The sequence below is a fragment of the Mycobacterium sp. genome (genome assembly GCF_032159565.1).
Classification (GTDB): Bacteria; Actinomycetota; Actinomycetes; order Mycobacteriales; family Mycobacteriaceae; genus Mycobacterium.
This window is the reverse complement of record NZ_JAVHWR010000174.1, coordinates 1-46,406: the sequence shown is the minus strand read 5'-3', so window position 1 is coordinate 46,406 and position 46,406 is coordinate 1. Positions and strand designations below refer to the sequence as shown.

Below are 46,406 nucleotides of genomic sequence, written 5' to 3'. Positions count from 1 at the left end.
CGGCGAGCAGACGTAAACTCGCACAAATTGGGGCGCAATTATGCGATTTTGCGTTCCCCTACCTTCGGTGTGGGCCCAGCTCGCGAGGAGAACCTAGCGGCCGGCCGCGTGTAGCGCCGCGACGTAGCCGAACACCATCGTGTTGGCGATGCTGCCGCCGGCACCCAGATAGGTGCGGCCCATCACCGTCGCGGTGATGTTGCCGGTCGCGTACAGCCCCTCGATCACTTCGTCACGCTCGTCGAGGACCTGTGCGTGCTCGTTGGTGATCAGGCCGCCGCACGTTCCGACGTCGGCAGGGAACACGCGGGTGGCGTAATACGGTGCCGTGTCGAGCGGACCAAGCGCGGCGTTGGGCTTGAACCCGGGATCGCCGAGGCAGTCGTTGTACGCCGACTGGCCGCGCCCGAAGTCGGGGTCGAGGCCGTTGGCCGCAAACCCGTTGAAGCGCTTGACCGTTTCCTCGAGCGCATCGGGCGGCACATCGATCTGGCGGGCGAGGTCGGTGATCGTGTCGGCTCGCTTGACGGCACCCTGCTCGATCAGCCCCTCGGACAGCGTGCGCTTCTTCAGCGGGTTGGCACCGGACACATACCGGCCGACGTAACCCTCGTCGAAGACCTGCCAGCACGGCACGGCCTTGTTGGCATACATCGCCTTGCCGACTTCGACATAAGAGTTCGACTCGTTGCAGAACCGCTTGCCCGCACCGTCGACGTAGATGGCGCCGGGGCGCTGTCGTCCGGAACCGAGCGACGCGGCTCCGGGATCCTGGATGAAAACCATTGGCAACCACCAAGCTTCGTCCAACAGATCGGTCTGTGCGCCCAGGTCCATCGCCGTCTGCAGGACCTCGCCGGTGTCGCCCGCGTTGGCGATCGACCACGATCCGTCGTTGGGCTGGTCGCCGCTGTAACGGCGACGCATGTCGGCGTTGCGGCTGAACCCGCCGGCCGCCAGCAGAACTCCTCTGCGCGCCTGGATATTCACCGGCGAGCCGTTATGACTGACACGAGCGCCGACGACGCGGCCGTCCTCGACGATGAGGTCCTGCATCGCCGCATTCGTCCATATCGGCGGATCGCCCATCGAATCCATCAGCACCTTCAGGATCTGGCCGATCATCGATGCGCCGTTGGTCATCAGGTCCCGACGCCGCAGCTTGGCTATGTTGGTGCGCAGGAAAACCCGCATCGCGACGGCAAAGGCGCGCGGCGACCGGTTGAAGTACTGCACCGCCCGCAGTTCGTTGGTCTTGACGACGAAGCCGTAGTTCCTCGCCATCGATGGCTGGACCCTGTCACGCCAGTCGCCGAGGGCGGAGGCATCGAACGGGATGCCCTCGACGGAGCGGCCCGCCGAATTGCCGCCCTTGTGGTTCGGGTAGTAGTCGCTCCAGCCGGGACACCGAACCATCCGGACTCCCTTGCGCAGCAGGAAATCGAGCATCTCGAAGCCGGCGGTGAGAAACCTCTCGCGGCGGGCAGGCGACGACGCCGCACCGATGTCGCCGATGACGTCGTCGAAGTACGCCAGCCCGTCCTCCTGCGAATCCGGTATTCCCTGCGCGCGCATCAGCGGGTTATTCGGCAACCACACCATGCCGCCGGACATTCCGGTGGAACCGCCGACGAGATCCTGCTTTTCGACGACCAGCGGCTCGATTCCCGCATCGACCGCGGCCAGTGCGGCGACCATTCCACCGCCTCCGCTGCCTGCGATCAGAAGGTCGACAGATTTGTCCCAATTCATGAGGCGGGCACTGTTTCAGTCAGCCCCAGATCGGCGACTGGTACGTCGATGGTGGTGTTGGTGCGCTGGATCGCGGGCACCAGCCGCTCGTACGGCAAGCCGGCGAGGAAGCCGTCGATGACCCGCTCGTAGTTCGAGATCAGACCTTCGATCCGATCCGACAACCGCATGTACTCAAACCCTTTGGCATGCAGGCCCTTCTGCTGTTTCGGGAGGTTTGAGAAGTCCTGTGCGGGGATCATCGGCCAGCTCGGATCGTCGGGTGCGAGCGGCTCGGGCACGGTGGGTCTTCCCTGCGAGCGGTCGTTCGGGAACCGGGTCAGCGACCAGACCTCGAACAGCGTCTGCTCGGGCCCGAGCGGGCGGATCCGGTAGGACGACGCGCTGCTGTACTGCGGCAGAAGAAAGTAGTGCGGGAAGCAGAACCCGATGGGTTCGAGAACACCGCGGCGCTCGAGGTCGTTCAGGTCAGGGAAGTCGCAGCCGCGGGTGCGATGCCAGGTGGTGACGGCGTCATTGACCGCTCCGCGCCAGGTGGCCATCGCCTCGGCCGGATCGTCGGGCAGCGACATATTCTGCAGCCCCTCGGCGATCCGCACGTCGTTCTCGTGCGTCATCCCGCCCATGCCGGAGCCCAAGGTGCGCATGAAGTAGAGGCTGGTCTCGATGAGCGGATGCACCGTCGACGCGTCGGGCTTATGCGAGGAGGGCAGCAGCTGGGGATGGGTCTGCGGGACGTGGTAGCCCTCCATGAACGCCGCCGTCGCCAGCTTCCAGTTCACCGGCAGCAGGCACGATTTCCACCACTCGACGCGCAGCGCCGAGACCTTCCACTCGTCGTGCTTGGAGGCGAACGGTTCGATGCAGTCAGTCAGTGGCGGTGCGTCGTCGTCGAGGTTGATCCACGCGCAGCCGCCCCAGAGTTCACACCGGACCGGCGCCAACGCGAGATCGTCTGCGCACAGATTGCTTTCGTCGAACTCCGCCGACCGCAGCACGAAGGTGCTCTTGCCGTCCAGACCCCAGCACCATCCGTGGAACGGACAGACGAAGCTGCGACGAGAACCGCTGCCTTCGACGAGCTTCATGCCCCGGTGACGGCAGGAGTTGTAGTAGGCGCGCACGGTGGAGGCGTCGGTTCGCACCACGATGATGGACTGGTCGAGGATCTCGTATTCGACGAAGTCGCCGGGTTTGGGGACCTCCTCGAGCCTGCACGCCATCTGCCAGACGCGTGGCCAGAACAACTCGGACTCCAGCGCGTAGAACTCCGGGTCGTAATAGCGCTGTTTGGGGATCCTGTCCACGGACTGAACCGCCCACGGCACCGGAAGCGGTGCCCAGTCCACTTTCGTCACTCTGCTCACCCCTCATCGGCGGCCGGGCTTCTAAAATAGCAAAAATAGCAAGACGGGCGAGAAGATGGCGCCAGTCTGCTGCGACCGCCCATACAGATCGGTCGTCTCCTCGGAAGGCCCGGCCGGATGGTGAAGAACCGGGATATCTGACCGCCGCCGCTGACCGTCACCCGGTAAGTCAGCCCAGCGCGTAGAAGCGCTGGGCGTTCAGGCCGGCGATCTTCGCGCGGGTCCCGTCGCTGATGTCGGGCCGGGTGCGCAAATGCTTGGTGCTCTCCGGCCATTCGCCGTCCCAGTGCGGATAGTCGCTGGCGAACATGATGAAGTCGTCGCCGAGCACGTCGATGACGCCGGGCAGGATCGGCTCTTCCGGCTCACACGTCGCCCAGATGTTGCCCGCTTCGAGATACTCCTGCGGATTACGCTGCCAGCCACCTTCGATCCAATCGCCACGTTTCTCGAAGTGCTCGTGCAGCCGGTCGATGAAGAAGGGCACCCAGCCGACACCCGCTTCGAGGAATGCGACCCGCAAGTCGGGGTGCCGGTCGAACACACCGCCCGAGACCAGTGCCGTCATCGCCGTCATCTGGTCGAACGGGAAACTGATGCAGTGCACCTGAATGTAGTTCGTGAACCGGTCGACACCGATCTTCGGGAGGTGGACACCCGGCGCGCCATGGATGCCCAGCGGCATCGCCAACTCGACGGCGGCCGCGTAAAACGGGTCCAGGTCGGGATGGTCGAGGTTGCGGGTCTTAAGCGCGGGCGGCACGTGGGTGGCCACCAGGCCAAGATCCTTCGCCTCGCGCATGATATCGATCGCGACGTCGCCGTGCTCGATCGGCGTGACGGCGATCCCGTGCAGCCGGCCGTTGGACGAACTGCAGTAGTCCGCGATCCACTCGTTGTAGAGCCGCGCGAAGCCCGCCGCGAAGTCGGGGTCCTCCAGCGTCGGCGTGCAGAGGCCAAGACTTGGATAGAGCACCATCGTGTCGATGTGATCGCGATCGGCGTCGCCGAGCACACCTTCGGCCGATCTGCAGTTGATGCCCTCTGCGGCGGAGATGCCGTGCTCGGTCGGGCAGCCGGCGCCCGGCCCGCTGGATTCGGGATAGTTGCGGCCCTCGATCACCAGGCCCGGCGAGTCCGTACGCGGCACGATCAATTCCGGCCAGCGCCGCATCGCCTCGACCGCCAGCGATGCGCCCTCGGCGACGTGTCCGTCGGCGTCGATAATCCGCATCTTTGTAAAGATACGACCAGCACGATTACATATACCCTTTTCGATCGTGATCGTGCTGCTGCCGCCGTCGGAGACAAAGCGGGCCGGAGGTGACGGCCCCCCGCTCCGCCTGGACGCTTTGAGCTTCCCTGAGCTGCGGCCGATGCGCGCCGAACTCATCGACGAGTTGGTGGCGCTGGCGGCGGATCCACCCACCTGCAGGCGCGCGCTCGGCATCTCCGCATCACAGGATCATGAGATCGATCGAAACGCCACGCTCGAGCAGGCTCCGACCGTGGCCGCGATCAACCGATACACCGGCGTCCTGTATGACGCCCTCGACATCGAAACCCTCAAGGGCGCAAGGCTTTCGCGCGCACATGCGCGCCTCGCAGTCGGTTCCGCCCTGTTCGGGATCGTGCGGGCCGACGATCCGATACCCGGCTACCGGTTGTCCGCGTCGTCGAAGCTGCCGGGACAACCGACGCTGGCCTCACGCTGGCGGCCGGTGCTCGAGCCCGTGCTGGCCGAGATCGCCTCTGAGGAGCTGGTCGTCGATCTGCGTTCGGGGTCGTATGCGGCGCTGGGCCGGCTGCCCGGCGCAGTGCGCGTCGACGTCGTCACCGAACACGCCGACGGGCAGCGCACGGTGGTCAGTCACTTCAACAAGGCACACAAGGGCAGGCTCGCGCGAGCGCTTGTCAGCAGCCGCGCCGAACCCGACGACGCGGCCAAGGTGGCCGCCGTTGCACGCAAGGCGGGGATGCGGGTGGAGCGCGACGGGAACGAGTTGACTGTCGTTCTCGACGCCTAGCGATTTCACGCCTTGGCGAGCTGTTTCTGCTCGTAGAGTCGCGCCCATTCCTTGCGCGGCCGGATCGAGACGTCGACGTCGGTGGCCTTGGCCCGTAACGCGGCGACCGTCGCCTGCTCGCGGGGCGTGCGGGCGAACGGATCCCAGCCGAAGAATCGACAGGAGTTCTCCCAGGTGATCTTGTTGATGTCAGCCTCGCCGGCGCCCGCTGCGGTCAATTCGGCGAGCACCTGCTCGGGCGCGTCGGGCCAGAAGCAGTCGGAGTGCGGGTAGTCGCACTCCCAGGCAATGATGTCGATGCCGATCTCGTGGCGCAGCTTCAGCGAGGTCTTGTCGGTGACGTAGCAGGCCAACGAGTGTTCGCGGAACACGTCGCTGGGCAGCTTGTCGCCGAAGTCGCGGCGCAGCCACTTCTGATTGGTGTAGTGCCGGTCGCTGCGGTCAAGGTAGAACGGGATCCAGCCGATGCCGCCCTCGGAGAAGGCGAATTTCAGATCCGGGTAGTTGCGCATCGCCGGCCCCCACAGCAGGTCCTGCGCGCACATCGCCGACACCTGCGTCGCCAGGATGATCAGGTTGTCGATCGGTGCGTTCGGCGCCATGCTGATCGCGCCGAAGCCCGTGCCGATGTGCAGGCACATCACCACGTTCTGCTCGGACAGTGTGCGGAACACCGGTCCCCAGTACTCGTCGTCGTGGTAGCTCGGAAGCCCTTCCAGGTGAGGAAGTTCCGGCATGGTGACGGCACGGCAGCCCTTGGCGGCGACGCGGCGGATCTCGGCGCACATCGCCTCGGGGTTCCATGTCGGCAGCACCGCGATCGGGATGAAGCGGTCGGGGTAGCTGCCCGCCCACTCGTCGATGTGCCAGTCGTTGTAGGCCGACACCATCACCAGCGTCACGTCCTCGCGGTGCATGTTGAGGTGCCGGGCCGAGAAGCCGGTGAACGTCGGGAAGCACATCGACGCGAGGATGCCGTTGCGGTTCATGTCGCGGACGCGTTCGTGGACGTCGTAGACGCCTGGGCGCATCTCGGCGAAGCCCGCAGGGTCGCGGCCCCACTCCTCGGCCGGCCACGACACCACCGCGTTCAGCCCGCTGACGCCCTGCGGCCTGCCCTGATACATCCACTGGTCGACGCCCTTGTCGTCGGTGACGACGATCGGCGCCTCTTCCTTGTACTTGGCGGGCACATGGTTGAGGAACATGTCCGGTGGCTCCACGACGTGGTCATCGATGCTCACCAGGATCAGATCGGCCTCTTTCATGACGCTCCTCGCGTGCGCGGTCTGCATACCCAAGTAGTACCGTCTAGCGGCGTGACCGTCTCCGCGCTTTCGGACAGAGGTTTAGCCGAATCGGCCAATTGTGGCCGGCGGGTCATCGAGCTACGCCGCGGCGGCCAAGCGCCCGGTGGGAGCTACCTCTACGAAGGTGAAGGCCTCATCACCGGCTGGCACAGCCACGAAGTGCACCAGATCGAGTACGCGATCGGCGGTGTGGTCGAGGTCGAGACCGCCTCGGCTCACTACCTGTTGCCTCCTCAACAGGCGGCGTGGATTCCGGCCGGGCTCGAGCACCAGGCGACGATGGCGCCCGGCGTACGCACCGTGGCAGTGATGTTCGACCCGCAGATGATTCCGAGTGGGGGCGACAGGGCCCGAATCCTGGCGGTGTCACCGCTCATTCGGGAGATGATGATCTATGGGCTGCGGTGGCCGATCGACCGCCCACACGGTGACGACGTCTCCGACGCGTTCTTCCGGACTCTTGCCGACCTGGTCATCGAGGCCCTGGATCACGAAGCGCCGCTGAGCCTTCCGACGTCCGAGCATCCGATCGTCGCCGCTGCGATGGCCTACACCAAAGTACACCTGCAATCGGTGAGCGCCGACCAGGTGAGCCGCGCGGTGGCGGTGTCGGAGCGCACACTGCGACGCCTCTTTCACGACGAACTGAGCCTGTCGTGGCGCACCTACCTGCTGCACGCCCGTATGCTTCGGGCAATGGCACTGCTGGCCTCGCCGGGGCAGTCAGTGCAGGACACGTCGACGGCAGTCGGCTTCGACAGCCTCAGCTCGTTCACCCGCGCTTTCGCGCAGTTCAGCGGGGAGACGCCGTCCACCTATCGCAAAAGGGTTGCCCGCGAGGCGCTTTGACGTCGCTACTACTGCTGCTTGAACAGTCCCTCGCGCAGCAGCGAGTTCACCGATCCCTGCCAACGCTCGAGTTGGGCAGGTGAAGTCAACGGCTCAGGCAGGTGCCGCTCGATATGACCGCGCATCATCAAGGCGCCAAGGGCCAGCACCAGTGAGTTGATCGCCGCCCACGTCAGATCGAGGTCGGCGCGCGTTTCGCCTCGTTCACTTCGTCGGTGCCAGCGCGCCATGCCGGAGTTCAGGAGGGAGTCGAAGATCATGTCTCCGACCGGCCTGCCGTCGATCAAGGCGCGGCCGATGTAATCCGCGATCTCGGGTTGCTCGGCGATCATCCGGGTCACCCGGTCGCCGATCTCGGCGACCGAGTCCGGCGTGGCGTCCGGAATCGGTTGCGTGATCGCAGTGACCACCACCGCCAGTGCCCAGTCGTCCACCGCCTTGACGAGCCCGGCCTTCGTGGCGAAATGGTGTTGCACCGATCCGAGTGACACGCCGGCGGCCGCGGCGACCGCACGCAGCGACGTACCCGAGGCGCCGTGTGTGGCCAGGATCTTCATCGCCGCATTGCGAATCCGATCGATGGCCGAAAGTTCCTCCGCGGCCGCCTCCCCGGGCTCCGACAGCAGGATCATCGGCGCAACGCCCTCGCTGGTCACATCCGTAGGTTAGACAATACAGGCGTATCGTGTCTACGATACAAGCGTATTGTCGATCCCAATGGACAACGGAAGGTCAGAGACTCCGTGGACCTAATGGTGTTAGACGAGTCGGCTACGTTCGCGTGCACGCGCGACCCCGACCGATGGACGACGAGGGCAGACGACGGCGCCAAAGCCCTGTGCCGCTCGTGCCCACGTCGCTGGGCATGCGCCCAGGAGGCCTGCCAGACCCAGGGCGCAGAAGGCGTATGGGCAGGCATTCTGATTCCCGAGGCCGGGCGTGGCCGGCGCCACGCGCTCAAGCAGCTGCGCGAACTTGCTGAGCAGAACGGTTTCCCTGTCGAATGCAGGTGACCCAAATCTGAGCTGTCGGTGGGCGGTGAGGTTTGCTTGCCGCCGGAACGGGGCAACATATGTCCGTCAGATTCGGTTAGCCACTAGGAGACCGTCATGGGCGAGCGCCCCGCTCCCACAGACACGACCACATCCGAGGCCCTTGCGACCACCGCGCTTTTCCTCAACGTCGCGTCAGTGATCGCGCTTGCCATCTGCGTTGCCAGCTGGGGCGCTTCGAACGCCGCGCTCGCCACGGCCGCCGGCGTCGGTGCATTGCTGACCTTCGCAGCCAGCCTGGTCTGTTTCGGCAAGCAGGCAAGCGAAGCCGAGCCGCAACCCGTCACGGTATAACGACGACGGCCCATCCGATCAGGCCCGCTCGCGCGGAACCTGGATGTTGTACTGAGCGACTTTCCGGTAGAGGGTAGCGCGGCTCATGCCCAGCTCGCGGGCGACTTCCGCCATCGTCATCCCGTCCGAGTTCAGCACCCGGACGATCTCTCCTCGTTCGAACGCTTCGATGCGCGACAGACGACGGGTATTGCCGGCCAACACTTCTGGCGGCAGCATGCCGATGTCCACCACATCTGCCCGGCCGGCCGCCGCCGAAACCACCCGCGACAGCTCGTCGACGTTGCCCGGCCAGTCGTAGCACCTCATCGCCCGTGCCGCGGTCGTACTGAAGCCGATCTCCCGGCCGCGGATACGCATCGCGATGTGGTTGGCCAATGGCAGCACGTCGTCGGGCCGGTCCCGAAGAGATGGCACCGGGACGACCGTGTCGACCAGTCCGGCCAGCGCGGCAGGGATGTCTTCGAACCGCTCGGCCGTCAGCGCGACCGGGACAGTGCCCGAGTCGGCGCTGCGCGCAATCAGGTCGCGGAGCTGCTCGGCCACCCAGGCTGGCAGCATGTCGACGTCGCGCACGATGACTGCCGTGTGGTCCTTGCCCAGCTCGGGCGCCCATAGCCCCAACCAGGTCTGCACGTCCGTCGGCGCCGGTGCGCTGGCCGACAGAATGCGGTCTCGCGGGAACAGGTGGCGGGCCGCCTGCGCCAACGCCGTCGCCCGGCCCGAGCCCGGCTCGCCGACGGCCGCAACGACACCGCCGGCCCGCGCGCCGCGTTCGGCGTGTGCCACCGCGTCATTCCACGCGTCCGACAACGAATGCAGCGTTCCCGAGCCGGGTTCCAGACGCGGCATCTCCACCCGGAATACCTGTCCACGGGGCATCTGTCGCGGAAGGCGGCCACTCGACCGGGCCAGCATCAGCGCGGTGGTGTTGCTCGCCGCAGAACGCGCGAGCGCGAGCAGAAGATCGCTCGACGAGCGCGACCATGTCGTCAGGTTGACGCTGCCCTCCAGCCGGCCGGACACCGGGTCCAGCACCGGGACGGCCGCGCAGGTGAACGTGCACAGGCTACGGGCGTAGTGCTGGTCGGCGCGTACCAGCGTCGGCGTCCGGTCCGCCAGCGCCAGCCCGAGGCCGTTCGTGCCGACCTCGCGTTCGGAATAGGCGAACCCCGGTGCGAGGTGGACATCGTCGAGCGATTTCAGCAGCGTGCGATCGCCTGACAACCGCGACAGCACCACGCCTTCGGCGTCGGTGAGCATCAGGCTGACCGGTTCGTTAGCCAGCGTGCGGTGAAGGTCGACCAGGACCTCGTTGCCGCAGAGAAAAAACAGCGAACTCAGGTCGTTGGTGCCGGTGAACGCCGGCTCCACCGCATCCAGTGGAATGCCGTAATCCTCGCTGCGTTGCCACGACGCGAGCAATCGATCCGGCACGTTGCCGCGCTGGAGATGCTGCAGGTTTGCTCGTTCGGGCAGCCCGTCCGGCATGTGATCCACGTTACAAACAGTGGCAAGACCCGCAGGTCAAAACACCCCCACCGGTGTCTCAGATTGAGACATCACGCCCCTCGGCTGCCGCGCCCCACGCTCCTAGGCTCGCCAATAGGTTGTGACAGTGGTCACACGAGAGAAGGACGGGCCGCATGTATCAGAAGGACAACAACAGCTATTTCATCGTCGACGCACACGTAGCCCTGTGGGATGCCAGGCCCGAGAATCAACGCAACATTCACGGTAAGCAATTCATCGACTGCTTCTACGACTACCACCGCAACCTCTCACCGGAATCCGAGGTGTGGGGCTACGACGAGTACCTCTATCAGGGCGGCGAACGCCTGATGAAGGACCTGTTCGCCGACGGCTACGTCGACCACGCCATCTTCCAGCCCGCCGCGCTCGGCGAGTTCTACTACAAGGGTTTCGGTCAGACCGACGAAGCATCCGACCTGGCCGCCAAGCACCCCGACAAGCTGACCTACAACCACAATTGGGACCCGCGCAACGGCGAGGTGGGCACGGACCAGCTGCGGGCGGACGCCGAACGGTTCGGGCTGACGGGGGTCAAGCTCTACACCGCCGAATGGCACGGCGACTCCCGTGGCTGGCGGCTCGACGACCCGTGGGCGTACCGGTATTTCGAGCTCTGCCGCGAGTTGGGGATCCGCAACATCCACGTGCACAAAGGCCCGACCATCCGGCCGCTGGACCGAGATGCGTTCGACGTCGCCGACGTCGACCATGTCGCCACCGACTTCACCGACCTGAACTTCATCGTGGAGCACTGCGGGCTGCCGCGGCTGGAGGACTTCTGCTGGATCGCAACCCAGGAGCCGAACGTGCACGCGGGCCTTGCCGTGGCGATGCCCTTCATCCACACCCGGCCGCGATACTTCGCGCAGATCGTCGGCGAGCTCCTGTACTGGATCGGCGAGGACCGGATCCAGTTCGCGTCGGACTACGCGATCTGGACGCCGCGCTGGCTCATCGAGGCGTTCGTCGACTTCCAGATCCCCGAGGATCTCGGCGAGTACGCGCCGATCACCACCGAACAGAAGAAAAAGATCCTCGGCCTCAACGCCGCCAAGATGTACGACATCCCAGTACCCGCCGAGCTGCAGATCCCCTCGGCCGACGAGCCCGCCGTAGGGCCGCGCGGCGCCGATAACCTCGTGGGCGCATGACATGGGCCGCTACGAAACGGCTTACGGCGCAATGGATGCGGTGGTCGATCCCGAACTCGACGAGCCGATCACCACGCTCGGGTTCGTCCGCTCGCTGGTGGTGTCGCCCGGCGGCAACGTCAAGGTGCACTTGCGGCTGCCGACGTCGTTCTGCTCGCCGAACTTCGCGTATCTGATGGCGTCGGACGCCAAAGACGCGCTGACAAAGCTTGACTGGACCAGACGGGTGATCGTCGAACTCGATGATCACCATGACTCCCCGATCATCAACGCCGGTCTGGCCGCGGACGCCGGTTATCGAGGCACGTTCGGCCCCGAGGCCGAGGACAGCCTCGACGAGCTGCGGATGACGTTCCGGCGCAAGGCCCACACGGCGGCAATGGAGCGCTGCCTGACCGAGCTGCTCCGAGCAGACCCGCAACGGTCCGAGTCGTCGTTGGGCGAGGTTCAATTGGGGGATCTGCCCGACGGCGCGACGACGGAGGCACTGCTGCAACGCCGCCGCGCACTCGGATTGCCAACGGAACCAGATGCTTTGGTAATGGTCGATCACCTGGGCGACGGCTATGCGCGTGACAATGTGCCGTTGGCTTTGCGGCGGGCCCGTTCGACCCGGATCTCCATCGACGGCAACGCCCACTTCTGCCGCGGTCTGTTGCAGACCCGCTACGGCGAAACCGAGGCGAACACTTTCATTCCGTTGAACACGCTCATGACTAAAGAAGGAGCACTGCGATGAGCACCATGCGAGCCGTCCAGGTCGTCGGCTACCACCAGAACCTCGAGATGAAAGAGGTACCCGTCCCGACGCCGACCGGGCCGTTCGATGTCGTGGTCAAGATCGGCGGCGCCGGGGTGTGTCGCACCGACCTTCACATCCTCGAGGGCCAATGGGCAGAGAAGTCGCAGGTAGAACTGCCGTACACGATCGGCCACGAGAACGCTGGGTGGGTCGATGCGGTCGGGTCCGCGGTGACCAATGCGCGCGAGGGCGACAAGGTGATCGTGCACCCACTCATCACCTGTGGGCTGTGCCGCGCGTGTCGTTCGGGTGACGATGTGCACTGCGAGGCCAACGCGTTTCCGGGGATCGACACCGACGGCGGCTACGCCGACTACCTGAAGACCTCGGCGCGCAGTGTCGTGAAGATCCACGACTCGCTGGAGCCGTCCGATGTTGCGGCGCTGGCCGATGCGGGGTTGACGGCGTACCACGCGGCGGCCAAGGCGGCGCGGCGCCTGACGCCCCGCGACAAATGCGTCGTGATCGGCGCGGGCGGCCTTGGCCACATCGGGATTCAGGTGCTCAAGGCGCTCTCCCCCGCCGAGTTGATCGTTGTCGACCGAAATCCGGAGGCGCTCAAACTCGCCGAGGCGATCGGCGCCGACCACGGCGTGGTGGCCGACGGGACGCAGGTGGATCAGGTGCTGTCGCTGACGGGCGGTAACGGCGCCGAGGTCGTCGTCGACTTCGTCGGCGAAGGCGGCGCGACGTCGGAAGGTGTGGCGATGCTGCGGCGGGCAGGCGACTATCATGTCGTCGGCTACGGCGAGAACATCAACGTGCCGACGATCGACATCGTCTCCACCGAGATCAACTTGATCGGTAACCTGGTCGGGTCCTACAACGACCTGTGCGACCTGATGGCGCTCGCAGCGAGCGGCGCGGTCAACCTGCACACCCAGAAGTACGCTCTCGCCGACTTCCAGTCGGCGATAACCGATCTGGACAACGGCAACGTTCGTGGTCGCGCCATTCTCACGCCTTGAGAGAAGGAATGATCTGCAGTGATTTTCATAGTGGTCAAGTTCAAGCCGAAAGCGGAGTACGTCGAGAGCTTCCCCGACTTCGTCGCCGAGTTCACCGAGGCGACCCGCAACGAGCCGGGCAACATGTTCTTCGACTGGTCGCGCAGTCTCGACGACCCGTCGGAATATGTTCTGGTGGAGGGATTCCGCGACACCGATGCCGGCAAGAAGCACGTCACCAGCGAGCACTTCAAGAAGTTCGTCGCCGAGGCACCGAAGGTCCTGGCCGCCACTCCGCTGATCATCAGCCACACGATCGACGCGGACGGGTGGTCGGAGATGGGCGAGATGAAGGTCGGCCAGCGTTAGGCAGGCCTCGCGAGCTCCATGGCCGTGGGCACGGCGGTGCTCGCGGACGAAAAACCTGCGGCACGGCGGATTTCGCCGAACGACCGCACCATAGCGTCGGTCACCTCGTGAGGGTCGCGCACGGTTTCGTCGTCGGCGAGCACGGAGATGTTGAACTGGTCGACGTAACTCCACACGGTGACGTTCAGCCCGCAGCCGGCGGTGAGCGGTCCGACCGAGTACAACTCGGTGAGAGTGATATCGCCGAATCGGCCGCGTTCGCGCGGTCCTGGCACGTTGGAGACCGGCACGTTGAATACCCTCAGCTTGGCGTCACGCCGCGCTGACCACGCGAACAGCGCGGGTGCCAACGCCGGCGGCAGGAACTCCATCCATCGCGCCGAGAACTCCGGTCCGAGCAGCCGATAGTTCTCCTTGGCCACGCCGGCGGCGAGATCCGTCAACCGCGTCCGCTCCAGCGGAACGTCCACTTGCACAGGCAGCGTCACCACCATGCCGCCCAGTTCGTTGCCCGCGACCCGGTCCGGGGACAGATCGAGGCTCGATGGCACCGAGGCGACGATCGGCTCGTCGGCGTGGCCGTCGTAGCGGAGCAGCAGTTCTCGAAGCGCACCGGCTGCCACCGCGAGGACAAGGGTGTTGATGGTGATTCCGAGCGCCTTGCTGACCTCCTTGACGTCGGCCAGCGCCAATGTCGCGCTGGCATACATCCGCCGAGGCGAGACGATGTGGTTCATGAAGGTGTCGGGTGCGTTGAGTCCGCTGGCGATCGACGGATGCCGGGTGCGCTGCAACGATCTTCGAACCACCTTGGTCAGACCCGCTGCGGTATAGCCGAACAACGCGGGAAGCCGAGCCATCTGGCCGACAAGATCGCGCGCCGCTGCGCTGATCAGCTGGCGCGAAGTCGGCACCGGATCGGCCGCGGGGGTGGTCTCCGTTTCACCGGTCGTGTAAGCCATGGCCTTGGCCATGAGATTCGCCGAGGCGACACCGTCGGCGAGCGAGTGGTGCACCTTTCCCACCACGGCGACGCGGTTCCCCGCCAGCCCCTCGACGAAGTGAAACTCCCACAATGGCCGGTCGCGGGCAAGCGGAGTGCTCGCGATCTCGCCGATCACCTCGTCGAGGCTGCGCCTGCTGCCGTCTCCTTTTGCCTGCGACCGCCGGAGGTGGTAGTCGAGATCGACATCGCAGTTCTCCTGCCACATGGGGTGGTGAAGTTTCCATGGGATGTCGATGAGGCGGTAGTGCAGCGGCTCCATCACCGGAAGACGGTGGCGCACAAGTTCACGAAAGGTTTCGAAGGTCAGACCCGTCGGACCGCCGTCGACGACCGCGATCTTCATGGTGTGCGTGTGCACGGCCGGGGTTTCGCTGTAGAGCAACATCGCGTCGTAACCGCTCAGGCGCTTCACCGGCTGTCCCCTCCTCCCACCGCAACCACGCTGACGTCAGCTCAGGAGACGGCGGCGAGCGTGTGGCGTCGGTAAATCTCGTTGAGGAACAACCCGATCGCGGTACATGCCGAGCCGGTGCACTTTCCGTCGACGAGGTCGAAGCCGTGGTGAGCGCCTGGCAGCTCGAGGTAGCCGACGGCCTGTCGGGAGGTGGCGCGAAGTTCATCGACGAACGTCTGTGCCTGCGCGACGGGGATGACGAAATCCGAGCCACCGTGGACGACGAAAAACGGTGGTGCACTGTCGGTCACGCGGGCGATCGGGGAGGCGTCGCGGTAGATGTCCTCATGGCGGTCATAGTGACGCTGAACCACGATGCTTTCCAGGAAGTCGACGAACCCGTCCCGCTCCGGCGTGGACCGGTCATGCCAGTCGTAGCGTCCGTAGATGGAGACGGCGGCGTCCACGGAGGTGTCCGAGTTCGAATCCAGTTCACCTTCGAATTGGCGGTCGCCGGGGGTGAGCGCGGCCAACGACGCGAGATGGCCGCCTGCTGAGCATCCTGCGATGGCGACGAAGTCTCGGTCGCCGCCGAACCGGTCGGCGTTGGCGCGGGCCCACGAGATCGCGGCCTTCACGTCCATGATGTGGCGGGGCCAGCGGTTCCGCGGGGACACCCGGTAGTCGATCGCGAGACAAATCCAACCGGACTCGACGAGATGCGACATCAGCGCCGACCCCTGGAAGGTGCGGCTGCCGTGCACCCAGGCGCCGCCGGGAACGAAGATCAGCACGGGCGCCGGCGTCTTCGGGAGATCCGGCAGGCGCCACACGTCCAGCAATTGACGCTCGTGGGGCCCGTAGCGGACAGCAGTTTTGCGCAGATAGCGGCGGCGCTGCTCCATCATGCGTAACGCCGGTGCCGCGCGTGTTGGCAGCGGCCATGCGATGCCGTCGAGATCCCCGATGACGCCTTGAAGCGCGGCACTGCACACCTCGGCGAGGACCGGCACCGGTTCCGGAGTCTCGTCGGCTTCGGGCACCGACTCCGTTCGGTTGACCCGGACATGCATCAGCTCACTGATCGCACGGGGCACCATGCGGGATGCCCACGCGCCGATGGCGGTCAGGGTGACGAGCGGTTCGAGTCGGCTGCCGATGACCGGTAGGGCAGTAAGCGATTCAGCCATGGCGATCGCCGATTGCACCGGTTCGCCGCGAGCCAGGAGTCTGGCCGCCGAACACGGTGTCGACGCGGGTTTATCGCCTTGGGCCGTCATTGCGCGAATGTACCGCCGGATACGCTCGATATCGGTGAGATTCGGGTGAGCGTCAGAACTTCAGTCTCACGGCGGGGGCGGCGGTACCAGCGGCGGCCGGCAGTCGTTGATTGTCGGATCCCACCAGCCGGGCGTGCAGTCCTTCGGCAGCACCAAGCCGGTCGGGCGGCACACGCTGGCGACCGGATCCCACCACTCGCCCCATGCACAGTCCGCGTGGCTCACGGCGGGAGATGCAATGGTCACGAAGGACAGCGAAGCGAATCCGGCTGCGGCGACGGTCGCTATACGACGAACTGTATTTCGCATGGAGTTGTTCTTGCCCAACGGCCGGCATCTCAAACGCGTCATCATCCGAAGACTTGAAGCTAACGCCGAGTTCTGCACCCGGGTAGTTGCTCGGGCGGCCGTTTCACGACCTTCATGCAGGACTCGGTGGAGACAAGGGTGCGGGCGGGGGGACTCGAACCCCCACGTCCAAAAGGACAATGGCACCTAAAGCCATCGCGTAAGCCAATTCCGCCACGCCCGCAGCGTCCCAAGGGTAGCGCGGTACCGTTGAACGGTGCCCACTACACGGCGTAGGAGGCCGGCGCTGATCGCGCTGGTGATCATCGCCGCCGCAGGTTGCCTTGCCCTGGCGTGGTGGCAGTGGACCCGTTTCGAGTCGACGTCGGGCAGCTTCCAGAACCTCGGCTACGCCCTGCAGTGGCCGCTTTTCGCCGGGTTCTGCGTCTACGGCTACTACAAATTCGTCCGCTACGAGGACGCCCCGCCCGAGCCGATGCGGCACGACACCGTCACAGAGATCCCGGCAGGCCTGCTGCCCGAACGACCAAAACTCTCAACACAATCGGACCTTGACCCCGCGCTGCGGGAATACAACGCCTACCTTGCCGACCTGGCCAAGAAAGACAGAGAACCGTGACCGATACCGCCCCCACAACTCCCGTCGAGACCATTCGCAAGGCGCTGCTCGCCTATCGCGTGATGGCATGGACAACCGGCATCTGGCTGATCGCGCTGTGCTACGAGATTTACCTGCGATACGTGGTCAAGGTGGACAACCCACCAACCTGGATCGGCGTCGTGCACGGATGGGTGTACTTCGTCTACCTGCTCGCGACGGCCAACCTCGCGGTCAAGGTGCGGTGGCCGATCGCCAAGACCATCGGCGTGCTTTTGGCCGGCACCATTCCGCTGGTCGGCATCATCGTCGAGCACTTCCAGACCAGGGACATCAAACAGAAGTACGGCGTCTAACCCGTCGAGTGCGCGGCTGTGTACGCCGATACCGGCGCGTCCCGTACGAAACCGCACGCTCGGCCCAGGTGTTCCACACCTCAGCTGCCAGGTATCTGGTCAGCCCGAAAGTGCCTTGAGCGCCGGCGCCAACAACGCCAACGCCCGCCCCCGGTGCGACGCCGCGTCCTTCTCCTGCGGTGTCAGCTCGGCCGCCGTCCGTGACGAACCCTCGGGCACGAACACAGGATCGTAACCGAATCCACCGTCGCCCTTGGCTTCTCGTGCGATGCTGCCGCGCCACGTACCGCGGACCACCGTCTCACCCGCCGAAGACACCAGCGCGCATGCCGACACGAACGCGCCGGCCCGCCGTTCGTCGGGCACATCACGAAGCTGCGCCAGCAGCAGCGCGGTGTTGGCCGCGTCCTCGCCGTGCACGCCCGCCCAGCGGGCCGACAACACACCAGGCATGCCGTTTAGCGCGTCGACCTCCAGCCCCGAGTCGTCGGCCACGCTCGCCAACCCGGTGGCCCGGAACGCTTCGCGCGCCTTGGCGACCGCGTTGTCTTCGAAGGTTGCGCCCGTCTCCGGCGCCTCGTCGAACGGGGCAACATCATCGAGCGACAACAACGTCAGACCAGAGATTCCCGCGGCATCGAGCACCCGTCGCAGTTCGGCCAGCTTCTTGTGGTTACGGCTGGCCACCAGCAGCTCCACGGTTGGTTGCGCTCTCCGCGTCCGCGTCAGCTTCCGAACGCCTTCTTCTGGGGGGTATCCGACTCGGGAAGCTCTCCCGGATACGGCTTCTCCAGAGCCTCGCGCTGAATGACGAACAGCTGCTCGCACGCGGCCAACCCGGCGTCGAGCAACTTGTCCAGCGTCGAGCGCGGGAACGTCGCACCTTCGCCGGTGCCCTGGATCTCCACCAGCGTGCCGGTATCGGTGGCGACCACGTTCATGTCCACCTCGGCTCGCGAGTCCTCGGTGTACGGCAGGTCGGTGCGGACGCGTCCGTCGACCACGCCGACGCTCACCGCGGCGATCGCGCAGGACAGCGGACGCGGGTCAGCCAGCTTGCCGGCCGCCGCCAACCACGTCACCGCATCCGCCAACGCCACGTACGCACCCGTGATGGCGGCGGTGCGGGTGCCGCCGTCGGCCTGCAACACGTCGCAGTCGAGCGCGTTGGTGTTCTCCCCCAGCGCCGACAGGTCGATACACGCGCGCAGAGACCGCCCGATCAACCGGCTGATCTCCTGGGTGCGGCCGCCGATGCGGCCGCGGACGGATTCCCGGTCGGAGCGTTCATGGGTGGCCGCGGGCAGCATCGCGTACTCCGCAGTCAGCCAGCCCTGCCCCGAACCCCTGCGCCATCGCGGCACACCCTCGGTGACGCTTGCCGTGCACATGACCCGGGTCTGACCGAACTCGACGAGTACCGATCCCGCCGGGTGAGAGGTGAAACCGCGGGTGATGACCACCGGCCGCAGCTCATCGTCGAGCCGGCCGTCTTCTCGTCTGGACACCCGCCAACCCTAGCCGGTGCTCCGGTCATCAATGCCGGGTGACGGGGAACGACTCTCCGCACACCACCGCGTGCACGGGTCCGTCGAATTCGGCCTTCGCCTCGCTGATCACGTCCTCGCGCGACGTCCACGGTGGAATATGCGTCAGCAGCAACTCGCCGACCCCGGCGCGCGCCGCGGCCTGGCCGGCCTCGGTGCCCGACAGGTGCAGGTTCGGCGGACGCAACGCATCATGCGTCCACGACGCCTCGCAGAGGAACACGTCCGCACCGCGGGCCAGATCGACCAGCGAATCGCACGCGCCGGTGTCACCGCTGTAGACGAACGTCGCGCCGGACGGGTCGGTGACTCGCAGCCCGTAGGACTCCGTCGGATGGCACACCAGCCTCGGCTCGATCGTCAGCGACCCGATCTGCACCAGTTCTCTGTCGACCCAGTGCCGGATGTCGAAGATATCGCTGAAGTCGTCGATCTCCGCACCCTCGGGCGACGACGCCGCACCGAGGCGCGCCCACGTCTTCTTCGGTCCGTACATCAGGCCACGCTCGGGCGCGGGCGACGGGTGGTAGCGCCGCCAAACGAAGAGACCGGGGAGGTCGAGGCAATGGTCGGCGTGCAGGTGCGACAGCAAAACGTGTACCGCGTTGGGATCCGCGTGGCGCTGCAGCGCACCGAGCACACCACCACCGAAGTCGATGGCCAGGGGCGGGGTTTCGGGCGCCGTCAGAAGGTAACCGGACGCTGGCGAATCAGGCCCGACAACACTGCCGGAGCAACCGAGTACGGTGATTCGCACATTCACTAGCTTGCCATGCCCGCTATCCCTATGACGAAAACATCAGCGCTTTGATTGACTAACGTCATCATTGGCTGCTGACGTGACGTTGAACAGGCCGGACACCGTCGAGAGACGGACCGAGGAATCGGGCCGCAAGTGTGGTGAACGCCTCAGGATCGCCCGTCGCCTCGAAGTGCCGTTGCGCGGGCGGCGCGTCATGCGGGCGAAGCAGATCGAGCTCGGTGAGCACCCGCAGCAAGTCCTTGGCCGTCTCCTCGGCGCTGGACACCAAGGCGACCTGATCTCCCATCGCCAGCTGGATGAGCCCGGACAGCATCGGGTAGTGGGTGCAGCCCAGCACCAGGGTGTCCACGTCGGCGCGCTGCAGCGGCTCCAGGTAACCCTCCGCCAGGCCGAGCACCTGCCTGCCACTGGTGACGCCGCGCTCCACGAAGTCGACGAACCGCGGGCACGCCACCCCGGTGACCTCGATGTCGCGCGCGGCGGCGAACGCGTCCTGATAGGCGCCCGACGCGATCGTCGCCTCGGTGCCGATCACGCCGATGCGGCCGTTGCGCGTCGTCGCCACCGCGCGGCGCGCCGCAGGCAGGATCACCTCGACGACGGGCACCGGCGCGTACCGTTCGCGGGCATCCCGCAGGCAGGCCGACGACGCGCTGTTGCATGCAATCACCAGTGCCTTGACCCCGCGGTCGACGAGGTCGTCGCCGATCGCCAAAGCGTGCGCCCGGATCTCGGGGATGGTCAGCGGGCCGTAGGGGCCGTTGCCGGTGTCTCCGACGTAGACGATGTCCTCGTCGGGCAGTTGGTCGATGATCGCCCGCGCGACGGTGAGGCCGCCGACGCCGGAATCGAAGATGCCGACAGGCGCTAGTGGCGAGGTCACGTCCCGAAGGTCTGCGGCAGAGGGGCCCCGCGCTTGCGGGCTTCGCGGGCCTTCCGCTCTGGCCCGGACAACAGGTACGCAGCAACGACGCCTGCGATCGCGCCACACAAATGGCCCTGCCACGACACCCCCGGAGTGCCGGGCAGCACGCCGAGCAGAACACCGCCGTAGATGAACAGCACGACGACGCCGACCACGATCTCCCACACAGCGCGGGTGAAGAAGCCGAAGACGATCAGAAACGCCAGCCAGCCGAAGATCAGGCCGGACGCGCCGATGTGGTTGGTCTCGCAGCTGACGCCGACGTACGGGCAGTGCGTGCCGACGTTGCCGATGAGCCATGTGCCGAGGCCACCGAGTACCCAGATGATGGCCGTGGCGAAGATGAACCGCGACAGACCCGCGAGCGTCATCAGGAAGCCGAGGATCAGTGCCGGGATGGTGTTGGCGATGAGGTGGTCCCAGTTCGAGTGCAGAAGCGGCGCGAAGACGATGCCCATCAGGCCGTCGGTCTCCAGCGGCCGGATGCCGTTTCGATCGAGGCTGTGGTTGGTCAGGCTGTCCCACAGCTCGATGACATAGAGCAGCGCAACGAAGCTGACGACGGTGACGCCGCCGACCACCCACGCCGGGCGCTTCTTCGGCGCCGGCTGGGTCGTATAGCCCGGCCCGCTCAAGCGCACTCGATTCGCTCGCAAGCTTCGCTCATGCCCATAGCTGCCCTTCCAAAGCGTCTTCCGCTTCGTCAAGGCTACCGGCGTATGCGCCGGTCGACAGATACTTCCACCCGGCGTCGGCCACCACGAACGCGATGTCGGCCCGCTCCCCGGCCTTCACCGCCTTCGCCGCCATACCGAGCGCGGCATGCAGCACCGCGCCGGTCGAAATGCCGGCGAAGATGCCCTCCACCTGAACGAGTTCGCGGGTGCGTTTGACCGCGTCGAACGATCCGACCGAGAACCGCGTCGTCAGCACGTCGGCGTCATACAGCTCGGGGATGAACCCCTCGTCGATGTTGCGCAGCGCGTAGACACCCTCGCCGTAGCGGGGCTCGGCGGCCACGATCTGGACGTCGGGCACCTGCTCGCGCAGATACCGTCCGGTGCCCATCAGCGTGCCGGTGGTGCCGAGGCCTGCGACGAAGTGCGTGATCTCCGGCAGGTCGGCCAGCAGCTCGGGTCCGGTGCCGAGGTAGTGCGATTCGGTGTTGGCCGGGTTGCCGTACTGGTAGAGCATCACCCAGTCCGGGTTCTGCGCGGCCAATTCCTTGGCATGCGCCACCGCCGTGTTCGAGCCGCCCTCGGCGGGCGAGAAGATGATCCGCGCGCCGTAGAGCTCGAGCAGTTGGCGACGCTCGATCGACGTGTTCTCCGGCATCACGCAGATCATCGTGTAGCCCTTGAGCAGGGCGGCCATCGCCAGCGAGATGCCCGTATTGCCACTGGTCGGCTCCAGGATCGTGGCGCCGGGTTCGAGCACCCCGTCGCGCTCGGCCTGTTCGATCATCCGTAGCGCGGGCCGGTCCTTGATCGACCCCGTCGGGTTGCGGTCCTCGAGCTTGGCCCACAGCCGGACGTGCGGCGCCCCGTCGCCGTCCTCCCAGCGCGGCGACAACCGGCGCAGGCCCACCAGCGGCGTGTTGCCGAGCGCCTCCAGCAGTGAGTCGTACCGCGTCATCGGCGCCTACTCACCCTCCGGCCACGGCGGGCAGGATCGTGACCGAGTCGCCGTCAGAGATTTCGGTGTCGAGGCCGCCGGAGAAGCGCACGTCCTCGTCGTTGACGTAAATGTTGACGAAGCGGTGCAGCTTGCCCGGATTAGCCGGGTCGACGAGGCGGTCGGAGATGCCGGAGTAGTTGGCCTCCAGATCGGCGATGACAGCCTGCAGCGTCTCGCCCGTCGCGGAGACGCGTTTCTCGCCGCCGGTGTGGCTGCGCAGAATGGTGGGCACGGAAACGGTAACGGTCATGGGTGGCCTCTCTTGGACGTCTAGTACTGCTCGACGATCTTGACGGGTTCCTCGGTGACGACGCCGTCGACGATGCGGTAGCTGCGCAGCTCGTGCACGTCGGGGTCGCGAGTGGACACGAGCACGTAGTGCGAGTCGGGTTCGGATGCATACGAGATGTCGGTGCGGCTGGGATAGGCCTCCGTCGCGGTATGCGAGTGGTAGATGACGATCGGAGCCTCACCTCTGTCCTCCAACGCCCGCCACACCTTCAGCTGCTCCATCGAGTCGAACCGGTAGAAGGTCGGCGACCGCTCGGCGTTGAGCATCGCGATGTGCCGCTCGGGACGCTCGGACCCCTCGGGACCGGCGAGCACACCGCACGCCTCGTCGGGATGGTCGGCACGGGCGTGCGCGACCATGGCGTCGACCAGGTCGGCGCAAACCAGCAGCACAGTCCTACCCCTTTCCGGCGAACGCTCCGGGCAACATGTCCCGGTATGTCGGTATTCCGGCTATCGACTCTGCCGCAAGAACACCGACGAGCACCGCCCGGGCCAGGACATCCGCCGCGGCGGCCCCGACCGCGGTGATCAGCGGCACCTCCGGCGACATGGAGGCCGGCGTCTCGGGATCCGGCGACACCTCGACGGCACCGGTAGCCAGCGCGAACACCGTATCGCCGTCCAGTGGGGTGTGACACGGGCGGATGGTGCGGGCGAGGCCGTCATGGGCGGCGACCGCGACGCGGCGGCACGCGGCCGCGCTCATCGCGGCGTCGGTGGCGACCACCGCGATCGTGGTGTTGAGCGGGCTGAACTCGGTGTGCCGGTCGGCATAGGCCGCGATCTCGTCGGCTCCCGGCGAGACGAGCCCGAACTCCTCGATCTGTTCGGCCTGCCATGGCAGTCCGGTCGTCGGGTCGACGGCGTCGCCTGCGGCATTGACGACGACGATCGCGCCGACCGTGACGCCGATGTCGGTGAGGGTCACCGATGCAGTGCCGACGCCGCCTTTCAGCACCCCGACGCGTGCGCCGGTGCCTGCGCCGACGGAGCCTACTGCCACCTTCGTCGACGCGGCCTGCGCGGCTGCGTTGCCGAACTCCGCGGTGGGCCTGCAGTCCCAACCGCCGACGGGCAGGTCGAAGACCACCGCGGCCGGGACGATCGGCACGACTCCCCCGTCCATCGCCACGCCGCGACCCTGTTGCTCCAGCCACTGCATCACGCCGTCGGCCGCCGCCAGGCCGTAGGCGCTGCCGCCGCTGAGGACGACCGCGTCGACGTGGCGGACCGAGTTGATCGGGTCGAGCAGGTCGGTCTCCCTCGTGCCCGGCGCGCCACCGCGGCAGTCGACGGCACCGACGGTGCCGGGCGGGGTCAACACGACCGTCGTGCCGCTGGCCCAGCCGGAGCCGAGCGTCGCGTCGGGGTCGATGCGCTCGTGTTGGCCGACTCGGATACCGCCGACGTCGGTGATGGCGCTCATCGCTTGTCCATCAGGCCGAGGACCAGATACTCCTGCAGCACCGTCAACCACTGGTACACGTCGAAATGACCGGCCATCGGGTGGTCGGCCGGCACCCGTTCGGGTCCCTCGGGGCTGATGTCGAGCATCGTGCCCAAGGCGAGCCGGACGTCGTTGACCGCGGCCGCCCACGCATGCGCATCGTTCTCGGTCAGCTCGAATCGACCGCCGCCGTTCGGCACCGTGTCCAACACCCGTTGCGCCGCTTCGCGTTTGGCGGCGATGATGTCCGGCTCGTGTAGGCTGCGCAGCGCGCTGTTCAGGCTTTCCGCCGTGCCCGACCCGGCGGGATGGTCGTTCTGCGGCCGGAAGAAGTCGGGCAGCAGCCTCTTCATCGTCTCGTCCTCAGGAGGACGGGAGTTACCGGTCTTGAACCCGGTGATCTCCTCGAGTTCGTCTGCGGGCGATGATGATTCGCGCTCTTCGAGCATCGCCACCATAGACGTCACCAGGCTTTCGAGCAGCGCCGCCTCGTGCGAGGCCAACGCCGAACGGAAGCGCGGGCCGTCAGCGGTGTCGACCCGTTTCCACTTTCGCACTATCGCGTCCCGGCTCCGTCTATCAGCGGTCGTGTTGCATGGTCGCCCACAAGCCGGCGGCGTGCAGCTTGGATACGTCGACTTCCATGGACTCGCGGCTGCCCGCCGACACCACCGCCTTGCCTTCGTTGTGCACCTGCAGCATGAGCTTGGTGGCGTGCGGCTCGTCGTAACCGAACAGCTTCTGGAAGACGTAGGTCACGTACGTCATCAGGTTGACGGGGTCGTCCCAGACGACGGTCACCCACGGGGACTCGGTGTCCTCGGCAATCTCGACGTGTCGTTCCTCGCGAGTTCCCGGCCGGGCCTTCGCTGGGGTAACCATGTGCCCAGAATAGCCGGGGCCCGATAGGGCCGGAGAACGGTTACGGTTGACCGATGACAGCAGCGCTGCTGACCGACAAATACGAGCTGACCATGCTTGCCGCGGCGCTGCACGACGGGACCGCGCACCGGCGCACAACTTTCGAGGTGTTCGCGCGTCGGCTACCGGAGGGCAGGCGGTACGGCGTGGTCGCCGGGACCGCGCGGTTCGTGGAAGCGTTGGCGGAGTTCACGTTCGATGACACCGCGCTGACGTCGCTGTCGGACTTCCTCGACGATGACGTTCTGGCGTACCTCGCCGACTACCGATTCCGCGGCGACGTCGACGGTTATGCCGAAGGTGAGTTGTACTTTCCCGGTTCGCCGGTGTTGGCGGTACACGGCACATTCGGCGAGGGCGTCGTACTCGAGACGCTGGCCCTGTCGATCTTCAATCACGACACTGCGATCGCATCGGCCGCGGCCCGGATGGCGAGCGCCGCCGAGGGTCGGACACTCATCGAGATGGGTTCCCGGCGCACCCACGAGCAGGCCGCCGTCGCCGCCGCGCGCGCAGCCTACCTTGCGGGTTTCGCCGGTTCGTCGAATCTCGAGGCCCAGCGCCGCTACGGCGTGCCCGCACTGGGCACCAGCGCGCACGCGTTCACGTTGCTGCACACCACCGCGCAAGGGCCGGACGAGAAGGCGGCGTTCCGCGCCCAGGCCGATGCCCTCGGCGTGGGCACCACCCTGCTCGTCGACACCTACGACATCACCCAGGGCGTCGCCAACGCCGTCGAGGTGGCCGGCCCTGAACTCGGCGCCGTCCGCATCGACTCCGGCGACCTGGGCGTGCTGGCCCGGCAGGTCCGTGCCCAACTCGACGGCCTCGGCGCAACGAAGACCCGCATCGTCGTCTCGGGTGACCTCGATGAGTTCGCCATCGCAGGGCTGCGCGCCGAACCCGTCGACATCTACGGCGTCGGCACCGCGGTCGTGACCGGGTCTGGCGCCCCGACCGTGAACATGGTCTACAAGCTGGTCGAGGTGGACGGCATGGCTGTGGAGAAACGCAGCGTGCACAAGGAGTCGCACGGTGGCCGTAAGAGGGCGATGCGGCTGGCCAAGCCCTCGGGAACCGTCGTCGAGGAGATCGTCTACCCGGCCGCCGGAACCGCCCCGCAGTCCGATCTCGTCGCACGTGATCTGACGGTCCCGCTGGTCAAGAACGGCGAGCCCGTCGCCGACCTGAGCCTGGCCTCGGCCCGCGACCGCGTCACGGCGGGCTTGCACAGCCTGCCGTGGGACGGCCTGAAACTGTCCCGCGGCGAGCCCGCGGTCGCGACGCGGATGGTTCCGCCCGCCGGCCGAGGCGCGTAGGAGGAGCCATTTCCGACGAAGCTCCGGTCACCGAACTGCTCGCCACCGCGGTCGCCGCGCTCGGTGGCAGCGAGCGCAGTGGCCAGGTCCAGATGGCCGAGGCCGTCGCGCACGCATTCGACGCGGGTGAGCATCTGGCCGTGCAGGCGGGCACCGGCACCGGCAAGTCGCTCGCGTACCTGGTGCCCGCGATTGCGCGCGCCATCGCCGCCGACGAACCAGTTGTGATTTCGACGGCCACGATTGCGCTGCAACGCCAGCTCGTCGACCGCGACCTGCCCGCGCTCGCCGACTCCCTCGCAGAAGCGCTGCCACGCGAGCCGAAATTCGCTCTGCTCAAGGGGCGGGGAAACTATCTGTGCCTGAACAAGATTCACAACGGCGCGGCGGCGGAGCCGGATGATCGGCCGCAGGAGGAATTGTTCGACGCGGCGGCTTCGACGGCGTTGGGGCGCGACGTGGCACGCCTGATCGCCTGGTCGTCGAACACCGACACCGGCGACCGCGACGAGCTCGCACCCGGCGTGCCGGACCGGTCCTGGGGTCAGGTCAGCGTCTCTTCGAGGGAATGCATCGGTGCGGCGCGCTGCCCGTTCGGCACCGACTGCTTCGCGGAGAAGGCGAGAAGCCGGGCCGCCGAAGTGGATGTCGTCGTCACCAACCACGCACTGTTGGCGATCGACGCCATCTCCGATGCCGCGGTGCTTCCCGAACATCGGCTCCTGGTCGTCGACGAGGCACACGAACTCGCGGACCGGGTCACCGGCGTGGCCACCGCGGAGTTGTCCAACGCGACCCTCAGCGCGGCGACCCGACGCGTCGCGCGACTCGTCGAACCCGAACTGACGCAACGACTCGAGGCCGCGACAGCGACGTTCGCGTCCGCCATTCACGACGCGACGCCCGGGCGCATCGACCGCCTCGACGACGAGATGACGACGTACCTGACCGCGCTGCGCGACGCCGCGAGCCGCGTGCGGTCGGCGATCGACATGTCACCCTCCGACCCCAAAGCGGCGTCGGCGCGAACCGAGGCGGTCACCGCGCTGTCCGACATCAGCGATACCGCGACGCGCATCATCGCGTCGTTCGTCCCCGAGATTCCCAACCGTGACGATGTGGTGTGGCTGGACCATGAGGATGCGGTGCACGCGAAAAGCACCAAAGGGGGAGGCGGAGCTATTCGGGCCGTCATGCGAGTGGCGCCGCTCTCGGTGGCAGGTCTGTTGCGGGGCAGGCTGTTTGACCAGTCCACCGTGGTGCTGACATCGGCCACGCTGACGGTCGGCGGCTCGTTCGACGCGATGGCCGCGGCATGGGGGTTGACCGGCGGCGACGAGAAGCAGGACTGGCGTGGCATCGACGTGGGATCTCCGTTCGAGCACGCGAAGGCCGGAATCCTCTATGTCGCAGCGCATCTCCCGCCGCCGGGGCGCGACGGCACCGGCTCCGCCGAGCAGCTCGACGAGATCCAGACGCTGATCGACGCCGCGGGCGGGCGAACGCTGGGACTCTTCTCGTCGATGCGGGCCGCACGGGCGGCCGCGGAGATCATGCGAGAGCGGCTGTCCACACCGGTGCTCTGCCAGGGCGACGACACCACGTCCGCCTTGGTGAAGCAGTTCGCCGACGATCCGGCGACCTGTCTGTTCGGCACGTTGTCGCTGTGGCAGGGCGTTGACGTGCCAGGGCCGTCGCTGTCGTTGGTGCTGATCGACCGCATTCCGTTCCCACGCCCGGATGATCCCCTGCTGTCGGCGCGCCAGCGCGCGGTCGCCGCGCGCGGTGGAAACGGGTTCATGGCCGTCGCGGCCAGCCATGCCGCACTGCTGCTGGCCCAGGGCGCCGGCCGGCTGTTGCGGCGTTCCGAGGACCGCGGGGTGGTGGCCGTGCTGGATTCGCGGATGGCCACCGCGCGTTACGCGGGCTATCTGCTGGCGTCGCTGCCGCCGTTCTGGGCGACCACGGATTCGGTGCGGGTTCGACAAGCGCTGGAACGCCTCCACACCGCCAACGCCGCACTATCGTGACGCCGATGAGCCGACGACCGGTCACCGGTGCTCTGCTTGCCGTCTGCGCCGCGCTGTTCGTGGCGTCCTGCTCCACGACGGTGAAGGGCGCCGCGGTCTCGGTGTTCGACGATCCGTTCAAGGTGGCGGGCATGCCCGCCGTGGACGGGCCGACGGGGCTGCGATCCGACGCGAAGAAGGCGTCGCGCGACGTCGAGAACGGTGACGGCGGCGAGGTCGACGAACTGGGCGCGGACTCGGTCAGCGACATCGAAGACTTCTGGGAAACCACATATGCCGAGACTTTCGGCAAGAGCTTCTCCCCGGTCGAGGCGCTGATCTCCTGGGACGCGGGCGGTTACGAGAGCCAGAAGTTCTGCGAAGAAGACACCTACGGCTTGGTTAACGCCGGCTTCTGCTTTCTCGACGACACCATCGGCTGGGACCGCGGTGAACTGCTTCCTGCGCTGCGGGACAACTTCGGCGACATCGCTGTCACCAATGTGCTGGCCCACGAATACGGGCATGCCATTGCGCATCAGGCCAAGATCAACAAGAAGAACACCCCGACGCTGGTCGCCGAGCAGCAGGCGGACTGCTTTGCCGGCGCGTACATGCGCTGGGTGGCCGAGGGCAATTCCGCTCGCTTCACGCTGAGTACCGCAGACGGCCTCAACAGGCTTCTGGCAGCGCTGATCTCGTTCCGCGACCCGCTGCTGAGCGAGGACGCGTACGCCCCCGGCACCAACGAGCACGGTTCGGCATTCGAACGGATCACCGCGTTCCAGTTCGGCTTCACCGACGGGGCATCGTCGTGCGCGGCCATCGACGCCAAGGAGATCGCACAGCGTCGCGGCGACCTGCCCGTCGAGCTGCAGCAGGACCAGACCGGCGAATGGCCGGTCAGCGAGGAGTCGGTGAAGGCCATCGTCGAAGCGCTCGAGACGCTGTTCTCGCCGGCCGACCCACCCAAGCTGAGCCTCGACGCGGGTTCGGCGAACGATTGCCACGACGCGCGCCCCAGCCCGCCGGTGTCCTATTGCCCGGCAAGCAACACGATCTCCGTCGATATGCCCAAGCTGGCGGCGATGGGCGCGCCATCGGGGCGGGACGAGAACGGCGGTGCGGTATCCGGTGACAACACGGCGTACTCGGTCCTCGTCTCCCGCTACATGCTGGCCATTCAGCACCAGCGCGCCGGCGTGCGTCTCGACAACGCCGAAGCCGCGCTGCGCACTGCATGCCTGACCGGCGTCGCGACGACCAAGATGACCGCAGCGGTGACCACGTCGGACGGCAATACGGTGGCGTTGACGGCGGGCGACCTCGACGAGGCCGTCTCCGGTCTGCTCACCAACGGGCTTGCGGCCAGTGACGTGAACGGCGACACAGTGCCGTCCGGTTTCTCCCGGATGGACGCGTTCCGCACGGGCGTGCTCGGCGACGAGGACCGCTGCTTCAACCGGTTCCCCTGAGCCGTACTCGCCCCAGCGTGCCGACCCGAAGTCCGACGAATCGGTCCGATGTCAGGCCAGGGTGACCAGTCCGAGTTCGGAGTCGGAGGCCAGCAGCGGATGATGCGGTAAGACGCGCACCGTGTAGCCGACGGGACCGGCGACGGGCAGCGGAGTGGTCGTCGAGAAGATCTCGTTTCCGCCCTCGGCGGTGCCGGTGTGCCGCATCGGCACGGTCTTCGGATTGACCAGCGCATCGGCAGGATCAACCCGACCGAGAACCGCCTGGACGGACACCTCGTCGGGGCCTAGGCCCGCGAGCTGCACCGTCGCCGAGAGCGTGAGCTCGGAACCCAGCAGCGGAGTGTCCGGCAGCCCGGTGCTGTCGACGTCGGTGATCTGAATCTTCGGCCACGCCTCGTGGGCCCGCTGACGGTAGGCGGCCAGATCCCAAGCGGCACCGAAAGGCACGCCGCCCTCCTCAAGGGGCACGACGGTTCGGCGCAGTGACTGCGCCGCGGGAGCGTAGTACTTCTCGGTGTAGTCGCGCACCATCCGCGATGCCAGCACCTTGGGCCCCAGCACCTCGAGCGTGTGGCGGACCATCTCGACCCAGCGCATGGGTACACCGCGGTCGTCACGGTCGTAGAACTTCGGCGCGACCGACCGCTCGACCAGGCTGTAGAGCGCCGCGGCCTCCAGGTCGTCGCGCCGGCTTTCGTCGGCCAGTCCGTCGGCAGTCGGAATCTCCCAACCGTTTTCGCCGTCGTACCACTCGTCCCACCAGCCGTCCCGGATGGACAGGTTCAACCCGCCGTTGAGCGCGCTCTTCATCCCCGACGTGCCGCATGCTTCCAGCGGGCGCAGCGGGTTGTTCAACCAGACGTCGCAGCCGTAGTACAACTGGCGGGCCATCGACATGTCGTAGTCGGGCAGAAACGCGATGCGGTGCCGCACTTCGGGCCGGTCGGCGAACCGCACCACCTGCTGGATCAGCGCCTTTCCGCCTTCGTCGGCCGGATGCGACTTGCCCGCCACGATCAGCTGAATCGGCCGCTTCTCGTCGAGCAGCAACTTCTCCAGCCGGTCCGGATCACGCAGCATCAGCGTCAGCCGCTTGTAGGTCGGCACTCGCCGGGCGAACCCGATCGTCAGCACATTCGCATCGAAAGCCGTTGCAATCCAGCCGAGTTCGGCGTCGGATGCACCGCGCTCGAGCCAGGACCGGCGCAGTCGCGCCCGGACGTCGTTGACCAACAGCTCGCGGAGCTGCGAACGGATCCACCACAGATGTCCCGGGTCCACCTGCTGCAGCCGTTCCCAGAGCGCAGGCTCCCATACCGCGGGCGCGCTCGGAAGGTCGCCGCCACTGAGCTCACGCCCCAGCTCGAGCCACTGCGGCGCCGCCCAGGTCGGCGCGTGCACACCGTTGGTGATCGAGCCGATCGGCACCTCCGACGGGTCAAAGCCCGGCCACAGCTCGTTGAACATCTCCCTGCTGACCCGACCATGCAGAAGCGACACACCGTTGGCGCGCTGCGCGAGCCGCAGTCCCATGTGAGCCATGTTGAACTTCGACGGGTCGTCCTCGGCTCCGAACGCGATGACGCGGTCCAGCGGGACACCGGGCAGCAGCCGCGAGGTGGCGCCCGACGGGCTGCCCTCCCCGCCGAAGTAGCGCTTGACCATCTCCACCGGGAATCGGTCGATACCGGCGGCCACGGGAGTGTGGGTGGTGAACACGGTGGACGACCGCACTACGGTCAGCGCGGTGTCGAAATCGAGACCGGAGTCGATGAGCTCGCGAATCCGCTCGACGCCCAGGAAACCGGCGTGGCCCTCGTTCATGTGGAAGACCTCGGGCGTCGGCAGATTTTCGATCTCGGTGAACGCCCGGATGGCACGCACCCCGCCGATGCCTGCCAGGATCTCCTGCTTGATGCGGTGCTCCTGGTCGCCGCCGTAAAGCCGGTCGGTGACGCCGCGCAGATCGTGCTCGTTTTCCGGGATGTCGGAATCCAGCAGCAGCAACGGAATTCGACCGACCTGCGCGACCCACACCCGGGCTCGCAGCTGGGCGGCGTCGGGCATGGCCAACTCCACCAGAACCGGGTCACCTTGGTGATCGGTGAGCAACCGCAGAGGCAGCCCCTGCGGATCCAGCGACGGGTAGTTCTCCCGCTGCCAGCCGTCGGCGGTCAGCGACTGACGGAAATAGCCCGAGCGGTAGTACAGCCCCACCGCTACCAGCGGCAGCCCCAGATCCGATGCCGACTTCAGGTGGTCACCGGCGAGGATTCCCAAGCCACCCGAGTAGTTCGGCAGCACCTCGACGACTCCGAACTCCATCGAGAAGTATGCGATGCCGTTCGGCAGCTCGGCGCCTTCGGCGGCGCGTTCCTGATACCACAGCGGACGGCTCAGGTAGTCGTCGAGGTGGGCGGCGACCTTGTCGAGCCGATCAGCGAACGAGTCGTCGGCGGCGAGTTCGTCCAGCCGCTTCGGGCTGACCTGGCCGAGCAGTGCCACCGGATCGCAGCCGACCTGCGTCCATAGCGCCGGGTCGATGGCCGCGAAGAGATCTTGTGTGGGTTTGTCCCACGACCAACGCAGGTTGATCGAAAGCCGCTCGAGCGCGACCAATCGCTCAGGGAGATGCGCGCGGACAGTGAACCGACGGAGGGCTTTCACGCGACCCAACCTTACTGATGATCGACGTGAGTGCAGTCTCGTGCCGGGGCGATCGTTCACCAGCACTTGGTTGGGGCGCACACTACGGTGGGTATAGGGCGCGACGAGGCTGTAAACGAATCGAATCCAGACGACAGCGGCCCTCTACCGGGCCGCGCCTTGAAGGAGTGGTAGGTGGCCGGTCGTATCGGTATCGATGACGTCGCACCTGTGGTGTCCGCAGGACGCTATCCCGCCAAGGCCGTCGTCGGCGAGGTGGTGCCGGTGACGGCCACAGTGTGGCGTGAAGGACACGATGCAGTGGCGGCCACCCTGGTGGTGCGTTACCACGGCACGGACTACCCGCAGCTCACGGACGGGCCGGCGCAGAATCCGCCCGCGCAGCCGGTGCCGATCGAGACCGTGGTCACCCCGGCGCCGAAGATCAAGCCGCAGGCGATTTCGATGGCGACCGGTCGCACCCCGGACGTATTCCACGGAGTGTTCAGTCCTGACCGTGTCGGGTTGTGGACGTTTCGGGTGGACGGCTGGGGCGACCCGATCGCGACGTGGCGACACAATGTGACCGCCAAACTCGACGCGGGCCAGAGCGAGACCGAACTGTCCAACGACCTCATCGTCGGTGCGCGACTGCTGGAGCGCGCCATTACCGGTGTGCCTCGGGCGCTGCGAGATCCCCTCATCGAGGCCGCCGAGGCGCTGCGCAAGCCGGGCGACCCGTTCACCCGTGCCGGCGCGGCGCTGTCCGAGGAGGTCACCGAGCTTCTCGCGCAATACCCGCTGCGCGACCAGATCACCCGCGGTGACCAGTACGGCGTGTGGGTGGACCGGCCCGAGGCCCGCTTCAGCGCCTGGTACGAGTTGTTCCCTCGGTCCACCGGTGGCTGGGATCAGAAGGGCAAACCGGTGCACGGCACGTTCGCCACCGCGGCCAAGGCACTGCCGCGCATCGCCAAGATGGGGTTCGACGTGGTGTACCTGCCGCCGATCCACCCGATCGGCAAGGTGCACCGCAAGGGTCGCAACAACTCCGTCACCGCCGGGCCCAAGGACGTCGGGTCGCCATGGGCCATCGGCAGCGACAAGGGCGGCCACGACGCGGTGCATCCCAAGCTCGGCACCATCGAGGACTTCGACGACTTCGTCGCAGCGACGCGTGACCAGGGCATGGAGGTGGCGCTGGACCTGGCCTTGCAGACCGCCCCGGACCATCCTTGGGCGAAGGACCACCCGGAGTGGTTCACGGTGCTGCCCGACGGCACGATCGCCTACGCAGAGAATCCGCCGAAGAAGTACCAGGACATCTACCCGGTCAACTTCGACAACGACCCCGCAGGAATCTACAACGAGGTGCTGCGAGTGGTCCGATACTGGATCAGCCACGGAGTCAAGATTTTTCGCGTCGACAACCCGCACACCAAGCCGCCCAACTTCTGGGCGTGGCTGATCGGACAGGTCAAGGCGACCGACCCCGATGTGCTGTTCCTTGCCGAAGCGTTCACCCGGCCCGCCCGCCTGTACGGGCTGGCCAAGCTGGGCTTCACCCAGTCCTACAGCTATTTCACGTGGCGCACCGCGAAGTGGGAGCTGATCGAGTTCGGCGAACAGATCGTCGAGCACGCCGATTACGCGCGCCCCAACCTGTTCGTCAATACGCCCGACATCCTGCACGAGAGCCTTCAGCAAGGCGGCCCCGGCATGTTCGCCATTCGCGCCGTACTGGCGTCGACGTTCAGCCCCGCCTGGGGTGTCTATTCCGGTTACGAGCTGTTCGAGCATCGAGCGGTGCGCGAAGGCAGCGAGGAATACCTGGACTCGGAGAAGTACGAGTTGCGCCCTCGTGATTTCGAGGCCGCCTTGGCCAGGGGCGAGTCGCTGGAGCCGTTCCTGACCCGGCTCAACGAGATTCGCCGACTGCATCCCGCGTTGCGCGAGTTACGAACGCTGAAGTTCCACCACGTCGACAACGATGCGCTGTTGGCCTACAGCAAGTTCGACCCCGTCAACGGGGACGCAGTGCTCGTGGTGGTGACGCTGAACCCGTTCGGTACCGAGGAGGCGACGGTGTGGCTGGACATGGGCGCCCTGGCGATGCAGCCGTACGACCGGTTCTGGGTGCGCGACGAGATCACCGGCGAGGAATACCAGTGGGGCCAGTCGAATTACGTTCGCCTTGACCCGGCCAGGGCGGTTGCTCACGTGTTCAACATGCCTTCGATACCAGCCGAACAACGACCGATCCTGCTCCGCAGGGAATGAGGGAAGTGACGGAACAGATGACCCGTACCAATCAACTCACCAGCCCGCACATGCGGCCCGATCCCGCCGATCTGAACCGGCTGCTCGCAGGCGAACACCACAACCCGCACTCGATCCTGGGCGCACACGAATACGGCGACCACACGGTGATCCGGGCGTATCGGCCGCATGCGGTCGAGGTGGCGGCCGTCGTCGGCGATCAGCGATATGTGTTCTCCCACCTCGACTCCGGCCTGTTCGCCGTGGCGCTGCCGTTGACCAATCTGGTCGACTACCGGTTGCAGATCACGTATGACGACGGCGGGGAGCCGTACACAGTCGCCGACGCCTATCGATTCCTGCCCACGCTCGGCGAGCTGGACCTGCATCTGTTCTCCGAGGGACGCCACGAACGGCTGTGGGACATCCTCGGTGCACATCCGCGAAGCTACAAGACGGCCGACGGGGTCGTTGAAGGAGTTTCCTTCGCGGTGTGGGCTCCAAACGCCAAGGGCGTCAGCCTGATCGGTGACTTCAACCACTGGGACGGCCACGAGGCGCCGATGCGGGTGCTCGGTTCGACCGGGGTGTGGGAGCTGTTCTGGCCCGGCTTCTCCGTCGGGGGCAAGTACAAGTTCCGCGTGCATGGCGCCGACGGTGCGGTGACCGAACGAGCCGACCCGATGGCCTTCGCCACCGAGGTGCCGCCGCAGACGGCGTCGCGGGTGACCAAGAGCGACTACACCTGGGCCGACACCGATTGGATGACACATCGCGCGCAGCAGAACCCGGTATTCGAGCCGATGAGCACCTACGAGGTGCACCTGATGTCGTGGCGGCCAGGCCTGAGCTACCGCGAACTCGCCGAGCAACTTACCGAATATGTTGTGTCGCAGGGGTTCACGCATGTCGAACTGATGCCCGTCGCCGAGCACCCGTTCGGCGGGTCGTGGGGTTACCAGGTCACGTCGTACTACGCGCCCACCTCGCGGCTCGGCACACCCGACGAATTCCGCCATCTGGTCGACACACTGCACCAGGCGGGTATCGGCGTGATCATGGACTGGGTTCCCGCGCACTTCCCCAAGGACGCCTGGGCGCTGGGCCGCTTTGACGGCACGCCGCTCTATGAGCACTCCGACCCGCGCCGTGGCGAGCAGTTGGACTGGGGCACGTACGTGTTCGATTTCGGTCGTGCGGAGGTGCGCAACTTCCTGGTGGCCAACGCGCTGTACTGGTTACAGGAATTCCACATCGACGGCTTGCGCGTCGACGCCGTGGCTTCGATGCTGTACCTCGACTACTCACGGCCGGCCGATGGCTGGACCCCCAACATCTACGGCGGACGCGAAAACCTCGAGGCGGTGCAGTTCCTGCAGGAGATGAACGCCACCGTGCACAAGGTGGCGCCGGGAATCGTCACCATCGCCGAGGAGTCGACGTCATGGCCCGGTGTCACGCGGCCGACAAACCTTGGCGGTCTTGGCTTCTCGATGAAGTGGAACATGGGCTGGATGAACGACACGCTGGAGTTCATCAAGCGTGACCCGATTCACCGCACTTATCACCACGGGGAGATCACGTTCTCGATGCTGTATGCGTACAGCGAGAACTACGTGCTGCCGATCAGCCACGACGAAGTGGTGCACGGCAAGGGCACGCTGTGGGGCAGAATGCCCGGCAACGACCACATGAAGGCGGCCGGGCTACGCAACCTGCTGGCCTACCAGTGGGCCCATCCGGGCAAGCAGCTGCTGTTCATGGGCCAGGAGTTCGGCCAGCGCGCAGAATGGTCAGAGGAACGCGGGCTCGACTGGCACCAGCTCGACGAGAACGGCTTCTCGAATGGCATTCAGCGGTTCCTGCGCGACGCCAACGGCCTGTATCAGACCCGACGGGCACTGTGGTCGCAAGACACCCGCCCGGAAGGCTATTCGTGGATCGACGCGAACGATTCCGCCAACAACGTGCTGAGCTTCCTGCGCTTCGGCGACGACGGCTCGGTTCTCGCGTGCGTGTTCAACTTCTCAGGCTCCGAGCACAGCCGCTATCGACTCGGTCTACCGCACGCGGGCACGTGGCGCGAGGTGCTCAACACCGACGCCGACATCTACAACGGTTCTGGCATCGGCAACTTCGGAGCGGTTGAGGCGACCAATGAGCCGTGGCATGGGCGTCCCGCGTCGGCCTTGATGGTGCTGCCGCCGCTGGCCGCTCTGTGGTTCGAGCCCGCCTAGCTAACGCCCAAACTCACGTTTGGGCGTAAAAGTGCGAGTAGACCGCACCATTTCGTCGATCTCGGCGTCAGTACAGCGCGTTGGCGAGCTTGCGCCTGCCGGCGATGACCTCCGGGTCGGCCGGGTCGAACAGCTCGAACAGCTCGACCAGTCGCGTGCGCACCGACGTGCGGTCGTCGCCTGCGGTGCGCCGCACCAGCGCGATCAACCGGTCGAACGCCGCAGCCACATTCTGCTGCAGGATCTCGACGTCGGCTGCGGCGAACGCGGCCTCGATGTCGTCGGGCGCGGCATCGGCCCCGGTGACCGCATCCGGTTGCCGCGCGGATGCGCGGGTCAAGAAGGCGATCTGGCCCACGGCGCCTTTGGCCTCCTCGTGGTCGGGGTTGGCGTCGAGGATTTTCTGGTAGGCGGCCTGCGCGGCGTCGAACTCGCCGGCGTCGAGATGCGTACGCGCCTGCGCCAATTCGGGGTCGACCTGCTCGGGTTCGTCTGCGTCGGCGGACCCTTCGAGTTTTCCGGCGGTGGAATTCAACAGCGAGTCGAGCCAGCCTCGTAGCTGGTCGGGAGGCTGCATGCCTTGGAAGCTCGACAGCGGTTGTCCCGCCGCCAACGCCACGACGGTCGGCACCGCCTGTACACCGAAGACCTGAGCGACGCGCGGAGTCGTGTCGACGTTCACGATTGCCAGCGACCACTTGCCGCCGGCAGCGGCAGCCAGGCTCGCCAGCGCTTCACCCAACTGCACGCTGGCGTCGCTGCGTGGCGACCACAGCAGGACGACGACCGGCACCTCGTTGGACCGACCGATCACCTCGGCTTCGAAATTGGCCTCGGTGACCTCCACACCTCCGGGTACGCCTGAACCCTGCGCCGGCACGCCACCCTCTCCGGCTGGGGTCGCGCGCTGCTTGAGGACGGAGAGGTCAACAGCGCCGGCAATGGAGGGCCCAGGCCCGGCGGGAGGACGAGGACGAGTCACGCCATCAAGTCTGTCACGTTGTTTCCGGCAATGATCGGCCTGGTTGCAGCACCCCTGCTGCGACCCTCGCGGCGCCCACGCGGCCGGTCCGATCCGCCCATATGAGGAAGATCACACTGCACAGCGGTACGACGCTCGCCAGCAACGCCAGCAACCATGTGCTGAGCGTCCATTTGACGGCGATTCCGACCAATACACCGGCCACCACGAAGGCGATGAAGACCAGCCCGTGGGTCATGCCGAAGACCTTGACGCCGATCTCGGTACGGGGCGTGCCGAGGTACTTGAAGTACATCCCGGCCAGCAGACCGGCCCAGCTCACGGCCTCGGCCAGAGCGATAAGCCGAAACCAACCCACTCGCGTGCGGAGATCGAAGGCGCTCGTCATGGCCGCCATTGTGCCCGAATCAGCAGCGAATTACTACAAAGCGTCGTAGGCGCTAGCGCGCCCGCAGGATCAACGCGTCGCCCTGTCCGCCGGCGCCGCAAAGCGCCGCCACGCCATAGCCGGACCCGCGTCGTGCCAGCTCAAGGGCCACATGCAGGGTGATGCGTGCACCCGACATCCCGATCGGATGCCCGATGGCGATCGCTCCACCGTCGACGTTCACCTTGTCGGAGTTCACACCGAGCTCGTTCATCGAGGCCAGCGCGACCGCAGCGAACGCCTCGTTGATCTCGATGACGTCGAGCTGCTCGACGGCGATGCCTTCGCGCGCAACCGCCTTCTTGATGGCGTTGGCGGGCTGCGACTGCAGCGTGGAGTCGGGGCCGGCGACCACGCCGTGCGCGCCGATCTCCACCAGCCACTTCAGGCCGAGCTGTTCGGCCTTGTCCCTGTTCATCACGACCACGGCGGCCGCACCGTCGGAGATCTGCGACGCCGACCCCGCGGTGATGGTGCCGTCCTTGCGGAATGCGGGCTTCAGGCCGGACAGCGACTCCGCGGTGGTGTTAGCGCGAATGCCCTCGTCCTCGGTGAACTCCAGCGGGTCGCCCTTGCGCTGCGGAATCTTCACCGGCACGACCTCATCGGCGTAGACACCGTCTTTCCATGCCGCAGCGGCCCTTTGGTGGGAACTCGCGGCGAACTCGTCCTGCTCGAGGCGGGTGAACTTGTCCTGCTCGTTGCGCTGTTCGGTCAACGCGCCCATCGGCTGATCGGTGAACACGTCGTGCAGGCCGTCGTAGGCCATGTGGTCGAGCACCGTGACGTCACCGTATTTGTAGCCGGACCGGCTGTTCATCAGCAGGTGCGGCGCCTGCGTCATCGACTCCTGCCCACCTGCCACGACGACGTCGAACTCACCGGCACGGATCAGCTGATCGGCCAGCGCGATGGCGCCGATTCCGGACAGGCACATCTTGTTGATCGTCAGTGCGGGCACGTCCCAGCCGATTCCCGCCGCGACCGCAGCCTGACGGGCGGGCATCTGGCCCGCGCCCGCGGTCAGGACCTGGCCCATGATCACGTACTCGACCGCCGAGGCGGGCACCCCCGCCTTCTCCAGCGCGCCGGAGATGGCGATCGCGCCCAGATCGCTGCCCGAGAAATCCTTCAGCGAGCCCATCAGCTTGCCCACAGGAGTGCGGGCTCCAGCAACGATTACCGACGTCGTCATACTTACCTCCAGAAACGATCAAGAACAGTCCATCTGGGACATCGCCGAGGCGCGATTCTTCCCGCCAGGTTACCGTTACGTTATGTCCACCGAGCAAGTCGATGCCCGGCCCACGCTGGCAAGCGCCCTGGTGACAGCAATCGATCACGTCGGCATCGCCGTCGCCGACCTGGATGCCACCATCAAGTGGTATCACGACCATCTCGGCATGATCGTGCTGCACGAAGAGGTCAACGAGGAGCAGGGCGTCCGCGAGGCGATGCTGTCGGTGCGAGGTGCGCCGGTGGGCAGCGCGCAGATCCAGCTAATGGCTCCGCTCGACGAGACTTCGACGATCGCCAAGTTCCTCGACAAGCGCGGCCCCGGCCTGCAGCAGCTGGCCTACCGGGTCAGCGACATCGAGGCGCTTACCGAACGGCTGCGTGAAGACGGTGTGCGGCTGCTTTACGACGCCCCGCGCCGCGGCACCGCGGACTCGCGGATCAACTTCATCCATCCCAAGGATGCCGGCGGCGTGCTCATCGAGCTTGTCCAGCCCGCCACCGTTCACTGACTGTTACGACCACTTACGCGTCGGACTGCGCGTTGCGCGGTGCTGCCAGCAGGGCGTGTGCCAGTGCCGCCGATCCTCCACAGCGTGCTCACCGAGGTCGGCCTGCCACACCACCAAGTGGGCTGTGCCCGGCCGTATTTCATGATCGCAGCCGGGGCAGCGGTAGATTTTCGTCGTCCGAGAGGCCGCGATCGCCCGGACCTCGTAGTGGTAGCCGTCGGGTCCGATCTCTATTCGACGAGACGCAGGCAGCGGTGCCCGCGGCGGCTGCCTGCGACCGGTGGCTCGACGCTTGGCCATGGTGACCAGCTTAGGCGCTCAGAACAGCCGGAACTCCGAGCTATCCATTCCGCGCATCTCGTCGTAGTCCAGTGTGAGGCAACGGATCCCACGATCGGTCGCCAACGTGCGCGCCTGCGGCTTGATCTGCTGTGCCGCGAAGACGCCGCTGACGGGTGCCAGCACCGTGTCGCGGTTGAGCAGCTCGAGGTAGCGGGTGAGCTGCTCGACGCCGTCGATCTCGCCGCGCCGCTTGATCTCGACCGCCACCGACCGGCCCTGCTCGTCGCGGCACAATAGGTCGACCGGCCCGATCGGCGTCATGTACTCGCGGCGCACCAGCGTGTACCCCGCGCCGAGGAGCGCGACGTGCTCGGCCAGCAGCGCCTGCAGATGCGCCTCGACACCGTCCTTCACCAGCCCCGGATCCACGCCGAGTTCGTGGCGAGAGTCGTGCTCGATCTCTTCGACGGTGATGCGCAGCTGCTCGCCCGCCTTGTTCTGCACCACCCACACCGGCAGTGACTCGCCCTGCTCCTCGGTCATCCAGCAGGGTGGACTCATCCAGTTCAGCGGCTTATATGCGCGATCGTCGGCATGCACGCTGACCGACCCGTCTGCCTTGATCAGCAGGAGCCGGCGGGCGGACGGCAAATGGGCGGTCAGGCGCCCGACGTAGTCGACGGTGCACTGGGCGATGACGAGACGCACCCGGACAACTTTAGGGCCACAGCGTTCGGCAAATTAGGCTGACACGAGATGAACTCGCAAAAGAGTGTCGCGCACCGAATGGGCCGGGTCCTGGAAGCAGTGACCCGGCAAAGCGGTCGGTTGTCCACGACACCCGACTACGGGTCCTGGCTGCTGGGCAAGGAAACCGAAAGCCAGACGCGCAGGCGCATCCGTATCCAAATCATCCTCACGTTCTTCATCTTGTTCACGAACCTGCTCGGCATCATCGTCGCGACGCTCTTGGTGGCGTTCGCCTTTCCGGTGCCGAGCGTCTTCAGCGATGTGCCGGCATGGCTGACGTTCGTTGTGGCCCCGGCCTACATCGTGCTGGCGCTTGGCTTGGGCACCTTCTGGGTGACCCGGCGGATCGTGCGCTCGCTGCGATGGGCTATCGAGGAGCGAACGCCCAACCGCACCGATCACCGCAACGCCTTTGTGGCGCCGTGGCGGGTGGCCCGCACGATCTTGATTCTCTGGGGCGTCGGCACGGCGCTGCTGACGGTCCTATACGGATTGCACGACACGGATTTCATTCCGCGGTTCCTGTTCGCGGTCAGCTTTCCCGGTGTGTTGGTGGCTACCGGCTGCTACATGATCACCGAATTCGCTCTCCGCCCGGTTGCCGCACAGGCACTGGAAGCCGGACCTGCGCCTCACCGCCTCACCGACGGAATCATGGGCAGGACGATGCTCGTGTGGCTGCTCAGCTCCGGTGTACCGGTGCTCGGCATCGCCGTGACCGCGATATTCGCGCTATCGTTGCAAAACCTCACCGAAACTCAATTCGCCTACGCCGTATTGGGTATCGCGGCCGCGACCCTTGTCTTCGGCGCCATCCTGATGTGGCTGTTGTCGTGGCTCACCGCGACGCCGGTGCGGGTGGTGCGCTCGGCGCTCAAGCATGTCGAGGAGGGCGACTTGGATTGCAACGTCGTGGTTTTCGACGGCACCGAGCTAGGCGAGCTACAGCGCGGTTTCAACTCGATGGTCGAGGGACTCAAGGAACGCGAGCGCGTCCGGGATCTGTTCGGCAGGCATGTTGGCCGCGAGGTTGCCGCGGCAGCGGAGAAAGAGAAACCAAAGCTCGGCGGCGAGGAACGTCACGTCGCGGTGATTTTCGTCGACATCATCGGTTCCACCCAATTGGTGACCGGCCGGTCCGCCACCGAGGTGGTCGAACTGTTGAACCGCTTCTTCGCGGTGATCGTCGAGGAGGTCGACCGCCACCACGGCTTCGTCAACAAGTTCGAGGGCGACGCGGCGCTGGCTGTCTTCGGCGCGCCGAACCATCTGGACGATCCAGAGGGCGAGGCGCTGGCCGCAGGTCGCGCCATCGCCGAGCGCATTCGGGCCGAGGTGCCCGAGTGCGAGGCAGGAATCGGCGTGGCGTCCGGGCAGGCAGTGGCCGGCAACGTCGGCGCCAAGGAACGCTTCGAGTACACCGTCATCGGCGAGCCGGTGAATGAGGCTGCCCGGCTCTGTGAGCTGGCCAAGTCCACACCGGGCAACCTGCTCGCGTCAGCTTGCACCGTCGAGAATGCGAGCGAGTCCGAGCGTGCTCACTGGACTCTGGGCGAGACCGTGACGCTGCGCGGACACGACGAGCCGACGAGGCTGGCGGTTCCGGTCTAGTGCAGGACTACGCCGACGCGTTGGACGCGGCAACCGCTGCGTCGTAGTCGGGTTCTTGGGCGATCTCGGGCACGAGCTCCGAGTAGAGCACGTCGCCGTTCGCGCCGACCACCACGACGGCCCGTGCAAGCAGACCGGCCATCGGACCGTCGACCAGAGTGACTCCGTAATCCTCGCCGAACCCGTCACGAAACGCCGACGCCGTCAGTACGTTCTCGATGCCCTCCGCGCCGCAGAATCGCTTCTGCGCGAACGGCAGGTCCTTGGATACGCAGACGACTGTGAGTCCGCTCGTGGCGGCACGCTCGTTGAAGGTGCGCACGCTGGTGGCACACACCGGTGTGTCGATGGACGGAAAGATGTTGAGCAGAAGCGGTTTTCCGCGGAACTGCTCGCTGCTGACCGAGCCGAGGTCGGTGCCGATCAACGAAAAGCCGGGCGCCGGTGAACCGACGGGCGGCAACTCGCCCACCGTATTGATGGGATTTCCACGCAGAGTTATTTGAGCCACGCACACAGTCTGCCAAAGGCGGATTGGTCCGCTGTCTTTGCATCGCACACTGAGGATCCGCGCGCTTGCTGTGCTGTCGCTGCGAGGAAGCCGCGGGCGAACGATTTTGATCGTCACGCGAAGGCCGATTCTCTGAGCAGACCGACTCACGGGCCTCCGGGTAGGTAGGGGCAACGATGGCCAGAATCCTCTTCGTCGCGACCGGAGCGAGTTATTGGACGCTCAACGATGGCACCCGACACCCGACCGGTTATTGGGCCGAAGAGTTCGCCGCCCCGTACCACGCAATGACCGAAGCCCGTCATGAGGTCTGATCGCCACCCCCGGCGCTGTAGTGGGCCACGTCGACGTCATGAGTCTGCGCCCGACAATGGCCGGAAGTGAGCAGATCGCCCTCGAGCTGGAGGGCATTCTGCGAACCGCCGAGGAGCTGCGCCGCCCAATCGAATTAGCGAACGTCCGCCGGAGGACTACGACGCCGTCTACTACCCCGGCGGCCACGGTCCAATGGAAGACCTGTGGAAAGACGCCGATTCCGGTCGACTGCTGATCACCGCGCTCGCATCCGGAAAACCGCTGGCAATCGTCTGCCATGCGCCGTTGCGATCATGGCTACGCGCCGCGCGGGCGCCTCACCATTCGCCGGCTACCGGGTCACTGCCTACACCAATTCCGAAGAGGATGCGGTCAGCCTGCGCGAGAAAGCCATCTTCACCGTGGAAGACGAACTGATCAAGATGGGCGTCGACTTCACGCGAGGCGAAGACTGGCGGCCAATATAGGTGGTGGACCGCAATCTGTACACGGGCCAAAACCCCGCGTCGGCCGCACCTGTGGTTAAACAGATCCTGAGTGCGTCGGGCTGATGCCAGGCTCGGCGCCGCGGAGATCGGCCCTGCCCGCGCCAACGCATGGGTTGCGTCTGAGGCGTCGACTGTCGCATTCAGGACGTCGATGTCGTTTTTCCGCCAGTGATGTCGGTGGCGGCGTGTAATTGTCGTAGACGTGCATGAGGATTTCGACCGCTGCTACCGTGCCGTTCAGTCGAAAGACGCCCGGTTCGACGGCTGGTTCGTCACCGCCGTGCTGACCACGAAGATCTACTGCAGGCCCAGTTGTCCCGTCCGGCCTCCTTTCGCGCGCAACGTGCGCTTCTATCCCACCGCGGCCGCCGCCCAGCGTGCCGGCTTCCGGGCGTGCAAGCGCTGCCGTCCGGACGCTTCACCGGGCTCCCCGGAATGGAATGTGCGCGGGGACGTGGTGGCCAGGGCGATGCGGCTGATCGCCGACGGCACCGTCGACCGCGAAGGCGTGACGGGCCTTGCGTCTCGCGTCGGCTACACCACCCGCCAGCTCGAGCGGATGCTGCAGGCTGAGGTTGGCGCGAACCCCCTGGCGCTGGCGCGTGCGCAGCGGACACAAACGGCGCGCGTACTCATCGAGACCACCGACCTGCCCATCGGCGATGTGGCATTCGCGGCCGGGTTCTCGTCGATCCGGCAATTCAACGAGACGATCCGCATGGTGTGCGACCTCACCCCTACCGCGCTGCGCCGACGGGCACGGGCGAAGTTCGGCCGCGGTGAGTCCGTCGCGGCGGGCACGTTATCGCTGCGGCTACCCGTCCGCACTCCGTTCGCCTACGAGGGTCTGTTCGGTCACCTGGCGGCCTGCGCCGTGCCCGGGGTCGAGGAGGTCCGCGACGGGGCGTACCGGCGAACGCTGCGGTTGCCCGCAGGCAACGGAATCGTCAGCCTGACACCGGAACCCGGCCACGTTCGGTGCACCCTCGTGCTCGACGACTTCCGGAACCTCGCCACCGCCATCGCCCGCTGCAGGCGCCTACTGGACCTCGACGCAGACCCCGAAGCCGTCGTCGACGCGCTGAGCGCCGATGCGGAGCTGAGCGCACTTGTCAGAAAGGCGCCGGGCCAACGCATCCCTCGTACTGTCGACGAAGCCGAGCTGGCGCTGCGGGTCGTGCTTGGCCAGCAGGTGTCGGTCAAGGCGGCCCGCACCCACGCCGCCCGCCTCGTCGCCGCGTACGGCCGGCCGCTGACCGATGCAGGCGGCGGGCTGACACACGTCTTCCCGTCGATCGAACATCTTGCCGAGATCGACGCGATTCACATGGCATTTCCCAGATCACGACAGCGATCCCTGATGTCGCTGGTCGAAGCGCTGGCCAACCGCGACGTGCTTCTGGATGCCGGCTGCGACTGGGACCGCGCTCGCCATCAGCTGTTGGCACTGCCGGGAATCGGACCGTGGACGGCGGAGGTCATCGCCATGCGCGGCCTCGGCGACCCCGACGCGTTCCCCGCCACCGATCTCGGCGTCCTGCTGGCCGCCAAGCAGGTGGGATTGCCGGAGGACCCTCGTGCTCTCACCGAGCACAGCACTCGCTGGCGACCATGGAGATCCTATGCCGCTCAACACCTCTGGACCGCCCTCGACCATGCGGTGAACCACTGGCCGCCGAAGGAGAAATGATGTCAGTCATCCAGTTCCGATCAGTTGACAGCCCGGTCGGGCTGCTCACTCTCGCCGGTCGCGACGGTCGACTGATGCATCTGCGCATGGTCGATCAAACTTATGAGCCGAGCCACAACGGCTGGACGCCTGACGACGGTGCGTTCCCCGATGCCGTGGAGCAACTCGAGTCCTACTTTGCCGGCGAGCTTTTCGACTTCGAACTGGACCTCGACTTGGTCGGCACCCCATTTCAACGCAGCGTCTGGGCGGCTCTGTCGACGATCCCGTACGGGCAGACCCGATCGTATGGAGAGATCGCCGCACAGATCGGCTCGCCTGGCGCGTTCCGCGCGGTGGGACTGGCCAACGGCCACAACCCGATCGGCATCATCGTGCCTTGCCATCGCGTGATCGGCGCGAATGGCAGCCTCACCGGATACGGCGGCGGCATCGACCGGAAGCGTGCATTGCTCGGATTCGAGAGGAGCCGGAAACCGGTTACTCCGACGCTGTTCGACTGACTCGGTTGACCCCACAAATGCCCTTGCCCCCCAATAGAATTGGGGGGCAAGGGTCTGATGTTGTGTTCGGCGGTGTCCTACTTTTCCACCCGGGTTGGGTAGTATCATCGGCGCTGGCAGGCTTAGCTTCCGGGTTCGGGATGGGTCCGGGCGTTTCCCTGTCGCTATTTCCGCCGTAACT

At 66.3% G+C, this 46,406-nt stretch carries 48 protein-coding genes, 1 tRNA gene and 1 rRNA gene; 21 read left to right on the top strand and 29 right to left on the bottom strand.

The window, feature by feature from the left end; translation table 11 throughout:
• Nucleotides 1–93 precede the first annotated feature (93 nt).
• The 3 genes from QOC76_RS23510 to QOC76_RS23500 form a co-directional block, all read right to left on the bottom strand.
• Nucleotides 94–1,752 carry an FAD-dependent oxidoreductase gene (locus QOC76_RS23510; protein ID WP_526360922.1) on the bottom strand — a complete coding sequence of 553 codons (1,659 nt, stop codon included), beginning with the start codon at nt 1,750–1,752 and terminating at the stop codon, nt 94–96.
• On the bottom strand, nt 1,749–3,110 hold the full coding sequence (locus QOC76_RS23505; RefSeq protein ID WP_526360920.1) for an aromatic ring-hydroxylating oxygenase subunit alpha: 1,362 nt from the start codon (nt 3,108–3,110) through the stop codon (nt 1,749–1,751). Before QOC76_RS23505 ends, QOC76_RS23510 begins: the two co-directional genes overlap by 4 nt.
• Nucleotides 3,111–3,288: 178 nt before the next feature.
• Nucleotides 3,289–4,353, bottom strand: coding sequence for an amidohydrolase family protein (locus QOC76_RS23500; protein ID WP_526360918.1), 1,065 nt, complete (start codon nt 4,351–4,353; stop codon nt 3,289–3,291).
• 46 nt (nt 4,354–4,399) lie between these two features.
• Between QOC76_RS23500 and yaaA the strand changes: the two genes are divergently transcribed.
• On the top strand, nt 4,400–5,146 hold the full coding sequence (gene yaaA, locus QOC76_RS23495; protein ID WP_526360916.1) for a peroxide stress protein YaaA: 747 nt from the start codon (nt 4,400–4,402) through the stop codon (nt 5,144–5,146).
• 5 nt (nt 5,147–5,151) lie between these two features.
• Here yaaA and QOC76_RS23490 read toward each other — a convergent pair whose 3' ends face one another.
• Nucleotides 5,152–6,414, bottom strand: coding sequence for an amidohydrolase family protein (locus tag QOC76_RS23490; RefSeq protein WP_526360914.1), 1,263 nt, complete (start codon nt 6,412–6,414; stop codon nt 5,152–5,154).
• 51 nt (nt 6,415–6,465) lie between these two features.
• On the opposite strand from QOC76_RS23490, the gene QOC76_RS23485 reads away from it, so the two are divergent.
• Nucleotides 6,466–7,305, top strand: coding sequence for an AraC family transcriptional regulator (locus QOC76_RS23485; protein ID WP_526360912.1), 840 nt, complete (start codon nt 6,466–6,468; stop codon nt 7,303–7,305).
• Between the two features lie 8 nt (nt 7,306–7,313).
• On the opposite strand, the gene QOC76_RS23480 is transcribed toward QOC76_RS23485, so the two are convergent.
• Nucleotides 7,314–7,961 (bottom strand): TetR/AcrR family transcriptional regulator, encoded by a 648-nt coding sequence (locus tag QOC76_RS23480; RefSeq protein WP_526360910.1) that lies wholly within the window; start codon nt 7,959–7,961, stop codon nt 7,314–7,316.
• A 96-nt stretch (nt 7,962–8,057) separates the two neighbouring features.
• Between QOC76_RS23480 and QOC76_RS23475 the strand changes: the two genes are divergently transcribed.
• Nucleotides 8,058–8,318: a WhiB family transcriptional regulator gene (locus tag QOC76_RS23475; RefSeq protein WP_526360908.1), complete on the top strand. Its 261-nt coding sequence runs from the start codon at nt 8,058–8,060 to the stop codon at nt 8,316–8,318.
• 96 nt (nt 8,319–8,414) lie between these two features.
• The gene (locus tag QOC76_RS23470) at nt 8,415–8,651 is read left to right on the top strand and encodes a hypothetical protein (RefSeq protein ID WP_526360906.1); all 237 of its coding nucleotides are present in this window, start codon (nt 8,415–8,417) and stop codon (nt 8,649–8,651) included.
• 18 nt (nt 8,652–8,669) lie between these two features.
• Here QOC76_RS23470 and QOC76_RS23465 read toward each other — a convergent pair whose 3' ends face one another.
• The gene (locus QOC76_RS23465; RefSeq protein ID WP_526360934.1) at nt 8,670–10,142 is read right to left on the bottom strand and encodes an AAA-type ATPase lid domain-containing protein; all 1,473 of its coding nucleotides are present in this window, start codon (nt 10,140–10,142) and stop codon (nt 8,670–8,672) included.
• 155 nt (nt 10,143–10,297) lie between these two features.
• Between QOC76_RS23465 and QOC76_RS23460 the strand changes: the two genes are divergently transcribed.
• From QOC76_RS23460 to QOC76_RS23445, 4 genes are read left to right on the top strand one after another with little or no spacing between them, the layout of a single operon-like run.
• On the top strand, nt 10,298–11,335 hold the full coding sequence (locus tag QOC76_RS23460; RefSeq protein WP_526360904.1) for an amidohydrolase family protein: 1,038 nt from the start codon (nt 10,298–10,300) through the stop codon (nt 11,333–11,335).
• Nucleotide 11,336: 1 nt separating this feature from the next.
• Nucleotides 11,337–12,074, top strand: a complete 738-nt coding sequence (locus QOC76_RS23455) for an iron-sulfur cluster assembly protein (protein ID WP_526360902.1) — start codon at nt 11,337–11,339, stop codon at nt 12,072–12,074.
• 5 nt (nt 12,075–12,079) lie between these two features.
• Nucleotides 12,080–13,105, top strand: a complete 1,026-nt coding sequence (locus tag QOC76_RS23450) for an NAD(P)-dependent alcohol dehydrogenase (protein WP_526360932.1) — start codon at nt 12,080–12,082, stop codon at nt 13,103–13,105.
• A gap of 18 nt (nt 13,106–13,123) precedes the next feature.
• Nucleotides 13,124–13,453 carry a putative quinol monooxygenase gene (locus tag QOC76_RS23445; protein ID WP_526360900.1) on the top strand — a complete coding sequence of 110 codons (330 nt, stop codon included), beginning with the start codon at nt 13,124–13,126 and terminating at the stop codon, nt 13,451–13,453.
• Here QOC76_RS23445 and QOC76_RS23440 read toward each other — a convergent pair.
• The 4 genes from QOC76_RS23440 to QOC76_RS23425 all read right to left on the bottom strand — a co-directional run bounded on the left by QOC76_RS23440 (nt 13,450) and on the right by QOC76_RS23425 (nt 16,665).
• Entirely contained in the window at nt 13,450–14,871 is a 1,422-nt protein-coding gene (locus QOC76_RS23440) for a WS/DGAT/MGAT family O-acyltransferase (protein WP_526360898.1), read from the bottom strand. The genes QOC76_RS23445 and QOC76_RS23440 overlap by 4 nt on opposite strands.
• A gap of 41 nt (nt 14,872–14,912) precedes the next feature.
• On the bottom strand, nt 14,913–16,133 hold the full coding sequence (locus QOC76_RS23435; protein WP_526360896.1) for an alpha/beta hydrolase: 1,221 nt from the start codon (nt 16,131–16,133) through the stop codon (nt 14,913–14,915).
• Nucleotides 16,134–16,199: 66 nt separating this feature from the next.
• A complete protein-coding gene (locus tag QOC76_RS23430) occupies nt 16,200–16,379 on the bottom strand; it encodes a hypothetical protein (RefSeq protein ID WP_526360894.1) in 180 nt (59 codons plus the stop codon).
• A gap of 202 nt (nt 16,380–16,581) precedes the next feature.
• Nucleotides 16,582–16,665: transfer RNA gene (locus QOC76_RS23425), tRNA-Leu, on the bottom strand.
• 33 nt (nt 16,666–16,698) lie between these two features.
• Between QOC76_RS23425 and QOC76_RS23420 the strand changes: the two genes are divergently transcribed.
• Together QOC76_RS23420 and QOC76_RS23415 are read left to right on the top strand one after the other, a co-directional pair.
• Nucleotides 16,699–17,061 carry a hypothetical protein gene (locus QOC76_RS23420; RefSeq protein WP_526360892.1) on the top strand — a complete coding sequence of 121 codons (363 nt, stop codon included), beginning with the start codon at nt 16,699–16,701 and terminating at the stop codon, nt 17,059–17,061.
• A gap of 62 nt (nt 17,062–17,123) precedes the next feature.
• On the top strand, nt 17,124–17,396 hold the full coding sequence (locus QOC76_RS23415; protein WP_526360930.1) for a DUF3817 domain-containing protein: 273 nt from the start codon (nt 17,124–17,126) through the stop codon (nt 17,394–17,396).
• Nucleotides 17,397–17,495: 99 nt separating this feature from the next.
• Here the strand turns inward: QOC76_RS23415 and rdgB are convergent, their stop codons facing one another.
• The 11 genes from rdgB to clpS all read right to left on the bottom strand — a co-directional run bounded on the left by rdgB (nt 17,496) and on the right by clpS (nt 24,931).
• The gene (gene rdgB / locus QOC76_RS23410; protein ID WP_526360890.1) at nt 17,496–18,095 is read right to left on the bottom strand and encodes an RdgB/HAM1 family non-canonical purine NTP pyrophosphatase; all 600 of its coding nucleotides are present in this window, start codon (nt 18,093–18,095) and stop codon (nt 17,496–17,498) included.
• Nucleotides 18,096–18,121: 26 nt separating this feature from the next.
• On the bottom strand, nt 18,122–18,904 hold the full coding sequence (gene rph / locus QOC76_RS23405) for a ribonuclease PH (RefSeq protein ID WP_526360889.1): 783 nt from the start codon (nt 18,902–18,904) through the stop codon (nt 18,122–18,124).
• A 28-nt stretch (nt 18,905–18,932) separates the two neighbouring features.
• Nucleotides 18,933–19,706, bottom strand: coding sequence for a cyclic nucleotide-degrading phosphodiesterase (locus QOC76_RS23400; protein WP_526360887.1), 774 nt, complete (start codon nt 19,704–19,706; stop codon nt 18,933–18,935).
• A gap of 61 nt (nt 19,707–19,767) precedes the next feature.
• Entirely contained in the window at nt 19,768–20,589 is an 822-nt protein-coding gene (murI, locus tag QOC76_RS23395; protein ID WP_526360885.1) for a glutamate racemase, read from the bottom strand.
• On the bottom strand, nt 20,586–21,272 hold the full coding sequence (locus QOC76_RS23390; RefSeq protein ID WP_526360928.1) for a rhomboid family intramembrane serine protease: 687 nt from the start codon (nt 21,270–21,272) through the stop codon (nt 20,586–20,588). Before QOC76_RS23390 ends, murI begins: the two co-directional genes overlap by 4 nt.
• A 22-nt stretch (nt 21,273–21,294) precedes the next feature.
• Nucleotides 21,295–22,266, bottom strand: a complete 972-nt coding sequence (locus QOC76_RS23385; RefSeq protein WP_526360883.1) for a cysteine synthase — start codon at nt 22,264–22,266, stop codon at nt 21,295–21,297.
• Nucleotides 22,267–22,276: 10 nt separating this feature from the next.
• Entirely contained in the window at nt 22,277–22,558 is a 282-nt protein-coding gene (locus tag QOC76_RS23380) for a MoaD/ThiS family protein (protein WP_526360881.1), read from the bottom strand.
• 20 nt (nt 22,559–22,578) lie between these two features.
• Nucleotides 22,579–22,992 carry a M67 family metallopeptidase gene (locus tag QOC76_RS23375; RefSeq protein ID WP_526360879.1) on the bottom strand — a complete coding sequence of 138 codons (414 nt, stop codon included), beginning with the start codon at nt 22,990–22,992 and terminating at the stop codon, nt 22,579–22,581.
• A 4-nt stretch (nt 22,993–22,996) separates the two neighbouring features.
• The gene (locus tag QOC76_RS23370) at nt 22,997–24,028 is read right to left on the bottom strand and encodes a P1 family peptidase (RefSeq protein WP_526360877.1); all 1,032 of its coding nucleotides are present in this window, start codon (nt 24,026–24,028) and stop codon (nt 22,997–22,999) included.
• On the bottom strand, nt 24,025–24,606 hold the full coding sequence (gene aosR / locus QOC76_RS23365) for an oxidative stress transcriptional regulator AosR (protein WP_526360875.1): 582 nt from the start codon (nt 24,604–24,606) through the stop codon (nt 24,025–24,027). Before aosR ends, QOC76_RS23370 begins: the two co-directional genes overlap by 4 nt.
• 22 nt (nt 24,607–24,628) lie before the next feature.
• Nucleotides 24,629–24,931 (bottom strand): ATP-dependent Clp protease adapter ClpS, encoded by a 303-nt coding sequence (gene clpS / locus QOC76_RS23360; protein WP_526360873.1) that lies wholly within the window; start codon nt 24,929–24,931, stop codon nt 24,629–24,631.
• Between the two features lie 53 nt (nt 24,932–24,984).
• Here clpS and QOC76_RS23355 point away from each other — a divergent pair, with 53 nt between their 5' ends.
• Genes QOC76_RS23355 through QOC76_RS23345 form a run of 3 tightly spaced genes read left to right on the top strand, consistent with a single transcriptional unit; the run spans nt 24,985 to nt 29,773 of the window.
• Nucleotides 24,985–26,289 carry a nicotinate phosphoribosyltransferase gene (locus QOC76_RS23355; protein ID WP_526360871.1) on the top strand — a complete coding sequence of 435 codons (1,305 nt, stop codon included), beginning with the start codon at nt 24,985–24,987 and terminating at the stop codon, nt 26,287–26,289.
• 8 nt (nt 26,290–26,297) lie between these two features.
• Nucleotides 26,298–28,319, top strand: coding sequence for an ATP-dependent DNA helicase (locus QOC76_RS23350; RefSeq protein ID WP_526360926.1), 2,022 nt, complete (start codon nt 26,298–26,300; stop codon nt 28,317–28,319).
• Nucleotides 28,320–28,324: 5 nt separating this feature from the next.
• Nucleotides 28,325–29,773 (top strand): neutral zinc metallopeptidase, encoded by a 1,449-nt coding sequence (locus QOC76_RS23345; RefSeq protein WP_526360869.1) that lies wholly within the window; start codon nt 28,325–28,327, stop codon nt 29,771–29,773.
• Nucleotides 29,774–29,824: 51 nt separating this feature from the next.
• Here QOC76_RS23345 and glgP read toward each other — a convergent pair whose 3' ends face one another.
• Nucleotides 29,825–32,443 (bottom strand): alpha-glucan family phosphorylase, encoded by a 2,619-nt coding sequence (gene glgP / locus QOC76_RS23340; RefSeq protein ID WP_526360867.1) that lies wholly within the window; start codon nt 32,441–32,443, stop codon nt 29,825–29,827.
• A gap of 174 nt (nt 32,444–32,617) precedes the next feature.
• Between glgP and QOC76_RS23335 the strand changes: the two genes are divergently transcribed.
• Nucleotides 32,618–34,702 carry a maltotransferase domain-containing protein gene (locus QOC76_RS23335; protein WP_526360865.1) on the top strand — a complete coding sequence of 695 codons (2,085 nt, stop codon included), beginning with the start codon at nt 32,618–32,620 and terminating at the stop codon, nt 34,700–34,702.
• 17 nt (nt 34,703–34,719) lie between these two features.
• Complete coding sequence (gene glgB / locus QOC76_RS23330; RefSeq protein WP_526360924.1) at nt 34,720–36,918, top strand: 1,4-alpha-glucan branching protein GlgB; 2,199 nt, start codon at nt 34,720–34,722, stop codon at nt 36,916–36,918.
• 67 nt (nt 36,919–36,985) lie between these two features.
• Here the strand turns inward: glgB and QOC76_RS23325 are convergent, their stop codons facing one another.
• Genes QOC76_RS23325 through QOC76_RS23315 form a run of 3 tightly spaced genes read right to left on the bottom strand, consistent with a single transcriptional unit; the run spans nt 36,986 to nt 39,522 of the window.
• On the bottom strand, nt 36,986–37,900 hold the full coding sequence (locus QOC76_RS23325) for a tetratricopeptide repeat protein (RefSeq protein ID WP_526360863.1): 915 nt from the start codon (nt 37,898–37,900) through the stop codon (nt 36,986–36,988).
• Between the two features lie 13 nt (nt 37,901–37,913).
• Nucleotides 37,914–38,297, bottom strand: a complete 384-nt coding sequence (locus tag QOC76_RS23320; RefSeq protein ID WP_526360861.1) for a DUF3817 domain-containing protein — start codon at nt 38,295–38,297, stop codon at nt 37,914–37,916.
• Between the two features lie 43 nt (nt 38,298–38,340).
• The gene (locus tag QOC76_RS23315) at nt 38,341–39,522 is read right to left on the bottom strand and encodes a thiolase family protein (RefSeq protein WP_526360859.1); all 1,182 of its coding nucleotides are present in this window, start codon (nt 39,520–39,522) and stop codon (nt 38,341–38,343) included.
• A gap of 82 nt (nt 39,523–39,604) precedes the next feature.
• On the opposite strand from QOC76_RS23315, the gene mce reads away from it, so the two are divergent.
• Complete coding sequence (mce, locus tag QOC76_RS23310) at nt 39,605–40,075, top strand: methylmalonyl-CoA epimerase (RefSeq protein WP_526360857.1); 471 nt, start codon at nt 39,605–39,607, stop codon at nt 40,073–40,075.
• Between the two features lie 3 nt (nt 40,076–40,078).
• Here the strand turns inward: mce and QOC76_RS23305 are convergent, their stop codons facing one another.
• Nucleotides 40,079–40,375: an Rv1322 family protein gene (locus QOC76_RS23305; RefSeq protein WP_526360854.1), complete on the bottom strand. Its 297-nt coding sequence runs from the start codon at nt 40,373–40,375 to the stop codon at nt 40,079–40,081.
• An 18-nt stretch (nt 40,376–40,393) separates the two neighbouring features.
• Nucleotides 40,394–41,065, bottom strand: a complete 672-nt coding sequence (gene nucS / locus QOC76_RS23300; RefSeq protein WP_526360852.1) for an endonuclease NucS — start codon at nt 41,063–41,065, stop codon at nt 40,394–40,396.
• Nucleotides 41,066–41,113: 48 nt separating this feature from the next.
• Between nucS and QOC76_RS23295 the strand changes: the two genes are divergently transcribed.
• Nucleotides 41,114–42,718 (top strand): adenylate/guanylate cyclase domain-containing protein, encoded by a 1,605-nt coding sequence (locus tag QOC76_RS23295; protein WP_526360850.1) that lies wholly within the window; start codon nt 41,114–41,116, stop codon nt 42,716–42,718.
• A 7-nt stretch (nt 42,719–42,725) separates the two neighbouring features.
• On the opposite strand, the gene tpx is transcribed toward QOC76_RS23295, so the two are convergent.
• On the bottom strand, nt 42,726–43,229 hold the full coding sequence (tpx, locus tag QOC76_RS23290; protein ID WP_526360848.1) for a thiol peroxidase: 504 nt from the start codon (nt 43,227–43,229) through the stop codon (nt 42,726–42,728).
• 176 nt (nt 43,230–43,405) lie between these two features.
• Here tpx and QOC76_RS23285 point away from each other — a divergent pair, with 176 nt between their 5' ends.
• The 4 genes from QOC76_RS23285 to QOC76_RS23270 all read left to right on the top strand — a co-directional run bounded on the left by QOC76_RS23285 (nt 43,406) and on the right by QOC76_RS23270 (nt 46,225).
• Nucleotides 43,406–43,543, top strand: coding sequence for a hypothetical protein (locus QOC76_RS23285; protein WP_526360846.1), 138 nt, complete (start codon nt 43,406–43,408; stop codon nt 43,541–43,543).
• A 294-nt stretch (nt 43,544–43,837) separates the two neighbouring features.
• The gene (locus QOC76_RS23280; protein WP_526360844.1) at nt 43,838–44,011 is read left to right on the top strand and encodes a hypothetical protein; all 174 of its coding nucleotides are present in this window, start codon (nt 43,838–43,840) and stop codon (nt 44,009–44,011) included.
• A gap of 223 nt (nt 44,012–44,234) precedes the next feature.
• Nucleotides 44,235–45,722 (top strand): AlkA N-terminal domain-containing protein, encoded by a 1,488-nt coding sequence (locus QOC76_RS23275; RefSeq protein ID WP_526360842.1) that lies wholly within the window; start codon nt 44,235–44,237, stop codon nt 45,720–45,722.
• Nucleotides 45,722–46,225, top strand: coding sequence for a methylated-DNA--[protein]-cysteine S-methyltransferase (locus QOC76_RS23270; protein ID WP_526360840.1), 504 nt, complete (start codon nt 45,722–45,724; stop codon nt 46,223–46,225). Before QOC76_RS23275 ends, QOC76_RS23270 begins: the two co-directional genes overlap by 1 nt.
• Before the next feature lie 64 nt (nt 46,226–46,289).
• On the opposite strand, the gene rrf is transcribed toward QOC76_RS23270, so the two are convergent.
• Nucleotides 46,290–46,403 (bottom strand): 5S ribosomal RNA (gene rrf, locus QOC76_RS23265).
• Between the last annotated feature and the right edge of the window lie 3 nt (nt 46,404–46,406).

Excerpts from the sequence above, each read along its gene's own strand:
- QOC76_RS23270 (WP_526360840.1), top strand. The coding sequence starts at position 45,722 with ATGTCAGTCATCCAGTTCCGATCAGTTGACAGCCCGGTCGGGCTGCTC.
- QOC76_RS23415 (WP_526360930.1), top strand. The coding sequence starts at position 17,124 with ATGGCATGGACAACCGGCATCTGGCTGATCGCGCTGTGCTACGAGATT.
- QOC76_RS23450 (WP_526360932.1), top strand. The coding sequence starts at position 12,080 with ATGCGAGCCGTCCAGGTCGTCGGCTACCACCAGAACCTCGAGATGAAA.
- QOC76_RS23345 (WP_526360869.1), top strand. The coding sequence starts at position 28,325 with ATGAGCCGACGACCGGTCACCGGTGCTCTGCTTGCCGTCTGCGCCGCG.
- QOC76_RS23510 (WP_526360922.1), bottom strand. The coding sequence starts at position 1,752 with ATGAATTGGGACAAATCTGTCGACCTTCTGATCGCAGGCAGCGGAGGC.
- QOC76_RS23475 (WP_526360908.1), top strand. The coding sequence starts at position 8,058 with ATGGTGTTAGACGAGTCGGCTACGTTCGCGTGCACGCGCGACCCCGAC.
- QOC76_RS23285 (WP_526360846.1), top strand. The coding sequence starts at position 43,406 with ATGGCCAGAATCCTCTTCGTCGCGACCGGAGCGAGTTATTGGACGCTC.
- QOC76_RS23370 (WP_526360877.1), bottom strand. The coding sequence starts at position 24,028 with ATGAGCGCCATCACCGACGTCGGCGGTATCCGAGTCGGCCAACACGAG.
- glgB (WP_526360924.1), top strand. The coding sequence starts at position 34,720 with ATGACCCGTACCAATCAACTCACCAGCCCGCACATGCGGCCCGATCCC.
- QOC76_RS23315 (WP_526360859.1), bottom strand. The coding sequence starts at position 39,522 with ATGACGACGTCGGTAATCGTTGCTGGAGCCCGCACTCCTGTGGGCAAG.
- QOC76_RS23500 (WP_526360918.1), bottom strand. The coding sequence starts at position 4,353 with ATGCGGATTATCGACGCCGACGGACACGTCGCCGAGGGCGCATCGCTG.
- QOC76_RS23305 (WP_526360854.1), bottom strand. The coding sequence starts at position 40,375 with ATGGCCAAGCGTCGAGCCACCGGTCGCAGGCAGCCGCCGCGGGCACCG.
- mce (WP_526360857.1), top strand. The coding sequence starts at position 39,605 with ATGTCCACCGAGCAAGTCGATGCCCGGCCCACGCTGGCAAGCGCCCTG.
- QOC76_RS23380 (WP_526360881.1), bottom strand. The coding sequence starts at position 22,558 with ATGACCGTTACCGTTTCCGTGCCCACCATTCTGCGCAGCCACACCGGC.
- clpS (WP_526360873.1), bottom strand. The coding sequence starts at position 24,931 with ATGGTTACCCCAGCGAAGGCCCGGCCGGGAACTCGCGAGGAACGACAC.
- QOC76_RS23455 (WP_526360902.1), top strand. The coding sequence starts at position 11,337 with ATGGGCCGCTACGAAACGGCTTACGGCGCAATGGATGCGGTGGTCGAT.
- QOC76_RS23465 (WP_526360934.1), bottom strand. The coding sequence starts at position 10,142 with ATGCCGGACGGGCTGCCCGAACGAGCAAACCTGCAGCATCTCCAGCGC.
- QOC76_RS23470 (WP_526360906.1), top strand. The coding sequence starts at position 8,415 with ATGGGCGAGCGCCCCGCTCCCACAGACACGACCACATCCGAGGCCCTT.
- QOC76_RS23490 (WP_526360914.1), bottom strand. The coding sequence starts at position 6,414 with ATGAAAGAGGCCGATCTGATCCTGGTGAGCATCGATGACCACGTCGTG.
- QOC76_RS23320 (WP_526360861.1), bottom strand. The coding sequence starts at position 38,297 with ATGGCGGCCATGACGAGCGCCTTCGATCTCCGCACGCGAGTGGGTTGG.
- QOC76_RS23460 (WP_526360904.1), top strand. The coding sequence starts at position 10,298 with ATGTATCAGAAGGACAACAACAGCTATTTCATCGTCGACGCACACGTA.
- QOC76_RS23355 (WP_526360871.1), top strand. The coding sequence starts at position 24,985 with ATGACAGCAGCGCTGCTGACCGACAAATACGAGCTGACCATGCTTGCC.
- QOC76_RS23385 (WP_526360883.1), bottom strand. The coding sequence starts at position 22,266 with ATGACGCGGTACGACTCACTGCTGGAGGCGCTCGGCAACACGCCGCTG.
- QOC76_RS23435 (WP_526360896.1), bottom strand. The coding sequence starts at position 16,133 with ATGACGGCCCAAGGCGATAAACCCGCGTCGACACCGTGTTCGGCGGCC.
- QOC76_RS23295 (WP_526360850.1), top strand. The coding sequence starts at position 41,114 with ATGAACTCGCAAAAGAGTGTCGCGCACCGAATGGGCCGGGTCCTGGAA.
- QOC76_RS23280 (WP_526360844.1), top strand. The coding sequence starts at position 43,838 with ATGGCTACGCGCCGCGCGGGCGCCTCACCATTCGCCGGCTACCGGGTC.